The sequence below is a fragment of the Streptomyces sp. NPDC044571 genome, from assembly GCF_040647115.1.
GTDB lineage: Bacteria > Actinomycetota > Actinomycetes > Streptomycetales > Streptomycetaceae > Streptomyces.
The window spans coordinates 1-42,687 of the sequence record NZ_JBEZBN010000054.1 but is presented as its reverse complement, the minus strand read 5'-3'; the positions used below and the strand labels follow the sequence as shown (position 1 = coordinate 42,687).

Genomic DNA, 42,687 nt, shown 5'->3' with positions numbered 1-42,687 from the left:
ACGGGTGCTCTCCCGATCGGGGCCCCGCCCCCCCCCCGGGGGGGGGGGCCGGGGCGGGGCGCCGTGCGCGGCCGGGGGGTCAGGGGCCGGTGCCCAGGTGGGTCAGGCGGCCAGGTGGGACTGGACTTCCGCCGCCGCCGTCTCGCCGTACGCCTTCGTGAAGCGCTCCATGAAGTGGGCCCGCGCCAGCGTGTACTCCTGCGTGCCCAGGGTCTCGATCACCAGGGTGGCGAGCATGCAGCCGACCTGGGCCGCCCGCTCCAGTCCGACGCCCCAGCCCAGCCCCGTCAGGAACCCGGCCCGGAAGGCGTCGCCGACACCCGTCGGGTCCACCTTCGCGGTCTCCTCCGGGCATCCGACGACGATCGGCTCCTGGCCGGTCCGCTCGATGCGCACGCCCCGCGAGCCCAGCGTGGTCACGCGCGTGCCGACCTTGCCGAGGATCTCCTCGTCGGTCCAGCCGGACTTCGACTCGATGAGGCCCTTCTCGTACTCGTTCGAGAACAGGTACGTCGCGCCCTCCATCAGCGTCCGGATGTTCTCGCCGTCCATCCGGGCGATCTGCTGCGAGAAGTCGGCCGCGAATGGGATCCCCCGCGTCCGGCACTCCTCCGTGTGGCGCAGCATCGCCTCGGGGTCGTCGGCGCCGATGAGGACAAGGTCCAGGCCGCCCACCCGGTCCGCGACCGCCTTCAGCTCGATCAGGCGGGCCTCGCTCATCGCGCCCGTGTAGAAGGAGCCGATCTGGTTGTGGTCGGCGTCCGTGGTGCACACGAATCGGGCGGTGTGCAGCACCTCGGAGATCCGTACGGACGCGGTGTCGACGCCGTGCCGGTCCAGCCAAGCGCGGTACTCGTCGAAGTCGTAGCCCGCGGCGCCGACCAGGATCGGGCGGATGCCGAGCTGGCCCATGCCGAAGCAGATGTTCGGGCCGACACCGCCCCGCCGTACGTCGAGGTTGTCCACGAGGAAGGACAGGGAGACCGTGTGCAGCTGGTCCGCGACCAGCTGGTCGGCGAAACGGCCGGGGAAGGTCATGAGGTGGTCGGTGGCGATGGAGCCGGTGACTGCGATACGCACGGCGTGAATGCTCCTGCGAAGGACGGCGAGGGGACATTCAAAACTACCCGCTCGCGGCCGTGTGGCCGACCGCCCGAAACTACCCCGTAGTAGCTCTTTCTTCGCTCGCCGCGCCGTGCCTACCGTGCCCCATGACCTACACCGATGCCTTCGGGTACGCCGACTCGCCGGCCGACACGCGGCCCGCCTTCGCACGCCTGCTGGGCGACTGCGCCAGGATGGCTCCGCACTGGGCGGTCCCGGCGGACCCCCGGCCGGCCCGGGTGGCTCCCTCGCAGATCCACGGCATCAGCGTCCCGCCGGCCTCGGCGCGGCTGATCGCCTCCACCGCCCAGTACGGCGACTAGGGAACCCCCCTGGCCGTAGGGCGGAACCGGTTGGGCCGCTGTTCCGTCACACCCGCATCAGCCACTGCGGTACGGGCGAAGGAGCAATGCGGTGACCAGCGAACAACCCGACACATCACGCGGCACACGGCGGCGGCCTGCCTGGGCCATCGGCTCGATGGCGGCCGCCGTCCTGCTCGTGGGCGGCGGTACGGCGTACTGGGCCTCGACGGCATACGGCGACGGCTCGCCGGGCGGCCGTACGGGGGACAGCGCGGCCTCCGCGCCCCGCGTCGCGCCGAGTCCCCCGGGGCCGGGCATCGCCCCCGGCGAGCCGGACCCGCACGGCAGCGGGGTGACCTACCGGGCCGACGTCCCGCTCCCCGAGGCCCCGGCGACGGCGCCCTCCTTCGCCGCGACCGGCGAAGTCACCTCGGAGGAGGCGGCCCGGCTCGCGGCGGCCCTCGGGATCCCGGGCACCCCGCGGCTCAGCGGTGAGGTCTGGCAGGCCGGGGAGGCCGCGGACGGCTCCGGGCCCCGGCTCACGGTGAACCTCAAGGCTCCCGGGACCTGGAACTTCTCCCGCTTCCAGACGGGAGGCGGCGACGACTGCCGGCGGGGCAAGGACACCTGCGGCCCGGCCACCCTCCCCCAGGACGGCGGCTCCGGCGCGGCCGGCCAGGGCAACGCGGGCGCCAAGGCCGGCAAGCCGGTGAGCGAGGAGGCCGCGAAGGCGGCCGCCGCCCCGGTGCTCGCGGCCGCCGGGCAGAGCGGGGCCAAGCTGGACGCCCGCCTCACCCAGGGCTCGGTCCGGGTGGTCAGCGCGGACCCGGTGATCGGCGGGCTGCCGACGCAGGGCTGGTCCACGAAGGTCAGTGTGGGGGCCGACTCCCAGGTCGTGGCGGGCAGCGGCGCGCTGAAGGCGCCCGTCCGCGCCGCCGAGCAGCCGGTGATCGGGGCCGTCGAGGCACTGGACCGGCTGAACCGGTCGTCGGCCGGACCCGGCACGGACCCCGGGCCGAGCGGCTGCGCGACCTCGGTCCCGCTGACCCCGGACACCCCGGTCGGCCCCTCGGACACGCCGCCCTGCAACCCGGAGCCGCGTCCGATGAAGCCGCCGCGGACCGAGACCGTGAAGGGAGCGGTCCTGGGGCTGGCCCCGGGGACGGTGGACGGGACCCGCGGTCTGGTGCCGGCCTGGCTCTTCGAGGTGGCGGGCGCGAACGGCGCGCCCGGGCACACCGTGGTCCAGCCTGCCGGCGAGAACGGCCAGAGCCCCGCACCCGTCCCGCAGGGCGGGCGCACCGTGCCCGGGTTCTCGTACGCACAGTCCGACCGGAAGCTGACCGTGAACTTCTGGGGCGGGGTGTGCAGCACCTACGCCCTGGAGGCGCGCGAGGAGGCCGGATCGGTGACGGTGCGGATCACCGACACCCCGACCAAGCCGGGCCAGGCCTGCATCATGATCGCCAAGGAGATGTCCGTGTCGGCGACCCTGCAGCAGCCGCTCGGCGAGCGCAAGGTGATCGACGCGACGACGGGCAAGCCTCTCGCCCGGCAGTAGCCCGATCCCGAGGCCTGCGCCTGAGACCTGCGCATGCGAGAGGGCCCCGGCACCTGACGGTGACGGGGCCCTCTCGGCGTACGGCCTCGCGGCGGCTCGGGCCGCCGGACTTCCTAGCTGAACGAGTCGCCGCAGGCGCAGGAGCCGGTGGCGTTCGGGTTGTCGATCGTGAAGCCCTGCTTCTCGATGGTGTCGACGAAGTCGATCGAGGCGCCGTGCAGGTACGGGGAGCTCATCCGGTCCGTGACGACCTTCACGCCGTCGAAGTCCTTGACGACGTCGCCGTCGAGGGAGCGCTCGTCGAAGAAGAGCTGGTAGCGCAGGCCGGAGCAGCCGCCGGGCTGGACGGCGACGCGGAGCGCCAGGTCATCGCGGCCTTCCTGCTCCAGCAGGGTCCTGACCTTCTCGGCGGCGGCGTCGGACAGGAGGATGCCGTCGCTCACAGTGGTCTTGTCGTCCTGTACGGACATCTGCATTCACTCCCGAAGTGGGCGGCTCCCCGCCGGAGGCAGGGAAACGTCGGACTCTTGCCGTCGATGGCAACGAGCGGGGTCGCGGATTCATTCCGGACCCGACGCGTGTTTCAGATATTCATGCTCGCACACCCCCGCGGGCGGGTGGCCATGACGGACCGACCGGTTCGTCACAGGGCGAATGCGTCACATCGACACTATCGGCATCGTCAAAGTGACGTGAAGCGGCTATGATAGATAGCGTCAAATAGACGAGAAGTCGCAGCGATGTTTCAGAAGTCCCTTGTCGCAGAAACAGAAAGGGTGCGTGTCGTGACCACCGCCCAGCCTTTGGACGTCCAGCCGACGCCCCTCGCCCTGCTCCTGCTCGGCCGTGAGGCCGACCCCAAGAGCGAGCGCGGGGTGGAGTGCCCCGGCGACCTGCCGTCGCCGTCGGACCCGGACCTGGTGGCCCGTGCCCGCGCGGCCAAGGAGAAGCTCGGTGACAAGGTCTTCATCCTCGGTCACCACTACCAGCGTGACGAGGTCATCGAGTTCGCCGACGTCACCGGCGACTCCTTCAAGCTGGCCAAGGACGCGGCCGCCAAGCCGGAGGCCGAGTACATCGTCTTCTGCGGCGTCCACTTCATGGCCGAGTCGGCGGACATCCTGACCTCGGACGACCAGAAGGTCGTCCTGCCCGACCTGGCCGCCGGCTGCTCGATGGCCGACATGGCCACCGCCGAGCAGGTCGCCGAGTGCTGGGACGTGCTGACCGAGGCCGGCATAGCCGACGTCACGGTGCCCGTCTCCTACATGAACTCCTCCGCCGACATCAAGGCGTTCACCGGCAAGCACGGCGGCACCATCTGCACCTCCTCCAACGCCGAGCGGGCCCTCGGCTGGGCCTTCGAGCAGGGCGAGAAGGTCCTCTTCCTGCCGGACCAGCACCTGGGCCGCAACACCGCCGTCCGCGACATGGGCATGTCCCTGGACGACTGCGTGCTCTACAACCCGCACAAGCCGAACGGCGGCCTGACCGTCGAGGAGCTGCGCGCCGCCAAGATGATCCTGTGGCGCGGCCACTGCTCCGTCCACGGCCGCTTCTCGGTGGACTCGGTCAACGACGTGCGCGCCCGCATCCCCGGCGTGAACGTCCTCGTCCACCCGGAGTGCAAGCACGAGGTCGTGGCCGCGGCCGACTACGTCGGCTCGACGGAGTACATCATCAAGACGCTGGAGGCGGCCCCGGCCGGCTCCAAGTGGGCCATCGGCACCGAGCTGAACCTGGTCCGCCGCCTGGCGAACCGATTCGCCGCGGAGGACAAGGAGGTCGTCTTCCTCGACAAGACGGTCTGCTTCTGCTCGACGATGAACCGCATCGACCTCCCCCACCTGGTGTGGACCCTGGAGTCCCTGGCAGAGGGCTCACTCGTCAACCGCATCCAGGTCGACCAGGAGACCGAGAGCTTCGCGAAGCTCGCCTTGGAGCGCATGCTGGCGCTCCCGTAGGGGGTACAGGCACACCGGGTCCGCCCGGACGCCTCGGCACGGGAGTGCCGTTGATCCGAGAAGGGGCGCCCCGCCGTGCGGGACGCCCCTTCGCCATGCGTACGCACCTCAGACCGTGGCCGGGGACTCCTCGTCCGAGACGGCCGACGGCGCCGGGACCACCGTGAGGCGGGCCCGCTTCTTCGCGCGGCGGCGTTCCTTGCGGAGTTCGGTCATCGTGTAGAGCGTCGGCACCAGCAGCAGGGTCAGCAGCGTCGAGCTGACCAGGCCGCCGATCACCACGACCGCCAGCGGCTGCGAGATGAAGCCGCCCTCGCCGGTGACGCCGAGTGCCATCGGGAGCAGCGCGAAGATCGTCGCCAGGGCGGTCATCAGGATCGGGCGCAGCCGGTGCCGGCCGCCCTCGACGACGGCTTCGACGACGTCCAGGCCTTGGACGCGGTACTGGTTGACCAGGTCGATCAGGACGATCGCGTTGGTCACCACGATGCCGATGAGCATCAGCATGCCGATCAGCGCCGGGACACCGAGCGGGGTGCCGGTCACCAGGAGCAGGCCGAGCGCGCCGGTCGCCGCGAAGGGGATGGACACCAACAGGATCAGCGGCTGGACCAGCGAGCGGAACGTCGCGACGAGCAGCATGAACACGATCGCGATGGCCGCGAGCATGGCCAGTCCCAGCGAGGCGAAGGCCTCGCCCTGGTCCTCGGAGACGCCGCCGATGGTGGCCGTGGCCCCTTCCGGCAGGTCCAGCGCCTTGATCTTCGCCTGGAGCGCGGCGCCGATCGCGCCGGTGTTGTCGCCGACCGGCTTCGCGGTGACGGTGGCGGCGCGGGCGCCGTCGATGCGGGTCATCGAGACCGGCCCGGGGACCTCCTTGACCTCGGCGATGTCGCCGAGCCTGAGCGGGCCGACGGGCAGCGCCTGCAGTTCGGCCAGGGTGGTGGCCGGCTGCGCGGATTTGATGACGACGTCCCGCTCGGTGTCGTCCAGGACGGCCTTGCCCGCCGGGTTGCCCCGTACGGCCTGGGCCACGATCGCGCCGAGCGCGGCCTGGTTCAGGCCCGCCTCGGCGGCCTTCGGGGTGGCGGTCACCGAGATCCGGGGCACCGACTGGGTCAGGTCGCTCTGTACGTCGGTGACGTCGTCGAGCGTGGCCACCTCGGCGCGGACCTGCTCGGCGGCCCGGGCGAGGACGGCCGCGTCGCCTGCCTTGACGACCACGCTGAGGTTCTGGCTGCCGAAGCCGCCGCCCGCCGAGATGCTGGTGTCACCGATGCCGTCGAGCCGGGCGAGGGCGTCCTCGATGCGCTTCTTGACGGCGTCCGTGTCGCCGGAGTCCTCCAGGGTGACCTGGTACGAGGCCTGGTTGGAGCCCGTACCGCCGCCGAAGGCGGCCATGAAGCCGGAGGAGCCGACGGTGACCTGGTGGTCCTTGACGCCTTCGACCTCGGTGAGGGCCTTCTCCACCTTGTGGCTCGCCTCGTCGGAGGCCGCCAGGGAGGTGCCCGGGGGCAGCTGCTGCTTGACCGTCAGGACGCTCTGCTCGCCCTGGTCGAAGAAGTTGGTCTTCATCAGCGGGGTCATCGCGAAGGTGGCGACGAGAACCAGGACGGCGACGGCCAGGGTCGTGGCCCGGCGGCGCGTGACCAGGCCGAGGGCCCGTACGTAGCCGCGCTGGAGGCGGCTCTTCGCCTCCTTCTCCTCGGCCTCGCGGCGTGCCTTGCCCGGGTTCTCCGCCGCGCCCTCGGGGGCGCGCAGGAACCAGTACGAGAGCACCGGAACGACCGTCAGGGACACGAGCAGCGAAGCCAGCAGGGCCGCGGCGACGGTGAGGGAGAAGGGGCCGAAGAACTCTCCGACCATGCCGCCGACGAAGGCGATCGGAAGGAAGACGGCCACCGTGGTGAGCGTGGAGGAGGTGACCGCGCCGGCGACTTCCTTGACGGCGGCGATGATGGCGGCCTCGCGCTCCTCGCCGTAGCCGAGGTGGCGCTTGATGTTCTCCAGGACCACGATCGAGTCGTCGACGACGCGGCCGATGGCGATGGTGAGCGCGCCCAGCGTCAGCATGTTGAGGGACAGGTCGCGGGTCCACAGGACGATCAGCGCGAGGACGACCGACAGCGGGATGGAGACCGCGGTGACCAGCGTCGAGCGCAGCGAGCCCAGGAAGACCAGGATCACGATCACCGCGAAGAGCAGACCGAGCAGGCCCTCGGTGGTGAGGCTGGAGATGGACTTGGCCACGGGCGGCCCCTGGTCGCTGACCACGGTGAGCTCGGCGCCGGCGCCGAGCGCGGAGCGCAGCTCGGGCAGCTTGTCCCGGACGGCGTCGGAGATCGCGACGGCGCTGCCGTCCTTGTCCATGGTGAGGACGAGGGCGAGGCTGGGCTTGCCGTTGGTGCGGGTGAGGGAGACGGCCTGGGCGGGCTCCTGCGTGACGGTGGCGACATCGCCCAGGCGTACGGCCGGCTTTCCGGGGCCGGCGGTCAGGCGCAGGTCTTCCAGCTGGGCGAGGGAGGTGTAGCCGCCGCCCACGCGGACGGTGCGGTTCTTGCCCGCCTCGTCGAAGGAGCCCGCGGGGACGGTGGCGCCGCCCGCCTGGAGGCCCTGGGCGAGGGCGGCGCCGTCGAGGCCGGCCGCAGCGAGCTTGGCGTTGTCGGGGGTGACGGTGATCTGGAGGTCCCGGACACCGTCGACGCTGACCTGGCCGACGCCCTCGATGTCCTCCAGGACGGGGACGACGGAGCGGCCGAGCTGGTCGGCGAGCGCCTGCTGGTCCTTGTCGGAGGTGACGGCGAGGACCACGGTCGGGATGTCGTCGGTGGAGCCGGCCACGACCTGCGGGTCCACCTCGGCGGGCAGCCGTACGCGCGCCCGGTTCACGGCCTGCTGGACGTCGGCGACGAGCTGCTTGGTGCCGCTGTCGCCGTAGTCGAACCTGGCCGTGATCAGGGCGTTGCCCTCGCCGGCCGCGGAGGTGATGCCGGTGATGCCGTCGACGCCCTTGAGGGTGGCCTCGATCGGCTCGATGACCTGCTTCTCCACGACGTCGGGCGAGGCCCCCTGGTACGGGGCGAGCACGGACACCATCGGCAGTTCGATGGACGGCAGCAGCTGCTGCTTGAGCTGGGGGATCGCTATGGCGCCGAAGAGGAGCGCGACGATCGACACGAGGCCGATCAGCGCTCTCTGGGCGAGGCTGAAGCGGGACAGCCACGACATGGGTGTGGGATCTCTCTGCAGTACGTATACGGGGGCGTGCCGCAGGCACACGCGAAGGCCGCGGGTCCCCGGGCCGAGGGGCTCTTCAGCCTCGCGGACGGCGGGGCGGTGGTGCGTCGCCCCCAGGTCCCTTCCTCAGGTGCGGCATACCGCGGTTGCAGTACGGCCGAGTACTGCGGCTATTCGCACCGGGGGCGGACCAGGCCCGATTCGTAGGCAATGACCACCAATTGGGCCCGGTCGCGGGCGCCGAGCTTGGCCATGGCCCGGTTGACGTGGGTCTTGACGGTGAGGGGGCTGACCTCCAGCCGGCCGCCGATCTCGTCGTTGGACAGGCCGGCGGCGACGTGCACGAGGACCTCGCGCTCCCGGCCGGTGAGGGCGGCGAGCCGCTGCGCGTGCGGGGCGGCGGGGGCAGCGGGGTCGTGGGCTGCGCCGGCCTGGGCGAGGAAGGTGGCGATCAACCCTTTGGTGGCGGCCGGGGAGAGCAGGGCCTCCCCCGCGGCGGCGAGGCGGATGGCGTTCAGGAGCTCCTCGGGCTCGGCGCCCTTGCCGAGGAAGCCGGAGGCTCCGGCGCGCAGGGCCTGGACCACGTACTCGTCGACCTCGAAGGTGGTCAGCATGACCACGCGGACGGCGTCGAGTTCGGGGTCGGCGCTGATCATGCGGGTGGCGGCGAGGCCGTCGGTGCCGGGCATCCGGATGTCCATGAGGACGACGTCGGGACGGGTCTGCCGGGCCAGCGCGAAGGCCTGCGCGCCGTCGGAGGCCTCTCCGACCACCTCCATGTCGGGCTCGGAGTCGACGAGCACCTTGAAGGCGCTGCGCAGCAGGGCCTGGTCGTCGGCGAGGAGCACGGTGATGACCGTCGGCGTCTCTTCCACGCCCCGACCCTACGGGCTCGGGCGTCCGCCGCCGCGCGGGGGTCTCAGCCGAGGGCCAGCACGATCAGGGCGGTGGTGGCCGAGGTTTCCGCGAGGGCGCCGAAGACGTCGCCCGTGACACCGCCGAAGCGGCGGACGCAGTGGCGCAGGAGGAGTTCGGCCGCCGCCAGGGCGGCGAGGACCGCCGCCGCGTGCCGGCCGGCGGCCGGCAGGCCGAGCGGGAGGGCGGCGGCCGCGACCGCCAAGACGGTCAGGGCGGCGACCGCGGCGGCGGCGCCGCGCGGGACCACGCCCGCGACCGCCGCGCCGAGCCCTTCGGGGCGGGCCGACGGGATGCCGGTGCGGGAGGCCAAGGTCATGGCCAGCCGGGCGGTGACCGCCGCCACCACCGCCGCGAGGGCGCCGCGGAACGGGCCGTCGGCGTACGCCTCGGACAGCGCGCCGGCCTGAAGGAGCATCACCAGGACCAGCACCAGCACCCCGAAGGGGCCGACGTCGGACTGCTTCATGATGCGCAGCGCCTCGGCGGGGGGCTTGGCGCTGCCCAGCCCGTCGGCCGTGTCCGCGAGGCCGTCCAGGTGCAGGCCCCGGGTCAGGGCGGCCGGCACGGCGACGGTGGCGGCCGCGGCGAGCAGCGGGCCGCCGCCCAGCAGGAGCAGCACCGAGCCCGCCGCCGCGGCGAGCACGCCGACGACCAGCCCGGCGAGCGGGGCGAAGGCCATGCCGGAGCGGGCGGCCGCGCGGTCCCAGCGGGTGACGCGGGCGGGCAGCACGGTGAGGGTGCCGAACGCGAACCGGACGCCGTCGAGGAACGAGGCGCGTTCCGGAAGCTGCTCTTCGATCGAATCTGTCATCGGCGCGAACGCTACCCGCTCCCCCCGACCGGTAAATTGCCCATTACGGACAGATGGGAAGGTGGTGTCATGGGTCACTGGTGGTATCGGAACATCGTCGAGCCGGGGAAGCTGCCCCTGCTCCTCGCCCTGGTCTCCTTCGTCCTGTCGTTCCTGGTCACCCGTGTCATCACCCGGCTGATCCGGGCCGGGCGGGGCCCGTTCAAGAACATCGCCCCGGGCGGGATGCATGTCCACCACGTGGTGCCCGGCGTGGTCCTCGTGATCGTCGGCGGGTTCGGCGCGGTCGGCAGCGGCCCGCACAGCTTCGGCTCGGGGCTCTCGGCGGTGGTCTTCGGGCTGGGAGCGGGCCTCGTCCTCGACGAGTTCGCGCTGATCCTGCACCTCGACGACGTCTACTGGAGCGAGCAGGGCCGCAAGAGCGTCGAGATCGTGGTGCTGACGGCCGCGCTGGTGGCGCTGGTGCTGGCCGGCTTCCTGCCGTTCGGGGTCAACGACCTGAACGCGGACGAACGCAGCAACCGGGGCCTCGTCGCCATGAACACCGCCACCAATTTCCTCCTGGCACTGGTCGCCCTGTGGAAGGGGAAGGCGCGCACCGCGCTGCTCGGCATCCTCGTCCCGTTCGTGGCCCTGATCGGCGCGATCCGGCTGGCCCGGCCCGGCTCCCCGTACGCGAAGCGGTTCTACGCGAAACGTCCGCGGGCCCGCGCCAAGGCCAGGCTGCGCGCCTTCCACCACGACCGGCGCTGGGCGGCGCCGCGCCGCAAGTTCGAGAACTTCATCGGCGGGACACCCGATCCGGTCCAGGTGACAGCCGGTAAGACGAAGCCCCCGGCGCACTGAGACACACCGGCGCCCGGCCCGCGCCCCGTGGTACGGGGGCGGGCCGGGCGCCGTCGGTGCCGGTCCTGCCGGTCAGCCCGGGATCAGGGGCTGCGGGTCACCATCAGGGCCCGCGGGTCAGCCCGGGATCAGGCCGTCGTCGCTGAGCATCTCCCGGACCTCGTCCAGCGTCGCCTCCGGGGCGGGCAGGATCAGCTCGGACGGCTCCAGCGCATCGTCGGGCAGCGGCTCCCCGAGCCGCCGCACCGCGTCGAGCAGCGCGCCCAGCGTCCGCCGGAAGCCCTGCTCGTCGCCGCTCTGCATCTCCGCGAGCAGCTCGTCGTCCAGCTTGTTGAGCTCGGGAAAGTGGCTGTCGGCCACCTTCACCTGGCCTTCCCCCATGATGCGGACAATCATGACGGGCCCCGTCCTACTGCTTGTCGAACCGGTGCTGGGTCTGCGACTGCTGGGCGCTGCCCGGGGCGCCGCCCTCGATGGCCTGCTGCTGAGCGGACGGGCCGCCCGCGAGCTCGGCCTTCATGCGCTGGAGCTCCAGCTCCACGTCCGTCCCGCCGGAGAGGCGGTCCAGCTCGGCCTGGATGTCGTCCTTCGAGCCGAGGCCGCTCTGGTCGTCGAGGGCGCCGGAGGCCAGCAGCTCGTCGATCGCGCCGGCGCGGGCCTGGAGCTGGGCGGTCTTGTCCTCGGCCCGCTGGATGGCCAGGCCGACATCGCTCATCTCCTCGGAGATGCCGGAGAAGGACTCCGCGATCCGCGTCTGCGCCTGGGCGGCGGTGTAGGTGGCCTTGATGGTCTCCTTCTTCGTACGGAAGGCGTCGACCTTGGCCTGCAGGCGCTGCGCGGCGAGGGTCAGCTTCTCCTCCTCGCCCTGAAGGGTCTGGTGCTGCACCTCCAGGTCGCTGACCTGCTGCTGCAGCGAGGCGCGGCGGGACAGGGCCTCGCGGGCGAGGTCCTCCCGGCCGAGGGCCAGCGCCTTGCGGCCCTGGTCCTCCAGCTTCGCGGACTGGCCCTGGAGCTGGTTCAGCTGCAGCTCCAGGCGCTTGCGGGAGGTCGCGACGTCGGCGACTCCGCGGCGCACCTTCTGCAGCAGCTCCAGCTGCTTCTGGTACGAGTAGTCGAGGGTCTCGCGCGGGTCCTCGGCCCGGTCCAGGGCCTTGTTCGCCTTCGCGCGGAAGATCATCCCCATACGCTTCATGACACCGCTCATGGGCTTCGCGCGCCCCCTTCTAGACGGACTTCGCTCCGGGTCGTCAGAACCCACAGTACGGGCCCTGTCTCCATTACCGCACTGTTCGTGAGCGGATGCGCTCCTCCTCCAGGACGACTACGCCCCGGCCCGTGTCAGGCGTGAGGAGTAGGTGCTCCCCCGACACCGCCGAGGGGCCCCGGATGAGCGGCGGCCGCTGCCCGAACCCTGCACAGGGAAGACGCCCGCCGTTGCCGGATCGTTCCCCGCCGAGGTGGGGTACTCGGCGGTGACCACGTACGCTTGCTTGTGTGTTTGGTAGCCGTTCCTCCAAAGAAGAGAAGGCCGCCCCCACCGAAAAGGTGAGCGCCGACCTCTCGCAGCCCCGTAACCCGCAGGCCCCGAAGGGCCGCCCGACGCCGAAGCGTGCTGTGGCCCAGTCGCAGCGCAAGGCCGTGGTGGCCTCGACCGGCAACCGCAAGGAGGACGCCAAGCGTGCTCGTGAGCGCCGCCGCGAGGAGCTGGCCAAGCAGCGCGAGGCGCTGGCCAGCGGCGACGAGCGCTACCTGCCCGCCCGTGACAAGGGCCCCGTGCGCCGGTTCGTCCGCGACTTCGTGGACTCCCGCTTCTCGGTCGCCGAGATGTTCCTGCCGCTGGCCGTGGTCATCCTGGTGATGAGCATGGTGCGGGTGCCGCAGATCCAGAACATCGCGCTGATGCTGTGGCTCGCGGTGATCGCCCTGATCATCCTCGACTCGATCGGCCTCGTCTTCCGCCTCCGCAAGGCGCTGAACGAGCGCTTCGCGAACCAGCCCCGCCGCGGCGCCGTCGCGTACGGCCTGATGCGCACCCTCCAGATGCGCCGGCTGCGCCTGCCGAAGCCGCAGGTCAAGCGCGGGGAACGACCCTGAGCGGAGGGAAGCCCGCAGCGCCGGGGGACAGCTTCTCGCAGGGGGCCAGGCTGTGGCTGGAGGGCCTCGGCGGACTGCGCAACGCCGTCCGCCAGGAACTAGTGGGCCGGCAGGTCGACGAGCAGATCGCGCACCGCTTCCCGGTCGGGCAGCGGCTGCGCGTCCTGGACGTCGGCATGGGCCAGGGCACCCAGGCGCTGCGGCTCGCCCGCGCCGGGCACAAGGTCACCGGCCTGGAGCAGGACCCGGCCATGCTGGCGGTCGCCCGTGAGGCGCTGGCCGCCGAGCCCCCCGGCATCCAGGACCGGGTCCGGCTCATGGAGGGCGACGGCCGCGAGACCGGTGCGCACTTCACGCCCGGCAGCTTCGACGTGGTGCTGTGCCACGGCGTCCTGATGTACGTGCCCGAGCCCGACGGAATGCTCGCCGGACTGGCCCGGATGCTGGCACCCGGCGGGCTGCTGTCCCTGCTGGTGCGCAACGGCGACGCCCTCGCGATGCGGCCCGGCCTGGACGGCGACTGGTCGGGGGCGCTGGCCGCCTTCGACACCACCGACTACACCAACCGGCTCGGCCTGGACGTGCGGGCCGACCGGCTGGCGGAGCTGACCTCCACGCTGTCCGGGATCGGCGCCCCCCTGCAGGCCTGGTACGGGGTACGCGTCTTCACCGACGGGACGGAGGCCGGCGGGACGCTCCCGCCGGACGAGGAACTGGAGCGGCTGCTCGCCGCCGAGGACCGCGCCGGGCGCACCGACCCGTACCGCGGGATAGCGGCGCTGCTGCACCTGTGCGGCGTACGCGGCTGACCCGCGCCGACGCACCGGCGAACCGACGAGCCCCGGGCCCCGACAGGGACCCGGGGCTCGGCCGTTCCACCGCGACCGCCGCCCGGGCACAGGCCAAGGGGCGCAGGTCAAGGGGCGCAGGCCGGGACCGGGCGCCGGACTACGGGGTGTCCAGGGCCTCGCGCAGGCTCATCGTGTACAGCTCGACGCCGTTGTCGTCGGAGAGCTTCACCTTCTCGGTGCCGCCTTCCAGCAGGTCCTTCCAGTACTCACCGATCCAGGACTCCGCGTCCCCCTGCGTGGTGAACTCCTCCGGCTCCACCGCCGGGTTCGCCACGCTGCCGTCGGCCGTCTCGAACCGCCACGTCCACGCCATGTCCGCCTCCGTTGCTCGTCCGCTGCTCGCACGTTCGCCTTGAGTCTGCCCCGCAGAGTAGCCGGGCGCGCACCACTCCCGGCGACGCGGGAGGATCATCCTGTGGAACTCACTCTGCTCGGCACCGGCACACCCGAAGGACTGCCCCGCCCCGGCTGTCCCTGCGCGGCCTGCGCGGTCTCCGTCGGCCCCCGGTCGCGTGCCGCGACCTCCCTCCTCGTCGACGGGGCGCTGCTGCTCGACCTGACCCCCGGGGCGGTCCTGGCCGGCGCCCGCGCGGGGCATTCGCTGGCCGGCGTACGGCAGGTCCTGCTGACCCACCCGCACGACGGGCCCCCGGTCGAGCTGCCGCCGGGACTGCCCGCCGCCGGGCGGGTGCCCGACGGGCGGGAGCTCTCCGTGATCAGCGGGCACCGCGTGCGGGCGGTGCCGATGGACGCGCCGGGCACCGGGTACGAGGTGACGGGCCCGGACGGGAGCCGGCTGCTGTACCTGCCGCCGCGCGGGGCGCCGGCCGGGATGGAGCCGGCCGCCGGGAGGCGCCCGTACGACCTGGTCCTCGCCGATGTACTGGGCCGCCCGGAGGCACTGGCCCGGCTGCGGGCGAGCGGCGCCGCCGGGCCGACCACCGACGTGATCGCCGTCCACCTTGACCACGACACCCCGCCGGGAGGGGAGCTGGAGCGCCGGTGCGCGGCGGCCGGGGCGCGGGCGGTGCCGGACGGGACGACGGTGACGGTGGGCGAGTACCACGCGGTGCCGGACCTGCCGCGGCGGACCCTGGTCCTTGGCGGGGCCCGCTCGGGGAAGTCCTTCGAGGCGGAGCGGCGGCTCGGGAGTTTCCCCGAGGTGGTCTACGTGGCCACCGGCGGTTCCCGGGACGGTGACACGGAATGGGCGGCGCGGATCGCCCTGCACCGGGACCGGCGGCCGGGGAGCTGGCGCACTCTGGAGACCTGCGAGCTGGTGCCGCTGCTGGTGGAGGGAGGTCCGCCGCTGCTCATCGACTGCCTGGCGCTGTGGCTGACCGACGCGATGGACCGGGCCGGGGCCTGGGACGACGCCGTCTGGGCGGGGCGGGGCCACAAGGAGCTGCGCGAGCGGGTCGCCGCGCTGGTGGCCGCGCTGCGGGCGACCCGCCGCACGGTGGTCGCGGTGAGCAACGAGGTGGGCTCGGGGATCGTTCCCGCCACCGCCTCCGGCCGCCGTTTCCGTGACGAGCTGGGGCGGTTGAACGCGGCGGTGGCCGCCGAGTGCGAGCACGTCCTGCTGGTCGTGGCGGGCCAGGCGATGGTGCTGAAGGACTGACAAGGAGGCGCCGCGCACGGGGGCTTGGGCAGGGCCTCACCGGCTGTACGCTCTGGCAGATGACCACGCTGAATCTCGACGACTTCTCCGATCTGATCGAGCGCCCCGACGGGGGCGTCCGGCGTGACGCCGAGGAACGCCGTGGGCGGCTGTCCGTACCGACCGGGGCGCTCGGCCGGCTCGACGAGCTCGCCGAGTGGCTCGCCGCCGCGCAGGGGCAGGTCCCGGTCAAGCCGATCGAGCGGGCCCGGGTCGTCCTCTTCGCCGCCGACCACGGCATCGCCGCCGAGGGGGTTTCGGCCCGGGCCGCCGGCACCACCCACGAGCTGGTGCGGGCGGTGCTGGACGGGAGCAGTCCCGTGGCGGTCCTCGCCCGGCGGCTCGGCGCCGGCGTACGGGTCGTGGACGCGGGCCTGGACTGCGACCCGGAGCTGCTCCCCGAGGACGTGGTCCGCCACCGCGTCCGCCGGGGCAGCGGCCGCATCGACGTGGAGAACGCGCTCACCGTGGAGGAGGCCGAGGCGGCGCTGCGCCTGGGCATGCGGATCGCCGACGAGGAGGCCGACTCCGGGACCGATCTCGTCGTCCTGGGCGATCTGAGCGTCGGCGGGACCACCGTCGCCGCGACGCTGGTGGCCGCCCTGTGCGGAACCGATGCCTCCGTCGTCACCGGCCGCGGCGGACTGCCCATCGACGACCTCACCTGGATGCGCAAGTGCGCCGCCATCCGCGACGCGCTGCGCCGCGCCCGTCCGGTCCTCGGCGACCAGGTGGCGCTGCTCGCGGCGGTCGGCGGCGCGGACGTCGCCGCCGTCACCGGCTTCCTGCTCCAGTGCGCGGTACGCCGTACCCCGGTCATCCTCGACGGGGTCGTCTCCGCGGCCGGCGGACTGGTCGCCCAGCGGGCGGCGTTCCGGGCACCGGACTGGTGGCTGGCCGGACAGACCAGCGGGGAACCGGGCCAGAGCAAGGCCCTGGACCGGATGGCACTCAACCCCCTCCTCGACCACGGCGTCACTGTGGGGGAAGGCACCGGGGCACTGCTGGCGCTCCCCCTCGTCCAGGCGGCCGCCGCACTCGCGGCGGAACTCCCGGTGGGGGACGCCTCGGACCGGTCTGCGGACGAGGTCTGAGGGAGCGCGGCGCGCGGGCCGAGGGACCGGGCCCCCCGGGGGCGGCCCCGGCCCGCGCACCCATGGACGGCGACGCCCCATATCATCGCGTTTCATGGGAGAGGCCCGCTTGACCAGCGCAGATAAAGACCGGATCACCACACAAGCCGCACAAGGCACCCAAGCCGCGCAGGCCGCACCGGCCGTACCGGCCGCGAAGGTGACCGGCAGGGAAACGAACGGCAGGAGAGAGGACAAAGAAGAGGAGGGGCGCGGCCGGGGGTCCGCCCGCTCACGACGCAGCGCCGCGTTCGCCGTCTGGTACCTGCGCGCCGTCACCTTCGTCAACTTCCTCAGCGCGGTGTGGCTGTCCTTCGGACAGGACCTGCGCCGCCACAACACCGCCGACTTCTACACCCCGTACCTGCTCACCGCGGGCTTCGCGTCCGGGCTGTTCTCGCTGCTCCTCGCCGTCACGATGGGCCGCCGCAAGCGGGCCGCGTGGATCCTGAACCTGGTGCTCAGCGGCGTCCTGCTGCTGGCCTTCGCCACCGCGGCCTTCGCCCCGTGCACCAGCGGCGCCTTCAACCTGTGCTACCCCGAGTTCCGCGACCACACCCAGAACTGGGTCTCGCTCGTCCTGACCACGGCCTTCGTCGGCGCCCTGCTGCTCGGCCGCAAGGAGTTCTACGCCAAGGGCGACCGCTCCAACCCCAAGCTCGCCACCGCCGTCGCCGCCGTCGGCCTGCTCGTCACCTCCCTGCTCGCGGCCGTGATCGTCGGCGCCGCCAACATCGACCCCGACGCCTCCGACGCCTCGTTCCTGGCCCGCTGGCGGTACGGGGTGATGCGGCTGATCACCCTGGCTCCCGACGACCGGGACTACGCCGCGATCACCACGCCCGGCTGGGTCGACGTCTTCATCAACGTCATGTCGATGGTGCTGCTGCTCGCCGTGCTGTTCGCCGCCTTCCGCTCCCGGCGGGCCGTCGACCCGCTCACCGAGGAGGACGAGGAGCGGCTGCGCGCGCTGCTCGCCAAGCAGGGCGACCGCGACTCGCTCGGCTACTTCGCGCTGCGCCGCGAGAAGTCCGTCATCTGGTCGCCCACCGGGAAGGCCGCCGTCACCTACCGCGTCGTCGGCGGCGTCTCGCTGGCCTCCGGCGACCCGATCGGCGACCCGGAGGCCTGGCCCGGCGCCATCGAGCCCTGGCTCGCCGAGGCACGGGAGCACGGCTGGGTGCCGGCCGTGATGGGGGCCAGCGAGGAGGCCGGGCAGATCTACGCCCGGCACGGCCTGGACGCGCTGGAGCTCGGCGACGAGGCGATCGTGGAGACCGCCGAGTTCACCCTGGAGGGCCGCGCCATGCGCACCGTCCGCCAGGCGTACAACCGGGTCAAGCGGGCCGGGTACACGGTACGGATCCGCCGCCACGCCGACATCCCGGCCGAGGAGATGGACGTCCTGCTGCGGCGGGCCGACGACTGGCGCGACGGCGCCACCGAGCGAGGCTTCTCGATGGCGCTGGGCCGACTGGGCGATCCCGGCGACGGCCAGTGCGTGATGCTGGAGTGCACCGACGGCAACGGCGAGCTGCGGGCGGTGCTGTCCTTCGTCCCGTGGGGCCCCAAGGGCCTGTCGCTGGATCTGATGCGCCGTGACCGGGACTCCGAGAACGGCCTGATGGAGTTCATGGTCATCGAACTCCTGGAACGCTCCAAGGAGATCGGCGTCACACAGGTCTCGCTCAACTTCGCGATGTTCCGTTCCGTCTTCGAACGTGGGTCGAAGCTCGGTGCCGGTCCGGTGCTGCGCATGTGGCGCTCGCTGCTGAGCTTCTTCTCCCGCTGGTGGCAGATCGAGTCCCTCTACCGGGCCAACGCCAAATACCGGCCGATCTGGGAGCCGCGGTTCATGCTCTTCGAGAAGAGCTCCGACCTGCTGCGGATCGGCATCGCGGCGGGCCGGGCCGAGGGCTTCCTGGAAGCCCCCGGCCTGCCGAAGTGGCTGAACCGCAGACATCTGGAGACCAATCGTTGACGGCTTGGACGCCCTCCCCACTCCGGCGGTTCGCCCGCCGTGAGTGGGGACCGCTGTTCTGGACGATCCGGGACGCCCTCGTCCACAGGAAGGGGCGGGCGGTTCCCATGACGATCGGGGCGGTCTGCCTGACCTCGGTCTTCCAGATCGTGCAGAACACGTCCTGGGGGTTCCAGCCCGTCCAGAACCTCGGGTCCGTCAAGGCCGTCGACCCGCTGTGGCTGGCGCTGCTGCGGACCCCGCTGTCGCTGTTCGTGCCCGCGCTCGACCTGCCCGTCTGGGGAGCGCTGGCGCAACTGCTGCTGGTCTTCGGGATCTCGGAGATCTGCATCGGCTGGTGGCGGACCCTGGTGATCGGCTACGTCGCCACCCTCGCCGGGACCACCTACGCCCGGATCGGGCTGTCGCTCGGCCCGGACCACCCCTTCGGCCTGCCGGTGTCGGACCGTGTGGTGAACGACACCGGCCCCTCGGCCGCCGTGGTCGGCCTCGCCATCTACCTGTGCTGGCGCTACCGGGCCTATCTGACCGGGGCTGTGGTCATCGCGGTGATGATCGGCGAGGTGCTGGTCAAGGACAACCTGGCGGGCAAGGAGCACCTCGCGGCCATCGCCGCGGTCATGGCGGTGTGCCTGGTCCGCGCGAAATGGGGCCCGGAGCGCTCCCGCACCCCGCTGGGACGGCGCCCGCCGCCCGCGCCGGATCCGGCACCCGGTCCCACGCCGGGTCCCGGGCCCGGCCCTGCGCCCGGTTCCCCACCCGGCCCCCGCGGCTGACGTCCGGCGCCGGGCCGGCCGCCCCGGGGCAGGCCGTACCGTATCGGGGTGACGACAGACCTCGGGCCGTTCGCCCCCACCCGGCAGTGGATGCGGGCCCATCCGCTCGCCACCGACGCCGTTCTCGCGCTCGGGGCGCTCGTCTCGATGGTCGTCGGGTCCTTCGCCGATCCGCACGGCCCGCACGGGCCCACCTTCGGCACCCGCACCCCCGAGCCGTTCTCGCTGCTGCTGATGCTGCTGGGCGCGGCGGCCCTGGTCTTCCGGCGCAGGCAACCGCACGCGGTGCTCGCCGTGACCGCCGGCCTCTCGCTGCTGGAGCTCACCACGGGCGAGCCGCGGGCGCCCGTCGCCATGGCCGCGGTGATCGCGCTCTACACGTTGGCCTCCCGTACCGACCGGCCCACCACCGGGCGGATCGGCCTGCTCACCATGGCCGGCATGACGGGGGTGGCCATGCTGTCGGGCCCCCTGCCCTGGTACGCCCAGGAGAACATCGGCATCTTCGCCTGGACCGGGATGGCCGCCGCCGCGGGCGACGCGGTGCGCAGCCGGCGGGCGTTCGTCGACGCGATACGGGAGCGGGCCGAGCGGGCGGAGCGGACCCGCGAGGAGGAGGCCCGGCGGCGGGTCGCCGAGGAGCGGCTGCGGATCGCCCGCGACCTGCACGACGTCGTCGCCCACCACATCGCACTGGTCAACGTGCAGGCGGGGGTGGCCGCGCACGTCATGGACAAGCGGCCCGACCAGGCCAAGGAGGCCCTGGCCCACGTACGGGACGCGAGCCGCTCCGCGTTGAACGAGCTGCGGGCGACGGTGGGCCTGCTGCGGCAGTCCGGTGACCCGGAGGCCCCGACCGAGCCGGCGCCGGGGCTGGCCGTCCTGGACGAACTGGTGGACTCCTTCCGCAAGGCCGGGCTGCCGGTGAAGGTGATGATGGAGTTGGGCCGGGACGGGGACCCGCTGGCCGCTGCCGTGGACCTGGCGGCGTACCGGGTGATCCAGGAGGCGCTGACCAACGTCCGCAAGCACGCGGGCCAGGGGGCCCGCGCCGAGGTGAGCGTGGTCCGGGTCGGTGCCTCGGTGGAGGTGACGGTGCTCGACGACGGCGGCACCGACAGCGGGGCGGCCGAGAGCCCGGAGGGCGGCGGCCACGGCCTGCTCGGCATGCGGGAACGGGCCACCGCCCTGGGCGGCTCCTGCTTCGCGGGCCCCCGCTACGGCGGCGGCTTCCGCGTCCACGCGGTCCTCCCGGTCGGGTAGGCGGTGTCCGGCGACCCGCAGGGCCAAGAACTCCTCACGGAATGGGCCGCCCTCCGATCCGCGCGCGGTAGGGCAAGGCGAGTGCGAAGGAAGATCACTACTCTGTATGAGTGCTCTCATACGACGAGTTGACTTCACCGGAGCGTGAGCTGTGGGATGCGTTCCCCGAGGGACGCCGCGTGGACCTGCGCACGAGTGTGCTTGAGGATGACCGCGTCGCCGAGGGTGGGCAGCAGTGGGGCCCCGGGCGGACGGTTCGGGCCGCCGTGATCGTGGCGCTCCTCCAAGGCGCGAACCCCGCGCAGTCGGGCGCCGTCGCGTGCCTGAGGCTCGCCGGGGCGCGGATATCCGGGCACCTCTACCTGGCCGGCGCGCAGGTCGCTCATGCCTTCTGGCTGGAGGACTGCTGGTTCGAGGAGGGCGTGGACCTCTCCGGAGCGTCGACCCAGTCGATTGCGATCGTGGGCAGCCGAGTGCCGGGCGTGGAAGCCGGGTTGATCCGTGTGGAGGGACGCCTCGACCTGCGGCGCTCTCGCCTGGAAAGTGGCTCTGCCTCGCCCTTCCACCGCAGGGTCACCGCCTTGTCACTCATCAACGCCCACGTGAGCGGCGCCGTGAACCTCAGCGGCGCCGAGATCACCGCACCTGGGGAATGGGCGGTGTCCGCCGGCGGACTGGTCGCGGAGGGCGGCGTCTACTGCGTGGACGGATTCGTCGCGCACGGCGAGGTCCGTCTTATGGGAGCGCAGTTGCCAGGCGGACTGCACATGCGGGGCGCACTACTGGAACGCCCGGGTCGGCGCGGGGTGGCACTCGCCCTTGACAACGCCGTGGCCTCGACGCTCGACTTCTCCGACGGGTTCATCGCGAACGGGACCGTACGGCTGCGGGGTGCCCGGATCTCGGACAACCTGACCTTTGAGGGAGCCGTTCTGAACGGGCCGCCCGACGGCCGCGGCCCGTCATTGGTCGCCCTGCTGATGCAAGCCGTCGACTTCGACTTCACCCTTGCCCGGCCACCGTCCGGCACCGTGGACCTGCGGGGCGCGCAGGTGTCCTATCTCCACGACAGCGAGCGCAGTTGGCCGGATGTGGTGGAGCTGGACGGTTTCGTCTACGGCTCCATCAAGGTGGATGAGGCAGGCGAGCGACGGGAGGCAGTGGGGCGGAGGCACTCTGTGGCCCACCGTGTGGCGTGGATACGATGCAGTCCGGGCTACAGTCCTCAGCCCTATGAGCAGTTGGCGGGCTGGTACCGGAAGGCCGGCCACGACGACGACGCCCGCCGCGTACTCCTGGCCCGGCAGCGCCATCGGCGTCAAACCCTGCCCCTGGCCGCGCGCGCGTGGGGGCACTTGCTCGACGTGACCGTCGGTTATGGCTACCGCCCCTGGCTGGCCGGCGTCTGGCTCCTCGCGCTGACCCTGCTGGGCACGCTGTCCTTCAGCACTCACGCCCCCAACCCGGTCCAATGAGGCGAAGGTGCCGCGTTCCAGCCCCTCGTCTACACGCTCGACCTCCTGATCCCCATCGGTGGTCTGGGGCAGCGCACGGCCTGGTACTGGCCGAACGACAGCCTCCACCAGGGGCTGGCCTACCTGCTGATCGCCTTCGGCTGGGTGCTGACGACCGCTGTCATCGCGGGTGTCACCCGTACCCTGCAGAAAAACTAGCGGGCGACACGAGTTCCTGTGGCAGGTGTTCCCCGGCGATCCCGGTGTGCAGGACGGCCAAGATGCCCTGGAACACCATCCGGTCCAGAGGTCGCTTGCGCCCAGGGCGTCGGGTCCGATGCTCGATCTCGGGCAGCAGTGGCTCGATCACCGCCCACCGCTCGTCGTCGACGTTTCGTGAGGAGTTCTAAGGCCGCGGACAGGTCTTGCGCCAGGCGTCCAGGTCGTACCTCTTCTCCAGCGAGCTCAGCTTCAGCTCGGCGGACTGCTTGCAGAACCGGCGTACCGGAAGCTCGTACTCCACGTGGAACACGGCCTTGCCCGCCTCGATGAACGGGGTCAGCCGCTCGCACTCCTCGTACTCGGCGCACTGCTCGTTGACCGCGAAGTCGAAGTCCCCCACCAGCTGAGGGATCTGGTCCAGGTCGTTCTTCAGCCCCACCGACAGGCCCCGGTCGTGGGCCAGCTTCGCGATCAGCCGGTTGTAGGCGAGCTGGTCCCCGGCGGTCAGGGGGAAGCCCGTCTTGTTGGCGTAGCCGTCCATGTTGTCCGGCTCCACCGCGTCGAAGCCCTTCTCCCGGCACATGTCGATCCGCTTGGCCATCAGCGGCTCCAGCTCGGCGGTACGCCGGATGTCCAGCCAGCGCTCGCCCTCCCAGCCGTTGCCCTGGCCGAGCAGCTCCGCCGGGAACTCCCGGGCGTCCGGGCGGAATTCCTCCCACGCGCCGGTGGAGAGGTAGCAGACGGTCTTGCGCCCGGCCTTCTTCAGCTCCGCCATCTGCTCCGCGGTCGTGTGGAAGCCGTCGATGTCGAAGACGGCCGCCTTGACCGAGGTGTCGAGCCGGCCCGTGAGCTGCCACTGCCAGCTCACCCCCGGCCGGGGCTGCCAGCGCTGCCCCACCGGCGGGTCCGGGGCGATCTCGTCCGGCTCCGGCTCCGGTTCCGGGCCGGCGCACGCGGCCAGCAGCAGCAGCGGTACGAGGAGCAGCAGCCGCCGGCGGGCGGCGGAGGGCTTCATCCGGCGGCCTCCAGGGCGTACGGGAGGGTTCCCCACGGGTGGGCTCCGGTGCCCGGGACCGCGCAGTGCACTCCCGCCCTGCGCTGCCGCGCGAGGTCGGCGGCGGGCGCGCCCGGCGGGACGGCGTACACCAGGTGGCAGAACCGCTGGGCGGGGTGGTCGGCGGTCCAGGGCGGCACGGCCGCGTCCCGGTAGGCGTCCCAGGGCCCCTCGAAGGTGACCAGCAGGTCGGCGAGTTCGGCGTAGCCGGGGTGCGGGTGGACCCCGTGGTTGAGGACGAGGGTACGGGCGCCGGCCGCCCGGGCGGCGACGGCGAGCCGCCCGTAGTGGGCGAGCAGCCCCGGATCGGAGGAGGCCTGGTCGAGGAAGGCCCCGTCGGCGCCGTACCAGTCGCGGTGGCGCAGCAGGTCCTGCACCACGGCGGCATGCGGGCGGCGCCCGTAGTCGGTGTCGGTGTATCCGAGGACGGGCACCCCGGCCTCGCGCAGCCGCCCCGCGACGGCGGCGAACCGCTCGTCGGGGGCCTCGCCGGGACCGCTGGCGGGGTTGAGGACCACCGAGTGCAGCCGGCCCGCGGAGGCGATCAGCCGCTCCCAGTCCTCGGGCCGGTCGGCGGGGTGCTCGTAGAGGGGCACCAGCAGCATGACGTCCTTCTTCTCGTACGGGGCCACGTCAGCGGTGCGCCGTCGCCCGGCCGAGGCGCAGGCAGACGAGCACGCCCAGGGCGGCCGCGGCCGCGCCGGCCACCATCAGTTGGAGCAGCCGCGGCTGTCCCAGCCCCGCCAGCAGCGCGAGGCTCTGGGCGAGGGCCGCCGAGGCGCAGACCACGGCGGCGGGCCGGACCGCCCCGAAGGACTGGAGCAGCAGCCCGGTCCACATGACGGCGCCGAGCAGCAGCAGGGTCGCGCTCCGGACCCCGGTCAGGCCGGGCGCCCCGGGCCACAGCAGGGTGCCGGCCAGTCCCAGGGCCAGCAGCACCGCCAGGTAGGCGACGAGGCAGCGGGCCAGGGTGGCGAGCATCCGCAGCCGGAACTGCCCGGGCGAGCGGGCGGCGCGCAGCCCGGCCAGGCTGCCGCTGCGGAAGCGGTGCAGCAGCCATTCGGCGGGGCCCATGCTGAGGGTGAGCGCCACCGCCGAGGGGGCGGCGACGGCCTCGGCGGGGCCTCCGGCGAGCACCTCGCCCAGGGCTGCGTACAGCACGAGCAGGCCGGTGCCGAGACCGAACATCCCGTAGGGCACCGAGTCCGCGAGCCGGGGGCCGCGCGGGCCGTACTCCTCCTCGCCGCCCCGCAGCATCCGCCAGCGCACCGCTCCTTCGCCGGCGCGATGCCCGGTCCGGCCCGGGGCGCGGATCCGGCGAGCGGCGGCCCGTACTCCCTCGGCCAGGGGCAGTTCGCGTACGGCCAGCGTGCAGGCGGCGAGCAGGGACACCAGCAGCAGACCCACCCGTAACCGCAGGGGCAGGTCGGTGAAGAGCGCGAGCACGGACCCCGCGGCCATCGGGGAGAGCGCGGCCAGCAGCACCCGCTCCCGGCCGAGCACCAGGAGCACGGTGGCGGCCCCCACGTACAGGGCCTGCCCGGCGGCGAAGGCGTAGGAGAACGGCGGCCCGCCGGGCACGGTCAGCGCGGCGGCGGTGCCGAGCAGCGCGCCGGCGGGGGCGCCGACGAGCAGGGTCCGCCCGGCGGCGGCCCGGTCGCCGAGGCCCATCCAGGAGTAGGCGCGGTGGGACAGGGTCTGGTCCCACACCCAGCCGATGAGCGCGCCGGCGAGCAGGGTCAGCGTCCCGGCGGGCAGTCCGAGCCGGTCCTTGGGGCCCTCCAGCAGGGGGGCGCCCAGGACGTAGGCCAGGCCCGGCAGCGCGAAGATCGCCCCGCGCAGCAGGCAGGCGGTGAGGGAGACCTTCCAGGGGTCGGGGACGTGCTCGGGCTCCGGGAAGGCGCGGGGCACGCGTGCGTAGAGCTCCTCGGCGAGGCCGAAGGAGTCGTGGCGGCCGTAGGTGAGCCGGATGTGCTCGTCCGTCATCCCGTCGGATTCGAGGATGGCGGCGATCTCGTCGGGGTGGACGGCCGCCGCGACGAGCACGTCGAGGCGTTCGGCGAGTTCCTCCATGGGGTCGGCGGCGGTGCCGGGTTTCCCCGGCCCGCTGCGGCGGGGCCGGGGGATCGCGGGCAGGGTGTCGCCGCCGGGGACGCGCAGCCAGAGGGATCCGCTCACCACAGGCTCCCGTCCGCTGCGAGTTCCCGGTACCAGGGGTCGGCGAGCCGCTGCGTCCAGATGTCGCCCGCGGGGAGGGGCAGGACGGGTTGGCCGGCACGCTTCTCGTCGGCGAGGCCGCGGTAGATGTGCCGGAAGCCGTCCACCGACTGGTGGAGGGTGAACTTCTCGACGACCCGCTTGCGGGAGAGCCGGCCGAGCTCGGCGCGGCGTTCGTGGTCGCGCAGCAGGGCCAGGGCGGCGCGGGCCATGGTCTCCGGTTCGCGCGGCGGGACGACGAGACCGGTGTCGCCGACGGCCTCGCGGACCCCGCCGACGTCGGTGGAGACGGTGGTGCGTCCGCAGGACATGGCCTCGATGATGCTGAAGGGGAAGCCCTCGCTGATGCTGGAGAGCATGACGATGCTGCCGGCGGCGTAGGCGCGGGCGACCTCGTCGATGCGCCCCTCGTACGTGATCCCGTCGCCCACCCCCAGCTCGGCGGCGAGTTTCTCCAGCCGGAGCCGGTAGTCCTCGCAGCCGGCGGGGACGGGGCCGAACAGGCGCAGCCGCAGGGCGGGCAGTTCCTTGCGCATGAACGCGTAGGCCCGGATGAGGGTTTCGAGGTCCTTGATGGGGTCGATGCGGCCGCACCAGCTGAGGGTGGGCACCTCGGGCTCGGGTCCGGCCTCCGGGAAGGCGTGCGGGTCGACGCCGTTGTAGACGGTGCGGATCCGGTCGGAGGCGGCGCCTCCGCGCTCCTCCCAGCGGCGGTTGTACTGGTTGCAGGGGGTGATGAGGTCGGCCTGCCGGTAGCCCTCGGTGTTGAGCTCGCGGTAGAAGCCGAGCATGAGGGCCTTGACGGGCCACCGCTCGGCGGCGCGGCGGTAGCCGAGATAGCGCTCGCGCAGGTAGATGCCGTGTTCGGTGAGCAGGAAGGGCACCTGGTCGAGGTATTTGGCGGCGAGGGCCGGCAGGGTGGCGAGGCCGCTGCTGACGGCGTGCGCGACGCTGTCGGGCGGGATCCGCACGGCCAGGGGCCGCAGCGCGTGTTCCAGCAGGTCGGTGGCGGTGAGGGCGTCGTGGATGGTCGGCGCGGCGGCCGCGGTGGCCAGGCCGGGGCGCGTCCACACGTCCATGAGCAGGCGCAGAACCGATTCGGAGCGCAGGGCCGGGGCGAGCCGGCCGGCCCGGGCGAGGAGGGCGAGTTCGTGCAGGGACGCGGAGAAGTCGTGGCCGGCCGGGCCGGCTGCGGGGTCGAGCAGTGACAGCAGGAAGGTTTCGTACGTCTCGCTGAACCGGCGGTGGGCCCGGCCCCGCAGGGCGGCGCGGCGGCTGCGGCCGGGCGGCGGCCCCCACAGCGGGACGGCGGTGTGCCGGTAGACGTTGCGCGGGAGCTCCCAGGTGACCGGTTCACGGCCGGTGCCGGTCAGGGCTATGACGTTGAAGTCGACCTCCGGCATTCCGCGTACCAGCTGGTCGCACCAGGTGCTGACTCCCCCGTGGACGTGCGGATAGGTGCCTTCGGTGAGCATGGTGACATGGCGCCCATGGCTCATGCGGTGTGTCCCCCCAGGACGGAAAAGGGGCCGGCGCCCGTGGGTAGGCGGAGCGCCGGCGCTCGTGGTACCAGGCAGTGCACGTGGTACGGGTGGTGAAGGTGAGACGGGCGAACCCGGTGGTCAGCTGGGCAGCTTGAGCGTGACCGCGCTCTGGAGCAGCTCCGGGCCCGTCCAGGCGGAGCGGTTGCCGGCGTAGGCGGTGCCGAAGTCGGCGGTGCCGAGCAGGAGCTGCTTCTTGGTCCCGTTCGGCGCGGTGAGCGGGGCGATGACCCCGGAGGGCGCCTTGACGGTGACGGCGGTGCCGATCCGGTAGGCGGTCACCTTGCCGTCGGCGAGCGCCTTGTCCCAGGCCGCACGGCGGCTCAGCTCGACGCCGGTGTCCTTCATGCTCTGGTTGACGATCGGCGCGCTGGGCGCGTAGAGGCTCCGGTAGGTGTCGAGGACCTGGTCGAGGACCGGGTAGAGCGTGCGGTCCTCGGCGAGGTTGGACTGGTGGACGTAGTGCGGGCGCGGGTCGTTGGCGAGGACGTGGCGCAGGGCGGTCCGCGCCTCGGCCGGGACGATGTAGCCGAGGTACCCGGTGGCCGTGTCGAGCGGGGCCGGCAGGCAGGTGGAGGTGGCCGGGTTGTCCTCGCAGACGCCGCTGCCGCCGTCGGCGCGGCTGGTGTAGACCCAGTTGTACTCGTCGGCCATCTCCGCGTTGGTGCCCGTGTTGTAGTACACGTTCATCGGGTGGCGGGGGACGGTCAGGGCGGCGCCGACCGGGCGCTGCGCCGGTTCGCGGGAGTTGTCGCTGCCGGCCCACTTGACCCCGTTGTCGGCGAGCGCGCCCGCCAGGTTCGGGTTGTCGGTGGGCTGCTCCGGGAGGGTCTTGAGACCGGAGTGCTCGCCGGTGACGAGTTCGGTGCGGTCGGTGGTGATGCCCTTGGCCGCCGCCCAGTTGTTGTTGTCGCGGATCTGCGCGGAGATCTCCGCACGGCTCATCCAGTTGACGGCGCCGGTGGCGGTCTTCGTGCAGGTCCACGGGACCGTGGTGGTGTCCTGGACACAGCCCAGGAAGGGATGGGTGTAGGTGTGGTTCATCCAGCGGAAGTTGGCCCGGTCCGCCACCAGTTGCGCGGTCAGGGCGTCGGTTCCGCCGTTCTCCGCCTTCCACTCCTCCCCGGCGCCCGCGTTGAAGAGCAGGTCGAGCTTGAAGTTCTTGCTCTGCTGCCACTGCACCGCGTACTGCGCGTCCGCGGCGGACATCCGGATGGTGCTCTCCTTGCCCGCGCCGCCCGCACAGGCGTAGTCGCCGGGCGTGCAGTTGAGCTCCTTGCTCCAGCGGGCGTCGGGGGCGAAGACGTCGTCGACGTGGACGGCGAAGTAGTTGTGCTCCTGTCCGAGGTGGACCCCCTGGGTGAGCCAGTCGACGATGCCGCGGGCCAGCAGCCGGAACTGCTGCTGGTACCGGTTGTAGCCGAAGGTGACGACCAGTTCGCTGCGTCCGTCGTGCGCGTACTCGCCGACGAGCGAGGCCCGGCCGGAGCCGACGGGGGCGTCCAGGTAGCTGGTGTAGCCGGTCCTCGGCCGGCCCATGAACCCGTAGCTCTCCGGGACCAGGGCCGAGTTGTCCTCGAAGGCGACCTGGCCGCCGAGGTAGCCGAAGGGGCCCGCCTTGCCGGCCGCGGTGACGGCCGCCTGGGTGCCGTCCAGCTGGCCGCTGTACCCCCCGTTGTCGGTGTACTCCAGGCCCACGCCCGGGTGGGCCCAGGTGTACGCGTCGACCTGGCGGATGCCGTACGCCGTCTCGTACGCGCTCAGCGCCGCCATCTCGGCCGAGCCCTCGCCGAACGGGTTCTCGTTGGGCAGCACCACCCCCTGGTACTTGGCCCGCGGCCGGCCGTCGACCGTGTCGGCGAGGAGCGCCGCGTTGATGACCGGGCGGCCGGCGGCCCCCAGCTGGACGCGGGTGAAGGGAACCCCTGTGTCGCGGAGCTCCGCGGTGATGGCCTCGACCGAGCTGCCGCCGTCGTCGACGACGAGCACCTTCAGGTCGATGCGCGGTGTCACGGCCGCGGCCGCCGCATGGGCGGACGCGGCGGGCAGTGCCACGGACATCAGCGCCGCCGCGGCCATGGCGGCGGCAGCCCTGTTCATCCGGTTCTTGTTGACCATGTCGGCCTTTCCCCCCGCAGGCATCACTCGACTACGGCCCATGGCGGTCGGCCGGGCCGAGGAGGCTCTGTGGAAATCATGCAAAGGGACCCCACGCCCCCTTGCGAGAGTGCGTCGAGTCTCGCGGACCTCGTCAGGTCCAAAGGGCAAACCTGGAACAGAGACCACAGATGGGTGAACCTGGCGGCCTGCGCGTCGAACAACTTCCCAAACCTTCGAGTGGCGTACGGACGAGCCGCTACGCGTAGGCTCATTTCTGGCGGCCGTCGGGCCGGAATACGATCGAGACGGATGGCCGTCCACCCACTCGGCCCACAACACAAACGGAAGCGAGACTTCACCACCGTGACTGCTCTGACTCTCAGCACTGCCGGCGTGGCGACGCTGCGCGCCGACGCCCTCGTGGTCGGCGTGGCGAAGGGCCCGAAGGGCCCCGTCGTCGCCGCAGGCGCCGAGGCCGTGGACAAGGCCTACGACGGAAAGCTCGCCGCCGTGCTCGACGCACTCGGCGCCTCGGGCGCCGAGGGCGAGACCACGAAGCTGCCGGCCCCGGGCGGCCTGAAGGCCCCGGTCGTGCTGGCGGTCGGACTCGGCCCTGTCCCCGAGGAGGACGAGTCGTACGACGAGGAGGCACTGCGCCGCGCCGCCGGTGCCGCCGCCCGCGCGCTGCACGGCAGCAAGAAGGCCGCCTTCGCCCTCCCCCTCGACGACGCCTCCGCCGTCACCGCCGTCGCCGAGGGCGCGCTGCTCGGTGCGTACGCCTTCACCGCCTACCAGGGCGGCGAGAAGAAGGGCGCGGCCGCCAGGAACGGCGGACCCAAGCAGCCCCTCGCCGAGGTCGCCCTGCTGGGCGCCAAGCCGCGCGACAAGGAGCACAAGGCCGCGGTCGAGCGCGCCACGATCGTCGCGAGCGAGGTCAACATCGCCCGCGACCTGATCAACACCCCGCCGAACGACCTCACCCCCGAGGCCTTCGCCGCCGTCGCCTCCGCCACCGCGAAGGAGCACGGCATCAAGGTCCAGGTCCTGGACGAGAAGGCGCTGACCAAGGGCGGCTACGGCGGCATCATGGGCGTCGGCAAGGGCTCCGAGAACCCGCCGCGCCTGGTGAAGATCTCGTACACCCACCCCCAGGCCGAGAAGACCCTGGCCTTCGTCGGCAAGGGCATCACCTACGACTCGGGCGGCATCTCCCTCAAGCCGGCCGGCCACAACGAGACGATGAAGTGCGACATGTCCGGCGCCGCCGCCGTGTTCGCCTCCGTGGTCGCCGTGGCCCGCCTCGGCCTCCAGGTCAACGTCACCGGCTGGCTCGCGCTCGCGGAGAACATGCCGTCCGGCTCCGCCACCCGACCCGGCGACGTGCTGCGCATGTACAGCGGCAAGACCGTCGAGGTCCTGAACACCGACGCCGAGGGCCGCCTCGTCCTCGGTGACGCGCTGACCAAGGCCTCCGAGGAGAACCCGGACGCGATCGTCGACGTCGCCACCCTGACCGGCGCGATGGTCCTCGCCCTGGGCAACCGGACCTTCGGCATCATGGCCAACGACGACGCCTTCCGCACCGCGATCCACGAGATCGCCGAGGAGGTCGGCGAGGCCTCCTGGCCGATGCCGCTCCCTGCGGACCTGCGCAAGGGCATGGACTCCCCCACCGCCGACATCGCCAACATGGGCGAGCGCATGGGCGGCGGCCTGGTGGCCGGCCTCTTCCTCCAGGAGTTCGTCGGCGAGGGCATCACCTGGGCGCACCTGGACATCGCGGGCCCGGCCTTCCACGAGGGCGCCCCGTACGGCTACACCCCCAAGGGCGGCACCGGCTCGGCCGTGCGCACCCTGGTGCGCCTGGCCGAGCGTACGGCCACCGGCGACCTGGGCTGACGCGGTCCCGCGGCCCGTTCCCGGGCCGCGGTGTGAGACGTGACGCACAGCGGCCCCCTCGATACCACGTGATCGAGGGGGCCGCCGTGCTCACCCACAACGAAATCCGTAGGTTTCTACGCTTCGGTAACCCCTGCTTCAGGCAGAACGACCTGCCACAGTGCGGGCCCGGCGTCCCGCGTTCCCCCGACAAATGCGAAGATGGGTTCTCGGCAGGACAGGGCCCCCACCACAGGGCCGAAGAAACAAGCGGCCGATTACCAGCCGCCGCCCGGTCACAGAGGACCGGTGCCCGGCGCACATGCATGGAGGACGTGACGTGGCGAACGACGCCAGCACCGTTTTCGACCTAGTGATCCTCGGCGGTGGCAGTGGCGGTTACGCCGCGGCTCTGCGCGCATCCCAGCTGGGTCTGGACGTTGCCCTGATCGAGAAGAACAAGCTCGGCGGCACCTGCCTGCACAACGGCTGCATCCCCACGAAGGCTCTGCTGCACGCGGGTGAGATCGCGGACCAGGCCCGCGAGGCCGCCCAGTTCGGTGTGAAGACCTCCTTCGAGGGCATCGACATCGCGGGTGTCCACAAGTACAAGGACGAGATCATCGCGGGCCTGTACAAGGGCCTCCAGGGCCTGGTGGCCTCCCGCAAGGTGACGTACATCGAGGGTGAGGGCCGCCTTTCCTCGCCGACCTCCGTCGACGTGGACGGCCGGCGCATCCAGGGCCGCCACGTCCTGCTGGCGACCGGCTCCGTGCCGAAGTCGCTGCCGGGTCTGGTCATCGACGGCAACCGCATCATCTCCTCGGACCACGCGCTGGTCCTGGACCGCGTCCCCGAGTCGGCGATCGTGCTGGGCGGCGGCGTCATCGGCGTCGAGTTCGCCTCGGCGTGGAAGTCCTTCGGCTCCGACATCACCGTGATCGAGGGCCTCAAGCACCTCGTCCCGGTCGAGGACGAGAACAGCTCGAAGCTGCTGGAGCGCGCGTTCCGCAAGCGCGGCATCAAGTTCAACCTCGGCACCTTCTTCGACAAGGCCGAGTACACCGAGAACGGCGTCCGCGTCACCCTCGCCGACGGCAAGACCTTCGAGGCCGAGGTGCTGCTGGTCGCCGTCGGCCGCGGCCCGGTCTCCCAGGGCCTGGGCTACGAGGAGCAGGGCGTCGCGATGGACCGCGGCTACGTCCTGGTCGACGAGTACATGCAGACCAACGTGCCGACCATCTCGGCCGTCGGCGACCTCGTCCCGACCCTGCAGCTCGCGCACGTCGGCTTCGCCGAGGGCATCCTGGTCGCGGAGCGTCTGGCCGGTCTGAAGACCGTCCCGATCGACTACGACGGTGTCCCGCGCGTCACCTACTGCCACCCCGAGGTCGCGTCCGTCGGCATCACCGAGGCCAAGGCCAAGGAGATCTACGGTGCGGACAAGGTCGTGGCCCTGAAGTACAACCTTGCGGGCAACGGCAAGAGCAAGATCCTCAAGACCGCGGGCGAGATCAAGCTCGTCCAGGTCAAGGACGGTGCCGTGGTCGGCGTCCACATGGTCGGTGACCGGATGGGCGAGCAGGTCGGCGAGGCCCAGCTGATCTACAACTGGGAGGCCCTGCCGGCCGAGGTCGCGCAGCTCATCCACGCGCACCCGACCCAGAACGAGGCGATGGGCGAGGCCCACCTGGCCCTGGCCGGCAAGCCCCTGCACGCACACGACTGATCGTCACGGGCGCGACGACCACTTCCGCACTTTCGTTAGGAGCAACTGAAACCATGCCGGTTTCCGTAACCCTTCCGGCGCTCGGAGAGAGCGTGTCCGAGGGCACTGTCACCCGTTGGCTGAAGGCCGAGGGCGAGCGAGTCGAGGCCGACGAGCCGCTGCTCGAAGTCTCGACCGACAAGGTCGACACCGAGATCCCGTCCCCCGTCTCCGGCATCCTGGCCTCCATCAAGGTCGCCGAGGACGAGACCGTTGAGGTCGGCGCCGAGCTGGCCGTCATCGACGACGGCTCCGGCGCGCCTGCTGCAGCCCCGGCTGCCGAGCCGGCAGCCGCCGAGCCCGCCGCCGCCCCGGCGCCGCAGGCCCCGCAGGCCGCCCCGTCCACCGAGGTCGAGACCCCCGCCCCCGCGCCGACGGCCGAGGCGGCCGCCGGCGGCGCTTCTGCCGAGGGCACCGACGTCGTGCTCCCCGCCCTGGGCGAGTCCGTCACCGAGGGCACCGTCACCCGCTGGCTGAAGCAGGTCGGCGAGTCCGTCGAGGCCGACGAGCCGCTGCTTGAGGTCTCCACGGACAAGGTCGACACCGAGATCCCCGCGCCGGTCGCCGGCACGCTGCTGGAGATCCTGGTCGGCGAGGACGAGACCGCCGAGGTCGGCGCCCGTCTGGCCGTCATCGGCGTCGCCGGTGCCGCCCCGGCCGCCGCTCCGGCCCCGGCCGCTCCGGCTCCGGCCGCCGCTGCCCCGGCTCCGGCTGCCGCTCCGGCCCCCGCTGCCGCTCCGGCTGCTCCGGCCGCTGCTCCGGCTCCGGCCGCTGCTCCGGCTCCGGCTGCCGCTCCGGCCGCTGCTGCTCCGGCCCCGGTCCAGGCTGCCGCCCCGGTGGCCGCTCCGGCCCCGGTGACCCCGGCTCCGGCCGCTGCCGCTCCGGCTCCGGTCGCTCCGGCCGCCCCCGCCGCCCCGGCTCCGGCCGGCGACGAGGGTGCGTACGTGACCCCGCTGGTGCGCAAGCTCGCCTCGGAGTCCGGCGTCAACCTGAACACGGTCACGGGCACCGGTGTCGGCGGCCGTATCCGCAAGCAGGACGTCCTGGCCGCCGCCGAGGCCGCCAAGGCCGCCGCTGCCGCCCCGGCCCCCGCCGCCGCTGCCGCCCCGGCCGCCAAGGCTCCGGCCGCCGCGGTCTCCGAGCTGCGCGGCCAGACCGTCAAGATGACCCGCATGCGCAAGGTCATCGGCGACAACATGATGAAGGCACTGCACTCGCAGGCGCAGCTCAGCTCCGTGGTCGAGGTGGACATCACCAAGATCATGAAGCTGCGCGAGCAGGCCAAGGGTTCGTTCCTGGCCCGTGAGGGCGTCAAGCTCTCGCCGATGCCGTTCTTCGTCAAGGCCGCCGCCCAGGCGCTGAAGGCCCACGCGGTCGTCAACGCCCGGATCAACGACGACGAGGGCACCATCACCTACTTCGACTCGGAGAACATCGGCATCGCCGTGGACTCCGAGAAGGGCCTGATGACCCCGGTCATCAAGGGTGCCGGTGACCTCAACCTGGCCGGTATCGCCAAGGCGACCGCCGACCTGGCGGGCAAGGTCCGCGGCAACAAGATCACGCCGGACGAGCTGTCGGGCGCGACCTTCACCATCAGCAACACCGGTTCGCGCGGTGCGCTGTTCGACACGGTCATCGTGCCCCCGAACCAGGTCGCCATCCTGGGCATCGGTGCCACGGTCAAGCGCCCGGTGGTCCTGGAGACCCCCGAGGGCACCGTCATCGGCGTCCGCGACATGACGTACCTGACCCTGTCCTACGACCACCGCCTGGTGGACGGCGCGGACGCGGCCCGGTACCTCTCGGCCGTCAAGGCGATCCTGGAGGCCGGCGAGTTCGAGGTCGAGCTCGGCCTGTAACCAGCCTCACTGTCGGCGCCTCCGTCCGGGATACTCCCGGGCGGGGGCGCCGCCGTATTGTCTACGCATCAGGCCCGCCCACCACCGCGCACTTCCTGCCCACCCCTCAGGAGATGAAGCCCCGATGATCACCCCACCCGTCGTGCACTCGCTGCGCGAGCAGATCCGCGAGCACATCGTGGAGGGGATCGTCAGCGGGCGCTGGAAGCCCGGCGAGCGGATCGTGGAGCGGCGGATCGCCGTCGAGCTGGAGGTCAGCCAGACGCCCGTGCGCGAGGCCCTGCGCGAGCTGGAGACGCTGCGGCTGATCGAGTCGGCGCCGAACAAGGGCGTGCGCGTACGGAACCTCTCGGCGGCGGACCTGGAGGAGATCTACCCGGTCCGGGCCGGCCTGGAGCAGATCGCGGCCGAGCTGGCCGCGCCCCGGCTGGCGGCGGACTGCACGGCGCTGGAGCCGCACGTCGCGGCCCTGTGGGAGGCCGACCGGACGGAGGACGGGACCGCGCAGGTGCGGCACACCGTCGGGTTCCACCGGGAACTGGTGCGGGCGGCCGGGAACAGCGTGCTGCTGCACACGTGGGAGAGCCTGGGCATCGAGGTGTTCACCGCCCTGTCCATCCGGTGGCTGGGCACCGTCCAGAAGTCGTACGCGGAGGAGCACGCGGCCCTGGTGGAGGCCTTCCGCAATCGGGATCCGGACATCGGAGTGCTCGTGAAGCGGCATGTCCTGGGGTGCGCACCGAGGGCCTGACGGGCCGGCTTGTCCGGGTTTGCCCGGCACCGGGTGCCCGTATTGCTGGCACCCGGTGCCGACTTTCCCCGGATCGCCATTTCTTCGCCACTTTCATTTGATCGATCATCGATCAGCGATTTACAGTCATCGGCGGACCCCTACCCGGGTCCGCCGACCCTGTCCTGCCCGTCAGGGATTTCTTCACCACCTCTCCTTTGTCCGGAAGGCGGCGCACACCGATGTCCGACCCCGTAGGAAAGCTTCCGAGCGAGCTCGACCAGCTCCCGGACCGCGACACCGAGGAGACCGCCGAATGGGCGGCCTCCCTCGACGCCGTCGCCCAGGCCGCCGGTACGCGCCGCGCCGAATACCTGCTCCGCCGCACCCTCCAGCACGCCGAGGCCGCCGGCCTCGCCCTGCCGAAGCTGCTGGAGACGGACTACGTCAACACCATCCCCACCTCCGCCGAGCCCGCGTTCCCGGGTGACGAGGAGATGGAAGCCAGGATCACCGCGTGGAACCGCTGGAACGCGGCCGCCATGGTGACCCGCGGCTCCAAGTACGGCGTCGGCGGCCACATCGCCACCTTCGCCTCGGCGGCCTGGCTCTACGAGACCGGCTTCCAGCACTTCTTCCGCGGGAAGGAGGCCGACGGATCGGGCGACCAGCTCTACATCCAGGGCCACGCCTCCCCCGGCATCTACGCCCGCGCCTTCCTCGACGGGCGCATCTCCGAGCAGCAGCTCGACAACTTCCGCCAGGAGTCAGGCGGCAACGGCCTGCCGTCCTACCCGCACCCGCGGCGCCTGCCGTGGCTGTGGGAGTTCCCCACGGTCTCCATGGGCCTCGGCCCGCTGTCCGCGATCTACCAGGCGCGGTTCAACCGCTACCTGCAGAACCGGAACATCAAGGACACCTCGAACTCGCACGTCTGGGCCTTCCTCGGCGACGGCGAGATGGACGAGCCCGAGTCGACCGCCGCCCTGGCCCTGGCCTCCCGCGAGCAGCTCGACAACCTGACCTTCGTCATCAACTGCAACCTGCAGCGCCTCGACGGTCCGGTCCGCGCCAACTTCCGCGTGGTCCAGGAGCTGGAGGCCCAGTTCCGCGGCGCCGGCTGGAACGTCATCAAGTCCCTGTGGGGCTCCGCCTGGGACGAGTTGTTCCAGCTGGACACCACGGGCGCCCTGGTGCGCCGCCTGCGCGAGGTCCCGGACGCGCAGTTCCAGACGTACGCGACCCGCGACGTGGCCTACATCCGCCAGCACTTCTTCGGCGCCAACGCCGAGCTCGTGCAGCTCGCCGGCGTGCTGTCGGACGCGAAGATCGCCGAGTGCTTCCACAGCTCCCGCGGCGGCCACGAGCCCCGCAAGGTGTACGCCGCGTACAAGGCCGCCCTGGAGCACAAGGGCGCGCCGACGGTCATCCTCGCGCAGACCGTCAAGGGCTACACGCTGGGCGCCGGGTTCGAGTCGAAGAACGCGAACCACCAGATGAAGAAGCTGACGATCGACGAGTTCAAGGGCATGCGCGACCTGCTCGGACTGCCGATCCCGGACAGCGCCTTCGTCGACGGCGTGGTCCCCTACGGCCACCCCGGTGCGAACAGCCCCGAGGTGCAGTACCTGAACGAGCGGCGCGCGGCCCTCGGCGGCCCGGCCCCCGCCCGCAAGGTCCACCACGTGGCGCTGCCGGCTGCGGCCGAGCGCTCCTTCGCCCCGCTGCTCAAGGGCTCGGGCAAGCAGGAGATGGCCACCACCATGGCCTTCGTCCGCCTGGTCAAGGACCTGATGCGGGACAAGGAGACCGGCAAGCGCTGGGTGCCGATCGTCCCCGACGAGGCCCGCACCTTCGGCATGGAGTCCCTCTTCCCGTCGGCCGGCATCTACTCGCCGCTGGGCCAGACGTACGAGCCGGTCGACCGCGACCAGCTGATGTACTACAAGGAGGCCAAGGACGGCCAGATCCTCAACGAGGGGATCACCGAGGCCGGCGCCATGGCCGACTTCATCGCCGCCTGCACGTCGTACGCGACGCACGGCGAGCCGATGATCCCGTTCTACATCTTCTACTCGATGTTCGGCTGGCAGCGCACCGCCGACCAGATGTGGCAGCTCGCCGACCAGCTCGGCAAGGGCTTCATCGTCGGCGCCACCGCCGGCCGCACCACGCTGACCGGTGAGGGCCTCCAGCACGCCGACGGCCACTCGCACCTGATCGCGTCCACGAACCCGGCCTCGCTGAACTACGACCCGGCCTTCGCGTACGAGATCGCGGTGATCGTCAAGGACGGTTTGCGCCGGATGTACGGCGAGAAGCCGGAAGACGTCTTCTACTACCTGACGGTCTACAACGAGCCGAAGGTGCAGCCCGCGATGCCCGAGGGCGTCGAGGAAGGCATCATCAAGGGCCTGTACCGCTTCAACACGGCGGCCGACCTCGCCGAGGCGGCCCCGGCCGCCGACGCCCCGAAGATCCAGCTGATGGCCTCGGGTACGGCGATCCACTGGGTCCTGGAGGCGCAGCAGCTGCTCGCCGCCGACTGGAACGTGGCCGCCGACGTCTGGTCCGCCACCTCCTGGGGCGAGCTGCGGCGCGACGCGCTGGAGTGCGACGAGGCGCTGCTGCGCGGCGAGATGCGCACCCCGTACGTCACGCGCGCACTGGAGGGCGTGACGAGCCCCGTCCTCGCGGTGTCCGACTGGATGCGCCAGGTACCGGACCAGATCAGCCAGTGGGTGGAGCAGGACTACACCTCGCTCGGCACCGACGGTTTCGGCCTGTCCGACACGCGTGAGGGCGCCCGCCGCCACTTCGGTGTCGACGCCCAGTCGATCGTGGTGGCCGCGCTGGCGCAGCTCGCCCGCCGCGGTGAGGTTCCGGCGTCCTCCATCAAGGAGGCGCGCGAGCGCTACGGCCTGTAGGACACGGGCTCAACACGCCGAAGGCCGGTGTCCCACCCCCGCCAAGGGGGTCGGACACCGGCCTTTCCCCGTGTGCGCAGTGGCGGCGCGGGGGCTCACCCGTGATGCTGGAGCGGTGATGGACGAGACGGAGTTCTGGGAGATCGTCGACAGCACCCGCGAGGCGGCCGAGGGCGACCCCGAGGAACATGCCGAGCTGCTCGTCGAGCGGCTGGCGCAGCTCGACCCGGACTCCGTCCTGGACTTCGCCCGGCACTTCGAGTCCCGGTACAACCGGGCGTACACCTGGGACCTGTGGGGCGCCGCCTGGGTGCTGCTCGACGGGGCGAGCGACGACGCGTTCGACTACTTCCGCTGCTGGCTGATCGGCCAGGGCCGGGAGGTGTTCGAGGGGGCGGTGCACGATCCCGACCAGCTGGCGGACCTGCTCGGCGAGTTCGACGAGGAGATCGACGGGGACGGCGAGGAGCTGGGGTACGCGGCCGACGAGGCGTACGAGCAGCTGACCGGCGCGGTGGCCCCGGACCTCGGGATCCCCCTCCAGGCGGCGGAACCGGAGGGCACCCCGCTGGACTTCGAGAACGAAGCCGTCCTGGCGGAGCGCTTCCCCCGGCTGTGGGACCGCTTCCGGGCATAGGGCCGGCCGACCGGCCCGGGGGCTCTAGTAGTGCGTGCCGCCGTCGATGCGGATCTCCGTACCGGTGATGAAGGCGCCGTCCTCGGATCCCAGCATGGCGACGACACCGGCCACGGTCTGCGGCCCGGCGAAGCCCTGGCCGATGGCGGGGGCGAGCTTGGCGAACAGGCTCCAGTCGGTGTCCTCGGGCAGGCCCGGGCCGTTGCCGGTGGTCATGCCGCTCTCGATGGAGCCGGGCGCCACCGAGACGAAGCGCAGGCCCTGCTTGCTGTACTCGGCGGCCAGGGCGTGGGTCATGGACTGGATGCCGCCCTTGCTGGCCGCGTACGCGGACATGTAGGGGTGGGCGAAGGACGCCGAGGTGGAGCTGAAGTTCACGACGACGGGCTGGTCGCCCTCCAGCAGGGCGGGGAGCGCCTCGCGGACCATCAGGAAGGTGCCGGTGAGGTTGACCCCGATGACCTTGTTCCACAGGTCGAGCGTGGTCTGGTGGGTGTGCGCGGAGCGCAGGATGCCGGCGGCGTTGACGAGGACGTCGAGCCCGCCGAGTCCCGCGACGGCGGCGGCGACCCCGGTCCGTACCGCGGCCTCGTCGGATATGTCGAGGACCGCGGTGGTCAGCCGCTCTGCGTGGCCCGCGGCGGCGGCCGCGTCGGCGGTGCCCTTCAGCCCGGCTTCGTCGACGTCCACGGTGTGGACGCGGCCGCCCTCGGCCAGGATGCGGTGGACGGTGGCCCGGCCGATGCCGGAGCCGCCGCCGGTGATGAGGACGCGGCGTCCTTCGTAACGGTTCATGGAGCGAGCGTACCGGCGGCATGACACGTTTTGCCATACTGACAAACCATGTAATTCCAAGCGGGTCCGGGGAGTAGGCTTCCCCCGTGAGATCCCCTCGTCCGTACTCCCCCTCGCCCGGCCCCGGGGCCCAGTCGCTGACCGAGCGCCGCAAGGCCGCCACCCAGCTCGACATCGCGCGCGCGGCCTGCGCCCTGTTCGCCGAACACGGGCCCGACGGCACCACCGCCGAGGACATCGCCCACCGCGCCGGTGTCGCGCTGCGCACGTTCTACCGCTACTTCCGCAACAAGCAGGAGGCGGTGGCCCCCCTCCTCGCCACCGGGGGCGACGCCTGGCGCGCCCTGCTCGCGGAGGAGCACCCGGGCACCCCGCTCGGTGAGGCCCTGGAACGCGCGGTCACCCGCTCCCTCAGCGACCCGAGGGCGGTCGGCGAGGGCCTGGAGGTGACCCGCGGCCTGCTGCGGGCGGCTGCGTCCGACCCGGCGCTGCGGGCGGTCTGGTACCGCGTGAACCAGGACTCCGAGGAACACCTGGTCCCGGTCATCGCCCGGCTGGCGGGCCCCGCCGCGGACCCGCTCGCCGTCCGCCTTCTCGCGGCGGCGGCCACGGACGCGATCCGGGTCTCCCTGGAGGTCTGGTCCGGGACCGACACCCCGCCCACGGGCCCGGACTCCCCGGCCGAACTGGCCGTCCGCTCCCTGCGGGAGCTCACCCGCGGCATGGCGATCCTGTCCGGGCCGTGAGGACGCGGACAACGGCAGAGGCCCTGCCGCTCTCCGAGGAGAGCGGCAGGGCCTCTGTCAGGGCTTGCCCGGTTCTTAGATGTCGAAGTACATCTCGAACTCGTGCGGGTGCGGGCGCAGCGCGATCGGGGCGATCTCGTGCGTGCGCTTGTAGTCGATCCAGGTCTCGATGAGGTCCGGGGTGAAGACACCGCCGGCCAGGAGGTACTCGTGGTCCTCCTCCAGGGCCTTGAGGACGGCGTCCAGGCTGGTCGGGACCTGCGGGACGCTCGCGTGCTCGTCCGGGGAGAGCTCGTAGAGGTCCTTGTCGATCGGCTCCATCGGCTCGATCTTGTTCTTGACGCCGTCGAGGCCGGCCAGGAGCAGCGCCGAGAAGGCCAGGTACGGGTTCGACGACGGGTCCGGGGCGCGGAACTCGACGCGCTTGGCCTTCGGGTTGGAGCCCGTGATCGGGATGCGCATGGCGGCGGAGCGGTTGCGCTGCGAGTACACCATGTTGACCGGCGCCTCGAAGCCCGGCACCAGGCGGTGGTAGGAGTTCACCGTCGGGTTGGTGAAGGCCAGCAGCGACGGGGCGTGCTTGAGGATGCCGCCGATGTAGTAGCGGGCGGTGTCCGAGAGGCCCGCGTAGCCGGCCTCGTCGTAGAAGAGCGGCTCGCCGCCCTGCCACAGCGACTGGTGGACGTGCATGCCCGAACCGTTGTCACCGAAGATCGGCTTCGGCATGAAGGTCGCGGTCTTGCCGTTGCGCCAGGCGACGTTCTTCACGATGTACTTGAAGAGCATCAGGTCGTCGGCCGCGGCGAGCAGCGTGTTGAACTTGTAGTTGATCTCGGCCTGGCCGCCGGTGCCGACCTCGTGGTGCTGGCGCTCGACCTGGAGGCCCTGGGCGTCCAGCTCAAGGGAGATCTCGGCGCGCAGGTCGGCGAAGTGGTCGACCGGGGCGACCGGGAAGTAACCGCCCTTGTAGCGGACCTTGTAGCCGCGGTTGTTCTCCTCGGAGCCGGTGTTCCAGGCGCCGGCCTCGGAGTCGATGTGGTAGAAGCCCTCGTTCGCGGTGGTCGCGAAGCGCACGCTGTCGAAGATGTAGAACTCGGCCTCGGGACCGAAGAACGCCGTGTCGGCGATACCGGTGGAGGCGAGGTAGGCCTCGGCCTTCTTCGCGATGTTGCGCGGGTCGCGGCTGTAGGCCTCGCCCGTGATCGGGTCGTGGATGAAGAAGTTGATGTTGAGCGTCTTGTCCTTGCGGAACGGGTCCAGACGCGCGGTGCTGATGTCGGCACGCAGCGCCATGTCGGACTCGTGGATCGCCTGGAAGCCGCGGATCGAGGAACCGTCGAAGGCGAGCTCCTCCGCCGGGTCGAACGCCCGCGCCGGGATGGTGAAGTGCTGCATCACACCAGGCAGGTCGCAGAAGCGGACGTCGACGAACTTGACGTCGTTCTCCTCGATGTACTGCTTCACTTCGTCGGCGTTCTGGAACATCCAACTCCTCCTACTCCCGGTCCCGGGGCAGGGACGGGCTTTATAGCTCGTGGTGCGTCAGTGCGGTGCCGCACGCTGACCCGACCATAAGCAGACGGGATTTCTCAAGCATGACCCATTTGTTTCGCACAAGTTAACCAGGGTCCGGCCGGAAGGCCGCGGAGCCGCACAGGTACCGTGTTCGGGTGGACAACAGGCAAGCAATCGGATCATGGCTCTCCGGCCCCCGTGCGGCCGCCGAGGACATGGGTGTCGACCTCGGCTACCCGGGGGAGCGGCTCGGCCTGCCCCGGCAGGGCCCGGGCTCCGCGGCCCGCTTCGGGCGCCGTCTCGGCGCCGTCGCCGTCGACTGGATCGGCTGCCAGCTCATCGCGTACGGACTGATCACCGGCGGCGGTGGGACCGCGACCGGCAACTGGACCCTCGCTCTCTTCGTCGCCCTGAGCGTCCTCACGGTCGGCACCGTTGGCTTCACGCCAGGGAAGCGGCTCCTGGGGCTGCGGGTCGTCGCGGAGGGCGGGGGCCGCCTCGGCTTCGGCCGGGTGGTGCTGCGCACGCTGCTGCTCGCCCTGGTCATCCCGGCGCTGATCTGGGACCGGGACGGCCGCGGCCTGCACGACCGCCTCGCCCGGGCCGTCCAGGTGCGGATCTGAGCAAGCCGGGCGGTACGCCGCTCCGGGCAGCACGAGCAGTACGTCGCACCGTCACGTCACACGCGTCACGCACGCGCACGTCACAGGGGCGCCCCCCGAGCCGATCGGCTCGGG

General features: G+C 72.0%; 35 protein-coding genes and 1 pseudogene. 20 read left to right on the top strand and 16 right to left on the bottom strand.

Going from position 1 to position 42,687, the window contains the following annotated elements; translation table 11 throughout:
- Positions 1–102: 102 nt before the first annotated feature.
- Complete coding sequence (locus tag AB0B01_RS24960) at positions 103–1,080, bottom strand: carbohydrate kinase family protein (RefSeq protein WP_361723158.1); 978 nt, start codon at positions 1,078–1,080, stop codon at positions 103–105.
- 131 nt (positions 1,081–1,211) lie between these two features.
- Between AB0B01_RS24960 and AB0B01_RS24955 the strand changes: the two genes are divergently transcribed.
- Positions 1,212–1,427, top strand: a complete 216-nt coding sequence (locus AB0B01_RS24955; protein ID WP_361723156.1) for a hypothetical protein — start codon at positions 1,212–1,214, stop codon at positions 1,425–1,427.
- A 91-nt stretch (positions 1,428–1,518) separates the two neighbouring features.
- Positions 1,519–2,970: a hypothetical protein gene (locus tag AB0B01_RS24950; RefSeq protein ID WP_361723153.1), complete on the top strand. Its 1,452-nt coding sequence runs from the start codon at positions 1,519–1,521 to the stop codon at positions 2,968–2,970.
- Positions 2,971–3,083: 113 nt separating this feature from the next.
- On the opposite strand, the gene erpA is transcribed toward AB0B01_RS24950, so the two are convergent.
- Positions 3,084–3,440 carry an iron-sulfur cluster insertion protein ErpA gene (gene erpA, locus AB0B01_RS24945; RefSeq protein WP_030010511.1) on the bottom strand — a complete coding sequence of 119 codons (357 nt, stop codon included), beginning with the start codon at positions 3,438–3,440 and terminating at the stop codon, positions 3,084–3,086.
- 306 nt (positions 3,441–3,746) lie between these two features.
- Here erpA and nadA point away from each other — a divergent pair, with 306 nt between their 5' ends.
- Entirely contained in the window at positions 3,747–4,934 is a 1,188-nt protein-coding gene (gene nadA, locus AB0B01_RS24940; RefSeq protein WP_361723150.1) for a quinolinate synthase NadA, read from the top strand.
- A gap of 108 nt (positions 4,935–5,042) precedes the next feature.
- On the opposite strand, the gene AB0B01_RS24935 is transcribed toward nadA, so the two are convergent.
- The 3 genes from AB0B01_RS24935 to AB0B01_RS24925 form a co-directional block, all read right to left on the bottom strand.
- Positions 5,043–8,162, bottom strand: coding sequence for an efflux RND transporter permease subunit (locus tag AB0B01_RS24935; protein ID WP_361723147.1), 3,120 nt, complete (start codon positions 8,160–8,162; stop codon positions 5,043–5,045).
- Positions 8,163–8,341: 179 nt separating this feature from the next.
- Positions 8,342–9,046 carry a response regulator transcription factor gene (locus AB0B01_RS24930; RefSeq protein ID WP_361723144.1) on the bottom strand — a complete coding sequence of 235 codons (705 nt, stop codon included), beginning with the start codon at positions 9,044–9,046 and terminating at the stop codon, positions 8,342–8,344.
- A gap of 44 nt (positions 9,047–9,090) precedes the next feature.
- A complete protein-coding gene (locus AB0B01_RS24925; RefSeq protein WP_361723141.1) occupies positions 9,091–9,900 on the bottom strand; it encodes an adenosylcobinamide-GDP ribazoletransferase in 810 nt (269 codons plus the stop codon).
- 69 nt (positions 9,901–9,969) lie between these two features.
- Between AB0B01_RS24925 and AB0B01_RS24920 the strand changes: the two genes are divergently transcribed.
- Positions 9,970–10,746, top strand: a complete 777-nt coding sequence (locus AB0B01_RS24920) for a hypothetical protein (protein ID WP_361723138.1) — start codon at positions 9,970–9,972, stop codon at positions 10,744–10,746.
- A 117-nt stretch (positions 10,747–10,863) separates the two neighbouring features.
- On the opposite strand, the gene AB0B01_RS24915 is transcribed toward AB0B01_RS24920, so the two are convergent.
- Positions 10,864–11,142, bottom strand: coding sequence for a hypothetical protein (locus AB0B01_RS24915; protein ID WP_361723135.1), 279 nt, complete (start codon positions 11,140–11,142; stop codon positions 10,864–10,866).
- 13 nt (positions 11,143–11,155) lie between these two features.
- The gene (locus AB0B01_RS24910) at positions 11,156–11,950 is read right to left on the bottom strand and encodes a PspA/IM30 family protein (RefSeq protein WP_361723132.1); all 795 of its coding nucleotides are present in this window, start codon (positions 11,948–11,950) and stop codon (positions 11,156–11,158) included.
- 290 nt (positions 11,951–12,240) lie between these two features.
- Between AB0B01_RS24910 and AB0B01_RS24905 the strand changes: the two genes are divergently transcribed.
- Both AB0B01_RS24905 and AB0B01_RS24900 read left to right on the top strand, forming a co-directional pair.
- A complete protein-coding gene (locus AB0B01_RS24905; protein ID WP_361723129.1) occupies positions 12,241–12,840 on the top strand; it encodes a DUF3043 domain-containing protein in 600 nt (199 codons plus the stop codon).
- A gap of 56 nt (positions 12,841–12,896) precedes the next feature.
- Positions 12,897–13,649 carry a class I SAM-dependent methyltransferase gene (locus tag AB0B01_RS24900; protein WP_361723170.1) on the top strand — a complete coding sequence of 251 codons (753 nt, stop codon included), beginning with the start codon at positions 12,897–12,899 and terminating at the stop codon, positions 13,647–13,649.
- A gap of 139 nt (positions 13,650–13,788) precedes the next feature.
- Here AB0B01_RS24900 and AB0B01_RS24895 read toward each other — a convergent pair whose 3' ends face one another.
- Positions 13,789–14,004: a hypothetical protein gene (locus tag AB0B01_RS24895; RefSeq protein WP_361723126.1), complete on the bottom strand. Its 216-nt coding sequence runs from the start codon at positions 14,002–14,004 to the stop codon at positions 13,789–13,791.
- Between the two features lie 102 nt (positions 14,005–14,106).
- On the opposite strand from AB0B01_RS24895, the gene AB0B01_RS24890 reads away from it, so the two are divergent.
- The 6 genes from AB0B01_RS24890 (at position 14,107) to AB0B01_RS24865 (ending at position 21,979) form a co-directional block, all read left to right on the top strand.
- Positions 14,107–15,312 carry a bifunctional adenosylcobinamide kinase/adenosylcobinamide-phosphate guanylyltransferase gene (locus tag AB0B01_RS24890; RefSeq protein WP_361723123.1) on the top strand — a complete coding sequence of 402 codons (1,206 nt, stop codon included), beginning with the start codon at positions 14,107–14,109 and terminating at the stop codon, positions 15,310–15,312.
- A 59-nt stretch (positions 15,313–15,371) separates the two neighbouring features.
- Complete coding sequence (gene cobT, locus AB0B01_RS24885) at positions 15,372–16,445, top strand: nicotinate-nucleotide--dimethylbenzimidazole phosphoribosyltransferase (RefSeq protein ID WP_361723120.1); 1,074 nt, start codon at positions 15,372–15,374, stop codon at positions 16,443–16,445.
- A 94-nt stretch (positions 16,446–16,539) separates the two neighbouring features.
- The gene (locus AB0B01_RS24880) at positions 16,540–18,465 is read left to right on the top strand and encodes a phosphatidylglycerol lysyltransferase domain-containing protein (RefSeq protein ID WP_361723117.1); all 1,926 of its coding nucleotides are present in this window, start codon (positions 16,540–16,542) and stop codon (positions 18,463–18,465) included.
- Between the two features lie 107 nt (positions 18,466–18,572).
- Positions 18,573–19,241, top strand: coding sequence for a hypothetical protein (locus AB0B01_RS24875; RefSeq protein WP_361723114.1), 669 nt, complete (start codon positions 18,573–18,575; stop codon positions 19,239–19,241).
- A 90-nt stretch (positions 19,242–19,331) separates the two neighbouring features.
- Entirely contained in the window at positions 19,332–20,504 is a 1,173-nt protein-coding gene (locus AB0B01_RS24870) for a histidine kinase (protein ID WP_361723167.1), read from the top strand.
- A gap of 110 nt (positions 20,505–20,614) precedes the next feature.
- Positions 20,615–21,979, top strand: coding sequence for an oxidoreductase (locus AB0B01_RS24865; RefSeq protein ID WP_361723111.1), 1,365 nt, complete (start codon positions 20,615–20,617; stop codon positions 21,977–21,979).
- Between the two features lie 208 nt (positions 21,980–22,187).
- Here the strand turns inward: AB0B01_RS24865 and AB0B01_RS24860 are convergent.
- The 6 genes and pseudogenes from AB0B01_RS24860 to AB0B01_RS24835 all read right to left on the bottom strand — a co-directional run.
- Positions 22,188–22,349, bottom strand: a pseudogene (locus tag AB0B01_RS24860) (transposase); the annotation flags it as partial.
- Positions 22,350–22,364: 15 nt separating this feature from the next.
- Complete coding sequence (locus AB0B01_RS24855; protein WP_361723108.1) at positions 22,365–23,195, bottom strand: endo alpha-1,4 polygalactosaminidase; 831 nt, start codon at positions 23,193–23,195, stop codon at positions 22,365–22,367.
- A complete protein-coding gene (locus tag AB0B01_RS24850; protein ID WP_361723164.1) occupies positions 23,192–23,839 on the bottom strand; it encodes a spherulation-specific family 4 protein in 648 nt (215 codons plus the stop codon). Before AB0B01_RS24850 ends, AB0B01_RS24855 begins: the two co-directional genes overlap by 4 nt.
- A 28-nt stretch (positions 23,840–23,867) precedes the next feature.
- The gene (locus tag AB0B01_RS24845) at positions 23,868–25,412 is read right to left on the bottom strand and encodes a hypothetical protein (RefSeq protein WP_361723105.1); all 1,545 of its coding nucleotides are present in this window, start codon (positions 25,410–25,412) and stop codon (positions 23,868–23,870) included.
- Positions 25,409–26,950: a GT4 family glycosyltransferase PelF gene (gene pelF / locus AB0B01_RS24840; RefSeq protein WP_361723102.1), complete on the bottom strand. Its 1,542-nt coding sequence runs from the start codon at positions 26,948–26,950 to the stop codon at positions 25,409–25,411. The genes AB0B01_RS24845 and pelF overlap by 4 nt, the downstream gene beginning before the upstream one ends.
- Before the next feature lie 123 nt (positions 26,951–27,073).
- Positions 27,074–29,134 carry a hypothetical protein gene (locus tag AB0B01_RS24835; protein WP_361723099.1) on the bottom strand — a complete coding sequence of 687 codons (2,061 nt, stop codon included), beginning with the start codon at positions 29,132–29,134 and terminating at the stop codon, positions 27,074–27,076.
- 321 nt (positions 29,135–29,455) lie between these two features.
- Between AB0B01_RS24835 and AB0B01_RS24830 the strand changes: the two genes are divergently transcribed.
- The 6 genes from AB0B01_RS24830 (at position 29,456) to AB0B01_RS24805 (ending at position 38,894) form a co-directional block, all read left to right on the top strand.
- Positions 29,456–30,991 carry a leucyl aminopeptidase gene (locus AB0B01_RS24830; protein WP_361723096.1) on the top strand — a complete coding sequence of 512 codons (1,536 nt, stop codon included), beginning with the start codon at positions 29,456–29,458 and terminating at the stop codon, positions 30,989–30,991.
- A 319-nt stretch (positions 30,992–31,310) separates the two neighbouring features.
- Positions 31,311–32,699, top strand: coding sequence for a dihydrolipoyl dehydrogenase (lpdA, locus tag AB0B01_RS24825; protein ID WP_361723093.1), 1,389 nt, complete (start codon positions 31,311–31,313; stop codon positions 32,697–32,699).
- A 53-nt stretch (positions 32,700–32,752) separates the two neighbouring features.
- Positions 32,753–34,600 (top strand): 2-oxoglutarate dehydrogenase, E2 component, dihydrolipoamide succinyltransferase, encoded by a 1,848-nt coding sequence (gene sucB, locus AB0B01_RS24820; RefSeq protein ID WP_361723090.1) that lies wholly within the window; start codon positions 32,753–32,755, stop codon positions 34,598–34,600.
- A gap of 127 nt (positions 34,601–34,727) precedes the next feature.
- Positions 34,728–35,351: a GntR family transcriptional regulator gene (locus AB0B01_RS24815; RefSeq protein WP_361723161.1), complete on the top strand. Its 624-nt coding sequence runs from the start codon at positions 34,728–34,730 to the stop codon at positions 35,349–35,351.
- 221 nt (positions 35,352–35,572) lie between these two features.
- Positions 35,573–38,257 (top strand): pyruvate dehydrogenase (acetyl-transferring), homodimeric type, encoded by a 2,685-nt coding sequence (aceE, locus tag AB0B01_RS24810; protein ID WP_361723087.1) that lies wholly within the window; start codon positions 35,573–35,575, stop codon positions 38,255–38,257.
- Between the two features lie 118 nt (positions 38,258–38,375).
- Complete coding sequence (locus AB0B01_RS24805) at positions 38,376–38,894, top strand: DUF4240 domain-containing protein (RefSeq protein ID WP_361723084.1); 519 nt, start codon at positions 38,376–38,378, stop codon at positions 38,892–38,894.
- A gap of 24 nt (positions 38,895–38,918) precedes the next feature.
- On the opposite strand, the gene AB0B01_RS24800 is transcribed toward AB0B01_RS24805, so the two are convergent.
- Complete coding sequence (locus AB0B01_RS24800) at positions 38,919–39,689, bottom strand: SDR family oxidoreductase (protein ID WP_361723081.1); 771 nt, start codon at positions 39,687–39,689, stop codon at positions 38,919–38,921.
- Between the two features lie 86 nt (positions 39,690–39,775).
- Here AB0B01_RS24800 and AB0B01_RS24795 point away from each other — a divergent pair, with 86 nt between their 5' ends.
- Positions 39,776–40,435: a TetR family transcriptional regulator gene (locus AB0B01_RS24795; RefSeq protein WP_361723078.1), complete on the top strand. Its 660-nt coding sequence runs from the start codon at positions 39,776–39,778 to the stop codon at positions 40,433–40,435.
- Between the two features lie 75 nt (positions 40,436–40,510).
- Here AB0B01_RS24795 and glnA read toward each other — a convergent pair whose 3' ends face one another.
- Entirely contained in the window at positions 40,511–41,920 is a 1,410-nt protein-coding gene (gene glnA, locus AB0B01_RS24790; RefSeq protein ID WP_361723075.1) for a type I glutamate--ammonia ligase, read from the bottom strand.
- 185 nt (positions 41,921–42,105) lie between these two features.
- Between glnA and AB0B01_RS24785 the strand changes: the two genes are divergently transcribed.
- Entirely contained in the window at positions 42,106–42,573 is a 468-nt protein-coding gene (locus AB0B01_RS24785) for an RDD family protein (protein WP_361723072.1), read from the top strand.
- The last annotated feature ends 114 nt before the right edge of the window (positions 42,574–42,687 follow it).

Excerpts from the sequence above, each read along its gene's own strand:
- AB0B01_RS24955 (WP_361723156.1), top strand. The coding sequence starts at position 1,212 with ATGACCTACACCGATGCCTTCGGGTACGCCGACTCGCCGGCCGACACG.
- erpA (WP_030010511.1), bottom strand. The coding sequence starts at position 3,440 with ATGTCCGTACAGGACGACAAGACCACTGTGAGCGACGGCATCCTCCTG.
- AB0B01_RS24935 (WP_361723147.1), bottom strand. The coding sequence starts at position 8,162 with ATGTCGTGGCTGTCCCGCTTCAGCCTCGCCCAGAGAGCGCTGATCGGC.
- AB0B01_RS24925 (WP_361723141.1), bottom strand. The coding sequence starts at position 9,900 with ATGACAGATTCGATCGAAGAGCAGCTTCCGGAACGCGCCTCGTTCCTC.
- AB0B01_RS24920 (WP_361723138.1), top strand. The coding sequence starts at position 9,970 with ATGGGTCACTGGTGGTATCGGAACATCGTCGAGCCGGGGAAGCTGCCC.
- AB0B01_RS24915 (WP_361723135.1), bottom strand. The coding sequence starts at position 11,142 with ATGATTGTCCGCATCATGGGGGAAGGCCAGGTGAAGGTGGCCGACAGC.
- AB0B01_RS24910 (WP_361723132.1), bottom strand. The coding sequence starts at position 11,950 with ATGAGCGGTGTCATGAAGCGTATGGGGATGATCTTCCGCGCGAAGGCG.
- AB0B01_RS24895 (WP_361723126.1), bottom strand. The coding sequence starts at position 14,004 with ATGGCGTGGACGTGGCGGTTCGAGACGGCCGACGGCAGCGTGGCGAAC.
- cobT (WP_361723120.1), top strand. The coding sequence starts at position 15,372 with ATGACCACGCTGAATCTCGACGACTTCTCCGATCTGATCGAGCGCCCC.
- AB0B01_RS24880 (WP_361723117.1), top strand. The coding sequence starts at position 16,540 with ATGGGAGAGGCCCGCTTGACCAGCGCAGATAAAGACCGGATCACCACA.
- AB0B01_RS24875 (WP_361723114.1), top strand. The coding sequence starts at position 18,573 with ATGACGATCGGGGCGGTCTGCCTGACCTCGGTCTTCCAGATCGTGCAG.
- AB0B01_RS24870 (WP_361723167.1), top strand. The coding sequence starts at position 19,332 with ATGCGGGCCCATCCGCTCGCCACCGACGCCGTTCTCGCGCTCGGGGCG.
- AB0B01_RS24855 (WP_361723108.1), bottom strand. The coding sequence starts at position 23,195 with ATGAAGCCCTCCGCCGCCCGCCGGCGGCTGCTGCTCCTCGTACCGCTG.
- AB0B01_RS24850 (WP_361723164.1), bottom strand. The coding sequence starts at position 23,839 with ATGCTGCTGGTGCCCCTCTACGAGCACCCCGCCGACCGGCCCGAGGAC.
- pelF (WP_361723102.1), bottom strand. The coding sequence starts at position 26,950 with ATGAGCCATGGGCGCCATGTCACCATGCTCACCGAAGGCACCTATCCG.
- AB0B01_RS24835 (WP_361723099.1), bottom strand. The coding sequence starts at position 29,134 with ATGCCTGCGGGGGGAAAGGCCGACATGGTCAACAAGAACCGGATGAAC.
- sucB (WP_361723090.1), top strand. The coding sequence starts at position 32,753 with ATGCCGGTTTCCGTAACCCTTCCGGCGCTCGGAGAGAGCGTGTCCGAG.
- aceE (WP_361723087.1), top strand. The coding sequence starts at position 35,573 with ATGTCCGACCCCGTAGGAAAGCTTCCGAGCGAGCTCGACCAGCTCCCG.
- AB0B01_RS24805 (WP_361723084.1), top strand. The coding sequence starts at position 38,376 with ATGGACGAGACGGAGTTCTGGGAGATCGTCGACAGCACCCGCGAGGCG.
- AB0B01_RS24800 (WP_361723081.1), bottom strand. The coding sequence starts at position 39,689 with ATGAACCGTTACGAAGGACGCCGCGTCCTCATCACCGGCGGCGGCTCC.
- glnA (WP_361723075.1), bottom strand. The coding sequence starts at position 41,920 with ATGTTCCAGAACGCCGACGAAGTGAAGCAGTACATCGAGGAGAACGAC.